This is a genomic window from Deltaproteobacteria bacterium (genome assembly GCA_005879535.1).
Lineage (GTDB): Bacteria > Myxococcota > Myxococcia > Myxococcales > 40CM-4-68-19 > 40CM-4-68-19.
In genome coordinates, this window is sequence record VBKI01000091.1 from 17,882 (window position 1) to 71,023 (window position 53,142).

Genomic DNA, 53,142 nt, shown 5'->3' on the forward strand with positions numbered 1-53,142 from the left:
GCTCACGCTGCTGACGGATCTGTACCAACTGAGCATGGCGGCGGCGGCGTGGAAGGCCGGCGTGGAAGATCGGGAGACGGTATTCCACCTCCTGTTCCGCCGGCCTCCGTTCGCCTCCGGGTTCACCATCGCGGCGGGACTGGGCACGGCGCTCGAGTACATCCGCGAGCTGCGCTTCTCCGACGACGATCTGCGCTATCTGCGCGAGCTGCGCGCGGACTCGGGCGAGGCGATGTTCGAGCCGGCCATCCTCGAGCATCTGCGGGCGCTGGACTTCCGTGTCGACGTGGAGGCGGTCCCCGAGGGAACGGCCGTGTTCCCACAGGAGCCGCTGTTGCGTGTATCCGGTCCGGTGGTCCCCTGCATGCTGCTGGAGACGCCGCTCCTCGACCTGATCAACTTCCAGACGCTGATCGCCACGAAGGCGGCGCGCGTCTGCATCGCCGCACAGGGCGAGCCGGTGCTGGAGTTCGGGCTGCGCCGCGCCCAGGGAATCGACGGAGCGGTGAGCGCGGCCCGCGCCGCGTACATCGGCGGCTGCGCGGCGACGTCCGACGTGCTGGCGGGCAAGCTTCTCGGCATCCCGGTGCGGGGGACGCACGCCCACTCCTGGGTGATGCTGTTCGACTCCGAGCGGGAGGCCTTCGACGCGTACGCGCGGGCCATGCCCCACAACGTGGTGTTGCTCGTCGACACGTACGACACGCTGCAAGGCGTTCGCAACGCCATCGAAACCGGGAGATGGCTGCGCGCCCAGGGGCGCGAGCTCTCCGGCATCCGTCTCGACTCCGGGGATCTGGCCTGGCTGTCCATCGAGGCGCGGAAGCTGCTCGATGCGGCGGGGTTCACCCGCACCGTCATCCTCGCCTCCAACGAGCTGGACGAAAACGTGATCGCGAGCCTCAAGCAACAGGGTGCGCAGATCACCGCCTGGGGCGTCGGCACCCGGCTGGTAACGGGGGCCGATGACGCGGCCCTCGGGGGCGTCTACAAGCTCTCGGCCATGCGGGTGGACGGGGGTCCGTGGAAGGGAAGGATCAAGCTGTCCGACCAGAGCGCCAAGATCTCCGTCCCGGGGATCCTCCAGGTCAGGCGCTTCCGCGCCGGCGGCGAGTTCACAGGCGACCTCATCTACGACGTCGAGGACGGCGAGCCGTCGCGCACGCTCGTCGACATGCTCGACGCGACTCGTCGCAAGACCGTGCCCGAGGAAGCAACCCACGAGGAGCTGCTCGTACCCGCGGTGCGCGGAGGCAAGGTGACGTACGCATCTCCACCGCTCCATGAGGTCCGCGCGCGGACGCAGAGGCAGCTCGCGCAACTCCATGCGGGGATCAAGCGGTTCGTGAATCCGCACCAGTATCCGGTGGGCCTCGATCCGGCGCTGCACGATCGGCGCACCCGGATGATCCTCGAGGCGCGCCAGCCATGATCTTCTCCACGCGATCGTACGCCGAGCTCGGGGCGCGCGTCGCGGAGCTCGCCCGGCTTCCGATCGGAGCCGTGGAGACCAAGCTGTTCGCCGACGGCGAGCGGTACCTGCGCCTCGCCAGCGATCCCGCGGGCCGGGATGCCGCGGTGCTCGGCGGCACGGTGAGCGAAGCCGACGCGCTCGAGCTGTACGATCTGGCCTGCGGCGTGGTGGAGGCGGGAGCGCGCAGCTTGACGCTCGTGATTCCCTACTTCGGATATTCGACGATGGAGCGGCCGACCCAAGCGAACGAGATCGTCACCGCCAAGACGCGGGCGCGCCTCTTCTCCAGCATTCCGGTTCCTGGATCCGGCAGCCGGGTGCTGCTGCTCGATCTGCACACCGAAGGGATCCCCTTCTACTTCGAAGGAGCGCTGCGGCCGGTGCACCTTTCGGCGAGATCCGTGGCGCTGGCCGCGCTCCGCGGCCTTTCCGCGGAGATCGTCGCGTGCACGGATGCCGGGCGCGCGAAGTGGGTGGAGCGGTTCGCGAACGACCTCGGCCTGCCCGCGGCGTTCGTGTTCAAGCGCCGGCGCGAGGAAGGTATCGAGGTGACCGCGGTGTCCGCGCAGGTCTCGGGAAAGCGCGTCGTCATCTACGACGATCTGATCCGGAGCGGAGGGTCGCTCCTGGCTGCGGCGCGCGCGTACCGGGAGGCCGGCGCAGCCTCCATCGCCGCGGTGGCGACCCACGGCGTGCTGCCCGGGGATGCCCTGCAACGGATCCGCGGAAGCGGCCTGATCGAGAAGCTGGTGATCACGGATTCGCATCCGCGGGCCGCGGCGGTGCGAGGCGACTTCGTCGAGGTCGTCTCCGTCGCGCCGGTTCTGGCGGCCGCGCTCAGCGCTTGACCGCGCGCACCGCCGCCGCCAACGCGGCGGGGTCGGCGCGACCGACGAAGCTCTTGCTGAGCTTGCCATTCCCGTCGAAGACGAAGGTGGCCGGCAGCGTTCCGTCCCAGGTGGGCTCCCCGATGGCGCGAGCCACGGGATCGGGCTCGGGCGCGTCGAGCAGCACGGCGGGAAGCGAGAGCAGCTTGTACTCGCGGAGCATCCGCCGTGCCTGCGCGCGGTGGTCGGGACGGTCGATGCTGACGAGAAGAACGCCCACGCCCCGTCCCGGCAGCGCGAGCAGCTCGCGCCGTATCGACGGAAACTCGTCGCGGCAGGCCTCGCACCAGGTGGCCCAGAAGTGGAGCACGACCGGCCGCGCCGGTTTGCCCGCCACATCCGCGACGAGCTTCGATGCGTCGGAGGCCGGAAGCACGGGCAGCGTCGCGGCCGTCAACAGCGCTGCGAGCAGGGCGCGCATCAGTCCAGCTCGATTAGTTCGAAGCGGTCGCGCCGGGGACCTTCGTCGCGCTTCGTTCCCGCGCAGGCAACGAGGGTGGCGCGGCCCTGCCCGCAGAGACGGCAGAGGCCTTGCGGCGAAAAATCGTGCTCGCCGGGCTGCAGCATGCGCGTCGGCGGCGGCGCGGGCGGCGGGAGGCGGACCAGCAGCTCGTCGATCTTCCTGGCCACTTCGTCCTCGCGCGCCGCGATCTCCTCGCCGCGGGGGTCGGGCCGGCCGTCCAACGTCGTGTGCGCGCGCTCCTCGAAGAAGATCTCGACCAGCGCCACGGGCTGCTTCTGCCGCAGCAGCAGCGCAAACCGCCGGCGGCCGTCGTCGCGCAGCAAGCGCGGCCGGACCTCCGGGGCGACTCCCAGCTCGCGAAGCGCTGCCTCGCCTTCGCGCTCGCGGTCATCCTGCTCCCATTCCGCTGCGACGATCACGTGGAGCCGGCCGCCGAAGCGCTCCGCCAGCGGCGCGAACGGGCGCAGCTTGTCCTCGCTCGTGTACTTGTCGCGCAGCACGGCGAGAAGGGTGGGGCGATCCGTCAGCGCCAGCTGCAGCATCTGCCACAGCGACTTGCGCGCCCTCCGCGCGGCGAACCACGGGATGACCGTGTACACGCGGCAAGGATAACCCACGCTTGACCGCCCGCGCAGCGCGGGCCATGACTCGGCGGCTTGCACCTGACCATCCTGTCGCGCAAGCCCGGCATCTACACCACGCGCCGGCTCGCGCAGGCTGCGCGCTTGCGCGGCGCACGCGTCCGCGTGCTCGATCCGATGCGGGTCGAGGTACACCTCGGCGAGTCGCCGGGCGCGTACTACGGCCGCAAGCCGCTCGCGCGCACCGACGTGGTGGTGCCGCGGATCGCGCCCTCGGTCCAGGCCTATGGGCTCGCGGTGGTCAACCATTTCGAGATGATGGGGGTGCCGACGCTGAATCGCGCGGCGGGCATCGCCGCGAGCCGCAACAAGATGCGGGCGCTGCAGCTGCTGGCGGCGAGCGGGATTCCGGTGCCGCCCACGATGATGGCCGCCAACGCCAGCGAGCTGAAGGCGCTGGTTGAGCGCGTCGGCGGCCTGCCCGTTCTCATCAAGCTGCTGACCCCCAGCGAGCGCCCGCTGGTGATGGTCTGCGAGTCGCTGCAGTCGATGGAAGCGGCGTTGGAGGCGGTGCTCTCCATGGGGCACAACCTGGTGGTGCAGAGATACGTGCGCCGCAAGCGCGAGCGCGACCTGCGCGCACTGGTCGTGGGCGAGAAGGTGACCGCCTGGGTCGAGCGCAGGCCCAGGCCGGGGAGGCTGCTGCACACCCTCGCCCGCGGCGCGAAGCTGAAATCGGTGCGGGTGCCCGACGCCCTCGACGAGCTCGCCGTCAAGGCGGCCGGCGTGGTGGGCCTCGAAGTCGCCGCGGTGGACCTGCTGGAAGCCGCCGGCGGCCCGATGGTTTTCGACGTGAACTCGAGCCCCGGTCTGAAGGGGCTGGAGAAGGCCACCGGCAAGGACCTCGCCCTGCCGATCGTGGCCCGCGCCGAGGAGCTCGTAAAACGTTAGAATGATGCCCATGCTCGCTTTCGCGCTTGCCGGGTTGCTGGCCGCTGCTCCCGACGTCTCGGGGACCTACCGCATCGAGACGTCGAAGGCGCTCAAAGTGAAGAAGGGCGAGACCGCCCACGCGAAGGTGGAGGTGGTGCCGCGGTCGGACGCGCACGTCTCGCCGGAGGCGCCCATCTCGCTGGCCCTCACCTCCGGTCCCGCCGTCAAGCTGGAGAAGGAGAAGTTCGGGCGCCCGGAGGCGAAGGAGACGAAGGCCAAGGGCGTGGAATTCGACGTGCCGTTCACCGCCTCGGCGGCGGGGAAGGACGAGCTCAAGGGGACGCTCAGCTTCTTCATCTGCACCGAGAAGCTCTGCGAGAAGCAGAAACGCGAGATCGCCATGGCGGTCGAGGTGCAGTGAGCCGGTTCGTCTACGGCGTCAATCCGGTGCTCGAGGCGCTCAAGGCGCACCCCAGGGACGTCGTGCGGGTGATGCTGGAGCGCGGCAAGGAAGGGCGGAGGTCGCAGGGGGCTGACCGCGTGGCCGAGGCGGCGGCGAAGGCTGGAGTCCGCGTCGAGGACGTCCCCCAGGGAGACCTCGCGCACCGCTCGCGCTCCGGCGTGCACCAGGGCGTCGGCGCCGAGCTGGCGGAGTTCCGTTACGCGGAGCTCGAGGACATCCTCGCGCGCGCTTCCGGCTCCGCGCTCCTGCTCCTCCTCGACGGCGTGACCGACCCGCAGAACCTCGGAGCGCTGATCCGCAGCGCGCATGCCTTCGGCGCCAACGGCGTGGTGGTGCCCAAGGATCGCGCCGCTGGCGTCACGCCCGCGTCGTTCAAGGCCGCCGCGGGCGCCCTGGAACACTGTCCCTTGGCGCGAGTGACGAACCTCGCCCGGGCGCTGGAGCAGTTGAAGGAGCAGGGCATCTGGACCGTCGCGCTCGCCGCGGAAGGCGACAAGGAGCTCGGCGAAGTGGACCTGACCGTGCCCACGGCGCTGGTGCTCGGCAGCGAAGGGTCCGGCGTGCGGCCGCTGGTGCGGAAGACCTGCGATCACCTGGCGCGTATCCCGATCGCGGGACAGGTTGGCTCGCTCAACGTGGCCGCGGCGGGGGCGGTGGCGCTTTACGAGGTCGCGCGGCAGCGCGCCGCTAGAAAGTGAACGCGGCCACGAGCCGCAGGCTTCGCTTCTCCGCGGGATGGAAATGGATGTCCGCCCGCGGCCGAAGAAGGACTGGGGCCAGAATTCCGGCGGCGGGCTCGTTGCGCAGCCGCGAAGTGTAGAAGTAGGCGATGTCGTCCACCTGGGCATCGAAGAGGTTGAAGACATCCAGCGTGAGCCTCGCCCATCCCGTGAGCTTGAAGCTCGTCTGGGCATTGAAGACGGTGGACGCCATCGACCGCTCGCTGTCGTCCTCGATCAGCGGCCGCGGCCCGAAGTACCGCATGTACAAGCTGGCCCTCCACGGCCCCAGCTCGTGCAAGGTGACGCCGGCGGACGCGGCCCATTCGATCGAGCCCGGGATGCGATCTCCGGTCACCGCGGGATTCGGATCCGGCGAAGTAAACCGCGCGTGCGACCAGGCGAGGACGAGGTCCCAGACCAGCCACCGCACCGGGTGCCACTGCGTGTTCCACTCGATCCCGTAGCGTCGCGACGCGCGCGAAGGCTCGGTCGTGCCGGCGTCGCCCGTGAACAGCAACTCGGAGTCGATGTCGAGGCGCCACAGCGCGAGCGAGGACTGCATGTCCGGAATGATCTCGGTACGGACGCCCAGCTCGCCCCCGCGGGTCGGCACCAGCGGCGTCACCTTCGAGACCGGCTCGCCGGACTTCGGATCCACGGTGGTGATCACGCCGCGGGCGTCGTTGGAATGGAACCCGAACCCGAAGTTGGCGAAGAATTCGGTCTTCGCCCAGGGGGAAAGGATCGCCGAGAGCTTCGGGGAAAGGCGGCCGGCGTCGTCGTTTCCGGAGTTCAGCGGATTGTCGCTCTGGACGTCGAAGAAATAGTGGTCGTAACGCAGGCCAGCGAGGAAACGCAGCCACCGCGTCGGCGTCAGCTCGGCTTCGGCGAAGAGGCTCCCGCTCGTCTCGCGCACCGCGTCCTGGCGCACGGTGCCCAGGCGCTGCTGGGCTGCGGTGTCGTAGAGGCCGATGGTGTCGATCCGATCGTGCCGCGCTTCCCAGCCGACGGTGGCGTGCAAGGAAATCGAGTCCGCCGAAGCGTTCCACGCGTACCGTCCCGATGTGCCGAAGATCCAGCGATTGTCCGCCTGCTCGATCTGGTCTCCGTTCACCGGGTCGTCGAGAAAGTAGGTGAAGTTGGAGAACAGGTTCAGGCGGTACTTCACGGCATACACGTTGGCTTGCAGCAGGCCGGCGCCGAGCCCCTGCTGGTAGTCGCCGGAGAGGCTGAAGCGATGGCTCTTTCCGCCGGTCGTGGGATCGATGGCGCCGAAGCGATCGATCTGTCCCGTCTCCACGGCGCGCAACGGGATCTGGTCGGTCGAATCCCAAAGGCCGTAGTAGCCCATCGCTGTCACGCCCCAGGTCGCGTCCTGCGACGAGCGCGTATAGCGAAGCACGGCGTTCACGCGGCGGTAGTCGTCGGCGTGGTCCCACGGACCGTCGTTGTGGAACACCTCGAGCCCATAGAGGAGATTCCCGCCTCCCACCTGCGGTGATCCGGCGAGGAGGGCACGGCCGTAGAGAAAGCTGCCGCCGGTCAGCTCCATGAGGTTGTGCGGCAGCGACGCGGCGTAATGGATGTCCGCTGCGCCAGCGGAGGCGAAGTCGCCCTTCGACGCGAAGTAAGGCCCCTTGAAGTAGTCGACGCGCTGGATGAGCTCGGGGATGAGGAAGTTCAGGTCGGTGTAGCCCTGGCCATGCGCGTGGGTTCTGAGATTCACGGGCATGCCGTCCAGCGTGGTGAGAAAGTCCGTGCCGTGGTCAAGGTTGAACCCGCGCAGGAAGTACTGGTTCGCCTTCCCGGCGCCGCTGTGCTGGGTGATGATGAGGCCCGGCACCAACTCCAGCACCTCTCCGGGTCTGAGGATGGGCCGGTCCTCCACGAGCTGGCGCGTGATCCTCCCCGCGCTGGCGGCGTCGGAGGAGCCGACGGCATTCTCGTAATGTCCGGTGACCTGGATCTCCTCGGTGTAGTGCGTGTGATCGGAAGCCGGCGAAGCGGCATCCTCCGCACGGACCACCGCGGGTAGGACGAGCACGAGCAGGAGCGCGCAGCGGCACGAGGCCGAGCGCGCCCGCGAGGCGGGTTGCATGGATCGTCTCCGTATTGTCGGACGACTGCGGACGATCGGCCGGACAGCTCAGGAGCCGGCCGGCGGACCCTGCGACCATTCCGGGACGAGGTAGGGAAGCGCATTGCAGAGCTGCCCGACGAACGCGACGGGCGCGGCGTGCTCCGGCGCAATCGCCGGCAGGTCGATGAGCCGTGGCGCCGCGTGCAGCGCGATGCCCAGGTGCGCCGGGGCGCCCGAACCGTGCGGACCCGGGCTCGAGGGTCCGTGCGAGTGGCCATGCCCGTCCTGCTGTCGCGGCGCGCGCGGTTGCGACTCGTGCACATGCTCGAGGGCAAACGCGAGCTGGTCCAGCGGGTCGGTCGAGCCCGCCTTCCAGGATTCCGCGAGCGCCGCGGCCTCGGCTTCCTCCTCGAGCTCCTCGCGGAGGTGTTCCTCGGCATGGAGCAGCGGCGCAACGACCAACCCCAGCAATCCGGCCGCGGCGAGGAACACCGCCCGACCGGATCTGGCGGCAGCGATCTTCCGGTACTGCGTGGTCGGCTGGAGCGACATCGAGGCCCGTTCAGGATGACCTGGCGCTGACGTACCCCCGCCGAGGGTCCGATCGCAAGCTCGCCAGTCGCGAATCGCGAGACATCGTGCGACATGCCGGCGGTCGAGGCGTATGCTCATGGAATGCAGGCGGTGCGCGCACCGGCCGTCGCCGGCAGCTTCTATCCCGCCGACCCGTCGCAACTCCGCGAGACGGTGGCGCGCTTGCTCGCGGGTGCGCAATACGGGTCCCCGCCGAAGGCGCTCATCGCGCCTCACGCCGGCTACGTCTATTCGGGCCCCGTCGCGGCTTCCGCATTCCGCCGCATCGAGGATGCGCCGGTTTCGCGTATCGTGCTGCTCGGCCCGTCGCACTTCGCGCCGCTGCGCGGCCTGGCGCTCCCTGGCGCGGCCGCGATGCGCACGCCGCTCGGTGACGTTCCGGTGGAGGAGGCGCGTCTTCCGCAGGATCCGCGCGCGCACGCCGAAGAGCACTCGCTGGAAGTCGAGCTGCCGTTCCTGCAGGTCGCATTGTGCTCGTTCGCGCTCGTACCGCTGGCGGTCGGCGACGCCACGCCCGACGAGGTCGCCTCGGTGATCGAGCAGCTCTGGGGCGGCGCGGAAACGCTGATCGTCGTCAGCTCCGATCTTTCCCACTACCAGCCCTACGCCGACGCGCAGCGCGCCGACGCGGCGACCGCGAAGGAGATTCTCGCGCTCGGCCGGCTGACGCCGGACGACGCCTGTGGCGCAGTGCCGGTCAACGGGCTCCTGCTCGCAGCGAAGCGCCGCGGCCTGCGTGCGGATCTGATCGATCTGCGGAACTCCGGAGACACCGCCGGTGACAAGAAGCGGGTCGTCGGCTACGGCGCTTTCGCCTTCTACGAGCGATGAACGTCGAAGGCCGCTATTTCCACGCTCTTCCCGACGGCCGCGTCCAGTGCGACGTCTGCCCTCGTTACTGCGCCCTCCACGAGGGACAACGCGGGTTCTGCTTCGTGCGCGCCCGCGAGAGCGACACCATCGTGCTGACCACCTGGGGGCGCTCGAGCGGATTCTGCGTCGATCCGATCGAGAAGAAGCCCCTCAACCACTTCCTGCCGGGGACCAGCGTGCTCTCGTTCGGCACCGCGGGATGCAATCTCGGCTGCCGCTTCTGCCAGAACTGGGACATGTCCAAATCGCGCGAGATGGACGTGCTGGCGGACGCCGCGTCGCCAGAGCAGATCGCACGCAGGGCGGCGGAGCTCGGCTGCCGCAGCGTCGCCTTCACGTACAACGACCCGACCATCTTCCTCGAGTACGCGGTCGACGTCGCGCGGGCTTGTCACGAGCGCGGGATCAAGACCGTGGCGGTTACCGCCGGCTACATCTGCGAGGCGCCGCGCCGCGAGCTCTATCGGCACATGGACGCCGCCAACGTCGACCTCAAGGCCTTCACGCAGGACTTCTACCGGCGAATCTGCTTCGGCAACCTCGATCCCGTGCTCGAGACGCTGAAGTACCTCCGGCATGACACGGACGTCTGGTTCGAGATCACTACGCTCTTGATCCCGGGAGAGAACGACTCCGATCCCGAGATCGACGCGCTCACCCGATGGATCTTCCGCGAGCTTGGGCCGGACGTCCCGCTCCACTTCACGGCGTTCCATCCGGACTTCAAGATGCTGGATCGGCCGCCGACGCCGCCTGCGACGCTGACGCGCGCTCGCGAGATCGGCCTGCGCAACGGGCTGCACTATGTCTATACGGGCAACGTCCACGACGAGGCCGGCGGCACCACGACCTGTCCTGCCTGCCGCACTGCCCTGATCGGACGCGACTGGTACCGGCTGACGCGCTGGGGCCTTGTGGACGGCCGTTGTCCGGGCTGTCGGGCGACCGTTCCCGGGGTGTTCGAGCGGCGCCCCGGTCGCTGGGGCCCCCGCCGCCTGCCGGTCTGGATGGGCGCCTGATCGCCGACGGTCGCTAGCTTGACAAGGCGCATAAGATCCCCTACAAGGCGTCTCCCTGCGCGGGACAGGTGTCTCTTTTTGCCTGAACAGCACAGGAAAATCGAGCGGTTAGGCTGGCGTAGCTCAGCCGGCAGAGCACCCGCCTTGTAAGCGGAAGGTCGCGGGTTCGACTCCCGCCGCCAGCTCCAGCCGGCGGAGCCGTCCGGACGGGGATTTAGGACGGGAGGCAGAACGTTCAAGGAGGGATGCCCGAGCGGCCAAAGGGAGCAGACTGTAAATCTGCCGGCTTACGCCTTCGAAGGTTCGAATCCTTCTCCCTCCACCAGTGACAGGAGATGAACCGCGGGAATAGCTCAGCTGGTAGAGCGTCAGCCTTCCAAGCTGAATGTCACGGGTTCGAATCCCGTTTCCCGCTCCAAGCAACGAAAGGGACCGCCCACATAGCTCAGTCGGCAGAGCACTTCCTTGGTAAGGAAGAGGTCACCAGTTCAATTCTGGTTGTGGGCTCCAGATCAGGAGCAGAGAAAAGATGAACCGAACCATCATCACGCTCGAGTGCCCGGTGTGCAAGGAGCGGAACTACACCACCACCAAGAACAAGCGGACCATGACCGACAAGCTGGTCCTACCGAAGTTCTGCCCGCGTTGCCGCAAACACACCGAGCACAAGGAGACGAAGTAGGCCATAGGCCAGTAGCTCCAATGGTAGAGCGGCGGTCTCCAAAACCGCATGTTCCAGGTTCGAGTCCTGGCTGGCCTGCCAATCGCTTCGGTTGACCCATGACGAACACGCGCCTCGTCGCCATCGGATACGTGGTGCTCGCCATCGCAGCGGGCCTGTTCCTCGAGCACGTGCTGCTCGTGGTCTTCGGCGCCTTCGCGCCAACGCAGCCTCTCACGCGGCCTCTCGTCGGCGAGTGGACCTGGAGCACGGTCATCGGGCTCGGCAGCTGCGCCGCTACCGCCCTCTACCTGTGGACGAACCGCAAGACCCACGACGTGTCGCTGGAGATCGCCGGCGAGCTGCGCAAGGTGAGCTGGCCGGGCTTCCCCGAGACGCGCGCCGCCACCATCGCCGTCATCGTCGCTTCGATCATCGCCGCCGTGCTGCTGGGCCTCTTCGACGTGTTCTGGCAGTTCCTGACGGACAAGATCCAGAACCCGAGCATCTAGAAAGAATGCCCATGGCCGCCGAACAGAAGAAGATCGACAAGAAGTGGTACGTGGTCCACACGTACTCGGGCTTCGAGAACAAGGCGAAGAAGTCGCTCGAGGAGAAGATCAAGCAGAACGAGCTCGACGAGTACTTCGGCGACATCCTCATCCCGATGGAGAACGTGGTCGAGATGGTGAAGGGCGAGAAGCGCGCCAGCAAGCGCAAGTTCTTCCCGGGCTACATCCTGGTGCAGATGGAGCTGAACGACCGCACCTGGCACCTGGTGAAGAACACGCCCAAGATCACCGGCTTCGTCGGCAACGCCACGAAGCCGCCGGCGGTGAGCGAGCACGAGATCGCGCGGCTGACCACGCAGCTCTCGGAAGGCGCGCTGAAGCCGAAGCCGAAGGTGGAGTTCGAAGAGGGCGACAACGTCCGGGTGGTCGACGGGCCGTTCTCGAATTTCAACGGCACCGTCGAGGAAGTGAACCCGGACAAGGGCCGCGTGCGCGTGCTGGTCTCCATCTTCGGCCGCGCCACGCCGGTCGAGCTGGATTTCATGCAGGTGGAGAAGACCTGATCAAGTGGGAGGCTGATCACAGCCGCTTGGACCACGGAGGAGCAGTTCGATGGCGAAGAAGGTCACAGGAATGGTGAAGCTGCAGCTTCCCGCCGGGAAGGCGAACCCGTCGCCTCCGGTGGGTCCTGCGCTCGGGCAGCACGGCGTCAACATCATGGGGTTCTGCAAGGAGTTCAACGCGGCGACCCAGGCGCAGGCCAAGGAAGGCCTGATCGTGCCGGTGCTGATCACGATCTACTCGGATCGCTCGTTCACCTTCGTGGTGAAGACGCCGCCGGCTGCCATCCTCATCAAGAAGGCGCTGGGGCTGCACACCGAGAAGAAGAAGGGCAGCGGCGCGCACAAGCCCGGCAAGGAGAAGGTGGGGACGCTCAAGCGCAAGCAGCTGGAGCAGATCGCGAAGACGAAGATGCCGGACATGACCGCCGGCTCCCTCGAAGCTGCCATGAACTCCATCGCCGGCACCGCCCGTTCCATGGGCGTGGACGTGGAGGGCTAGCCATGCCGAAGCACGGGAAGAAGTACCGGGACGCGGCGAAGCTGGTCGACGTCAACAAGCGCTACTCGGTGGACGAGGCGGTGGGTCTCGTGCAGAAGGCCGCCGCGCTGACCAAGAGGAAGTTCGACGAGACCGTCGACGTGGCCATCAGGCTGGGCGTCGATCCGAAGCACGCCGATCAGATGGTGCGTGGCGCCGTCGTCCTTCCGCACGGCATCGGCAAGACCGTGCGCGTGGCAGTGTTCGCCAAGGGCGACAAGGCGCGCGAGGCGACAGAGGCGGGTGCGGACGTGGTCGGCGCCGAGGACCTCGCCGCCAAGGTGCAGGAAGGCTGGATGGACTTCGACGTGGCCGTCGCCACCCCGGACATGATGGGCGTCGTCGGCCGCCTCGGTAAGGTGCTCGGTCCGCGCGGGCTGATGCCCAACCCCAAGGTCGGAACCGTCACCGCGGACGTTGCCCGCGCGGTACGCGAGTCGAAGGCCGGGAAAGTGGAGTTCCGGGTGGAGAAGGCCGGCATCGTCCACGTCCCGGTGGGCAAGGCGTCGTTCGACTCCAAGCGGCTCCAGGACAACGTGAACGCGATCCTCGACACCATCATCCGGGCGAAGCCGGCGACGGCGAAGGGCGTCTACCTCAAGGGCGTAACCATCAGCACCACGATGGGTCCTGGAATCAAACTCGACGCGCAGGCGATTGCCAGCGCCCACAAGTAATTCGGGCTCCAAGCAAGACCTGGTCACAGACAGCAGGCGGGGTGCGATCCCTTAAAGCAATGCCTGCCGAGACCGAGCTGGGCCAGGGGTTCCGGAGTTCGGAACCGAATCGGCGCACGAGAGGAGGTGGAAGACAACATGCAGCGCAACGAGAAACAGGAACTGGTCGGCGCTCTCAGAGAGAAGATGACCAAGGCCGCCATCGCCATCGCGGTGGGGTACAAAAACATCGACGCCGCCGCCACCGTGAAGCTCCGGAAGACCTTCCGGGACAGCAAGGTGGACTACAAGGTCGTCAAGAACACCCTGGCACGGCTCGCCGCGAAGGGCACGCCCCTGGAGAAGTTCACCGAGGGGTTGGAGGGGCCCAACGCGATCATCCTCGGGTACGACGACGTGGTGGCGCCCGCCAAGGTGCTCCGCGACGTTCTCAAGGAGCAGGGCGAGAAGATGACCGTCAAGGCCGGCGTGGTCCAGGGCAACCTGGTCGACGCGAAGGGTCTTGCCGCGCTGGCGAACATGCCCGGCTTGCCGGAGCTTCGCGGGATGCTGGCGGCCATGATCGCCGGTCCTGCCACGAAGCTCGTCCGACTGCTCAACACGCCGGGCGGTCAAATCGCTCGCGTGCTCAAAGCGAAATCCGAGAAAGCGGCCTAGCGGCCGAGAGGCAGTGCCCAGAGGAAGCGTACGGTTTACAACATTTTGCTGCGCTGCAAAGGCCGCGCCGTTAGAAGGACGGGACTTTCATGGCTGACCTGAACACGATTGCCGACCAGTTGTCGTCGCTCACCGTCATGCAGGCGGCTGAGCTGGTGAAGATGCTCGAGGAGAAGTGGGGCGTTTCCGCCGCCGCCCCCGTCGCCGTGGCCGCGGGCCCGGCAGCGGGTGCCGCCGGAGGCGCCGCGGCGAAGCCGGCCGAGGAGAAGACAGAGTTCACCCTCGTGCTGCAGGCCGCAGGCGAAAAGAAGATCAACGTCATCAAGGAGGTCCGGACCATCACCGGCCTCGGCCTGAAGGAGGCCAAGGACCTCGTCGAAGGCGCCCCCAAGACCGTGAAGGAGGGGCTCTCGAAGGAGGACGTAAACAAGTTCGCCGACATGCTCAAGGCGGCGGGTGCCACGGTCGAGATCAAGTAGACCGGCACCTTTCGAATCAGACCGGCTCGGCGCGGATCGAAGAGGTCCGCGCCGCTGCCGGAGTTTTCGCTTCGTAGAAGTCTTCGTCTTCCGGGATGTCTGACTCAGTCCGAGGAGCGCTCGCTCAAATGGCGACCACGATCCAGAACAACTTCCGCATTCGCAAGAACTTCGCAAAGATCCAGAAGATCATCGACATCCCGAACCTGATCGACATCCAGAAGCACAGCTACGACAAGTTCCTCCAGTTCGACAAAGCGCCCGAGCAGCGCGAGGACACCGGGCTGCAGGGTGTCTTCAAGTCGGTCTTCCCCATCAAGGACTTCAACGAGACCAGCTCGCTGGAGTTCGTCAGCTATCACCTGGAGAAGCCGAAGTACGACGTCGACGAGTGCCACCAGCGCGGGATGACGTTCTCGGCGCCCATCAAGGTAGTCGTCCGCCTGGTGGTCTGGGACAAGGACCCGGACACCGGCGCGCAGTCGATCCGGGACGTGAAGGAGCAGGAGGTCTACTTCGGCGAAATCCCGCTGATGACGGAGAACGGCACCTTCATCATCAACGGGACGGAGCGCGTGGTGGTCTCGCAGCTCCACCGCTCGCCGGGAGCCTTCTTCGATCACGACAAGGGCAAGAGCCACAGCTCGGGCAAGCTGCTGTACAACGCGCGCATCATCCCGTACCGCGGGTCGTGGATCGACTTCGAGTTCGACCACAAGGACATCCTCTACGTGCGCATCGACCGGCGCCGCAAGCTGCCGGCGACGGTGCTCCTGCGCGCACTCGGCGCCGTTCCCGACACGGCGAAGAAGAAGCCGCTCGACTTCAAGGGGACGCCGGAGGAGATCCTCAACTACTTCTACGCCACCGAGACCATCACCATCGGCGAGAAGGGCAAGTACGAGAAGTCGGTGGAGCTGGAGCTGCTCCCCGGCCAGCGCGCGACCCGCGACATCAAGCACCCGAAGACGGGTGAGGTGATCGTCAAGAAGAACCGCAAGTTCACCCGCGCGGCGATCAAGAAGCTGGAGCAGGCGAAGATCCGCACGCTCCCGCTCGACGTCGAGGAGCTGATCACCAAGATCAGCGCGCACGACGTGGTCGACGAGAACACCGGCGAAGTGCTGCTGGAGGTCAACGAGGAGGTCACCGAGGACAAGGTCGAGGCCCTGCGCGAGCGCGGCATCAACGACTTCAAGGTGCTCTTCATCGACAACCTGAACGTCGGGCCCTTCCTGCGCGACACGCTGAACGCGGACAAGATCTCCTCGCCGGAAGAGGCGATCATGGAGATCTACCGCCGCCTGCGTCCGGGCGATCCTCCGACGCTGGAGACGGCGACCAACCTCTTCATCAACCTGTTCTTCAACCCCGAGCGCTACGACCTCAGCAAGGTCGGACGGCTGAAGCTGAATTACAAATTTGGCGTCGACGAGCCGCTGGAACAGGCCGTCGTCACCAAGAAAGATATTCTGGAGGTCGTCCGCTACCTGATCGATCTGAAGAACGGCAAGGGCAACATCGACGACATCGACCATCTCGGCAACCGCCGCGTTCGCGCGGTGGGCGAGCTGCTCGAGAACCAGTACCGCATCGGGCTCGTGCGCATGGAGCGGGCGATCAAGGAGCGCATGTCGCTCCAGGAGATCGAGACGCTGATGCCGCACGACCTGATCAACGCGAAACCGGTGACGGCGGTGATCAAGGAGTTCTTCGGGTCCAGCCAGCTCTCGCAGTTCATGGACCAGACGAACCCGCTCAGCGAGGTCACGCACAAGCGGCGGCTCTCGGCGCTGGGACCCGGTGGCCTGACGCGCGAGCGCGCCGGCTTCGAGGTGCGCGACGTGCACCCGACGCACTACGGCCGCATCTGCCCGATCGAGACGCCGGAAGGCCCGAACATCGGCCTGATCGCCTCGTTGAGCACCTTCGCGCGCGTGAACGAGTACGGCTTCGTCGAGACCCCGTACCGGCAGGTGGTCGAGGGCAAGGTCACCGACGAGGTGAAGTTCTACTCGGCGCTGGAGGAGGAGAAGCACGTCATCGCCCAGGCGAACGCGGCCTTCGACAAGAAGGGCCACTTCATGACGCCGCTCGTTTCCTGCCGAAAGGCGGGCGAGTTCCCCCAGGCGCGGCCCGAGGACATCAGCCTGATGGACGTGTCGCCGAACCAGCTGGTGTCGGTGGCGGCCTCGCTGATTCCCTTCCTGGAGAACGACGACGCGAACCGCGCGCTGATGGGCTCCAACATGCAGCGCCAGGCGGTGCCGCTCTTGCGCACGCAGGCGCCGCTGGTGGGCACCGGCATCGAAGGCACGGTGGCGCGCGACTCCGGCGTCTGCACGGTCTGCCGGCGCGATGGCGTGGTCGATCAGGTGGACGCGAGCCGCATCGTCGTCCGCGCGGACACCAAGGAGTCCTCGCTGGACGTGGCCAGCGAGGTCGACATCTACAGCCTGATCAAGTACCAGCGCTCGAACCAGAACACCTGCATCAACCAGAAGCCCATCGTGAAGGCGGGCGACCGGGTGAAGAAGGGCGACGTGATCGCCGACGGCCCGGCCACCGAGACCGGGGAACTGGCGCTGGGCCAGAACGTGATCGTCGCCTTCATGCCCTGGCAGGGGTACAACTTCGAGGACTCCATCCTCGTCTCCGAGCGGATCCTCCGCGACGACGTCTTCACCTCGATCCACATCGAGGAGTTCGAGTGCATCGCGCGGGACACCAAGCTGGGCAAGGAGGAGATCACCCGCGACATCCCCAACGTCGGTGAGGAAGCGCTCAAGGACCTCGACGACTCCGGCATCATCCGCATCGGCGCCGAAGTCGGTCCGGGAAGCATCCTGGTGGGCAAGATCACGCCCAAGGGCGAGACGCAGCTCTCTCCGGAAGAGAAGCTGCTCCGCGCGATCTTCGGCGAGAAGGCCGGCGACGTGCGCGACAGCTCGCTCCGCGTTCCTCCGGGCGTGACCGGCACGGTGATCAACGCCAAGGTCTTCAGCCGCAAGGGCGTCGACAAGGACGAGCGGGCCAAGGACATCGAGAACCAGGAAGAGGCGAAGCTCCTCAAGGACCAGAACGACGAGATCAAGATCCTCAAGGACTCGTCCTACAAGCGGATCAAGCGGCTGCTGCACGGCAAGCAGACCACCGCGAAGCTGGTCGACGACAAGGGACACGTGCTGCTCAACAAGGGCCAGGACGTGACCGAGGTGCTGCTCGACGAGATCCCGGAGAAGTACTGGCCGGAGATCGCCGTCGGCGGCGCCGAGGAGAAGGTCGCCAAGATCCTGGAGAACTTCAACGAGCAGAAGGAGCTCGTGAAGCTCGTCTTCGGGGAGAAGATCAGCCGGCTGAAGAAGGGCGACGAGCTGCCGCCCGGCGTGATCAAGATGGTCAAGGTGTACGTGGCCATCAAGCGCAAGCTGGCGGTGGGCGACAAGATGGCCGGACGCCACGGGAACAAGGGCGTGGTCTCCCGCGTGCTCGCGGCCGAGGACATGCCGTACCTCGAGGACGGTCGCCCCGTGGACCTGGTGCTCAACCCGCTCGGCGTGCCGAGCCGCATGAACATCGGGCAGATCCTCGAGACGCACCTCGGCTGGGCCGCGCGTGGCCTCGGCGAGCAGATCCAGCGGATGATCGACGAGAAGTGGAGCGCCGACGCCGTCCGCAAAGATCTAAAAAAGATCTACGACACCAAGGAGCTGCAGGAGCTGATCGACGGCCTTCCCGAGAAAGAGCTGATGAAGCTCGCCCAGAAGCTGATCCGGGGCGTGCACTTCGCCAGCCCGGTGTTCGACGGCGCCCGGGAGACGGAGATCCTCTCGCAGCTCGAGCACGCCGGCCTGCCGAAGACGGGCCAGATGATCCTCTTCGACGGGCGCACCGGCGAGGCGTTCGATCAGGACGTCACGGTGGGCATCATGTACATGCTCAAGCTGCACCACCTCGTCGACGAGAAGATCCACGCCCGCAGCATCGGGCCGTACTCCCTCGTCACGCAGCAGCCGCTGGGCGGCAAGGCGCAGTTCGGCGGCCAGCGCCTGGGAGAGATGGAAGTCTGGGCGATGGAAGCCTACGGCGCGGCCTACTCGCTGCAGGAGTTCCTCACCGTCAAGTCGGACGACGTGGTCGGCCGCACCCGGATGTACGAGAGCATCGTCAAGGGCGAGTACTCGCTCGAGTCGGGGCTGCCGGAGTCGTTCAACGTCTTGATCAAGGAGCTCCAGTCGCTCGGTCTGGACGTCGAGCTGATGGAGAACGCTCCCGCCGTGGTGGCGGCTGAGCCCAAGAAGCCCGGAACTGCGGCAGCCTGAGAACGCGGACCTTTCGAGATTCGGAGAGAAAAAACGTGAAGGACATTTTCAATTTCTTCGAGAAGCCCAAGGATCCGCTCTCCTTCAACGCCATCCGCATCTCGCTGGCGTCGCCGGAGAAGATCCGCCAGTGGTCGCACGGCGAGGTGAAGAAGCCGGAGACCATCAACTACCGCACCTTCAAGCCGGAGCGGGACGGGCTCTTCTGCGCCAAGATCTTCGGGCCGGTGAAGGACTACGAGTGCAATTGCGGCAAGTACAAGCGCATGAAGCACCGCGGCGTGGTCTGCGAGAAGTGCGGCGTCGAGGTCATCCAGTCCAAGGTGCGGCGTGAGCGGCTCGGCCACATCAACCTGGCCACGCCGGTCGCGCACATCTGGTTTTTGAAGTCGCTGCCTTCGCGGATCGGCAACCTGCTCGACATCACGCTCAAGGACCTGGAGAAGGTCCTCTACTGCGAGAGCTACGTGGTGGTGGACCCGAAGGACTCGCCCTTCGTGCGCGGCGAGCTCCTCTCCGAGGACAAGTACCACAAGGCGCTGGAAGAGCTGGGCGAGGACGCCTTCTCCGCCGGGATGGGCGGCGAGGCCGTGGTGCAGCTGCTCAAGCAGATCGACATCAACCAGCTCGCCGACCAGCTCCGCAAGGAAATGAAGGAGGCGACCAGCGACGCCAAGCGCAAGAAGCTCGCGAAGCGGCTGAAGGTGGTCGACTCCTTCTTGGAATCCGGGAACCGACCCGAGTGGATGATGCTGGACGTGATCCCGGTGATCCCGCCGGATCTCCGCCCGCTGGTGCCGCTCGACGGCGGCCGCTTCGCGACCTCCGACCTCAACGACTTGTACCGGCGCGTGATCAACCGCAACAACCGCCTGAAGCGCCTGCAGGAGCTCAACGCTCCGGACATCATCATCCGGAACGAGAAGCGCATGCTGCAGGAGGCGGTCGACGCGCTGTTCGACAACGGCCGGCGCGGCAAGACCATCACCGGCCCCAACAAGCGGCCGCTGAAGTCTTTGAGCGACATGCTGAAGGGGAAGCAGGGGCGCTTCCGCCAGAACCTGCTCGGCAAGCGCGTCGACTACTCCGGCCGCAGCGTGATCGTGGTCGGACCCGAGCTGAAGCTGCACCAGTGCGGCCTGCCGAAGATCATGGCGCTCGAGCTGTTCAAGCCGTTCATCTACAACAAGCTCGAGGAGCGCGGGCACGTCACCACCATCAAGAGCGCGAAGAAGATGGTGGAGAAGGAGCGCCCGGAGGTCTGGGACATCCTCGAGGAAGTGATCCGCGAGCACCCGGTGCTCCTGAACCGCGCGCCGACGCTGCACCGCCTCGGCATCCAGGCCTTCGAGCCGGTGCTGATCGAGGGCAAGGCCATCCAGCTCCATCCGCTGGTGTGCTCCGCCTTCAACGCGGACTTCGACGGCGACCAGATGGCGGTGCACGTGCCGCTCTCCATCGAGGCGCAGGTGGAAGCGCGCGTGCTGATGATGAGCACCAACAACATTCTCAGCCCCGCGCACGGCAAGCCGATCATCGTCCCCACGCAGGACATCGTGCTCGGCCTCTACTACCTGACCCGCGAGCGGGTGCTGGCGCACGGTGAAGGGCGCGTGTTCGCCTCGCCGGCCGAGGTCCGGTCGGCATACGACCATCACGAGGTCGATCTGCAGGCGAAGGTCATCTGCCGCATGGACCAGTTCGACGCCGACGGCAAAGGGACCGGCCGGGCGCGCGTCGAGACGACCGTGGGCCGCGTGCTGCTCAGCGACGTACTCCCGAAGAAGATCCCGTTCAGCACCATCAACAAGGTGATGGACAAGAAGACGCTGGGGAACCTGATCGACATCTGCTACCGCCTCTGTGGCGAGAAGGAGACGGTGCTCCTCGCCGACCGGCTGCGCTCGCTCGGGTACGGCTACGCCACCAAGGCGGGCATCTCCATCGCCATCAAGGACATGGTCATCCCTGCCAAGAAGCAGGAGATGCTGGAAGGCGCGCAGAAGGAAGTGGCCGAGATCGAGAACCAGTACCTGGAAGGCCTGATCACCGACGGCGAGCGCTACAACAAGGTGATCGACATCTGGGCGCAGGTCACCGAGCAGGTGGCCGGCGAGATGATGGGCGAGATCGGCACCGAGTCGGTGAAGAAGGACGGGAAGGAGAAGAAGCAGCCCTCCTTCAACCCGATCTTCATCATGGCCGACTCCGGAGCCCGAGGCTCCGCCCAGCAGATCCGCCAGCTGGCGGGCATGCGCGGCCTGATGGCCAAGCCGTCGGGCGAGATCATCGAGACGCCCATCACGGCGAACTTCCGTGAAGGCCTCACCGTGCTGCAGTACTTCATCTCCACCCACGGCGCCCGCAAGGGCCTCGCCGACACGGCCTTGAAGACGGCCAACTCCGGCTACCTGACGCGCCGCCTGGTGGACGTGGCACAGGACGCCATCATCACCGAATACGACTGCGGCACCATGGACGGCATCGCGCTCGGCGCGCTGGTGGAAGGCGGCGAGATCATCGAGCCGATGGGCGAGCGCATCCTGGGCCGCGTCGCCCTCGATGACATCGAGGACCCCTTCACCCACGAGATCCTCCTCAAGGCCAACGAGGAGATCGACGAGAACAAGGTGAAGGAGATCGAGGAAGCCGGTCTGGAGAAGGTGAAGATCCGCTCGGTGCTCACCTGCCAGGCGCGGCGCGGCATCTGCGTCGAGTGCTACGGCCGCGATCTGGCGCGCGGTCGCAAGGTGAACATCGGGGAGGCTGTGGGCGTGATCGCCGCGCAGTCGATCGGCGAGCCCGGCACCCAGCTCACGATGCGCACCTTCCACATCGGCGGCGCGGCGACGCGGCGCGCGGAAGCGAGCACCATCGAGAACCGGCACGCCGGCGTGGTGCACTTCCACGCGTTGAAGACAGTGAAGCGCAAGGACGGTTCCACCGTCGTCATGAACCGGAACGGCGAACTGGTCGTTGCCGACGAGAACGGCCGCGAGCGCGAGCGCTACAACGTGATCTACGGGGCCAAGCTGAACGTCAAGGAAGGCCAGAAGATCGAGGTGGGCACCCAGCTCGCCGAGTGGGATCCGTTCGCCACGCCCATCGTCGCCGAGGTCGGAGGCACCATCCGTTTCTCGGACATCATCGAAGGCGTGACGATGAACGAGCAGCTCGACGAGGTCACCGGCCTCTCGCGCAAGTCGATCATCGAGAGCCGCGACGCCGAGGCGCAGCCGCGGATCAGCATCGAGGACGACAAGGGCAATGCGAAGAACCTGCCCGGGTCGGAGACCCCGGCCCGCTACAACCTCCCCGTCGGCGCCAACATCACCGTCAACGACGGCGACTCCATCGAGGCGGGCGAGGTGATCGCCCGCATCCCGCGGGAGACGACCAAGACCAAGGACATCACCGGCGGTCTCCCGCGCGTGGCCGAGCTGTTCGAGGCCCGCAAGCCGAAGGAGCACGCGGTCATCAGCGAGATCGAGGGCGTGGTCAGCTTCGGCAAGGACACCAAGGGCAAGCGCAAGGTGGTGGTCACGCCGGAGATCGAGGGCAAGCTCCGCACCGACCTCGCCAAGGAGTACCTGATTGCCAAGGGCAAGCACATCAACGTGCACGCCGGCGACCGGGTGAAGGCGGGCGACCCGCTGATGGACGGCGCGGCCAACCCGCACGACATCCTCAAGGTGCTCGGCGAGAAGGAGCTCGCGCGCTACATGGTGGACGAGGTGCAGGAGGTCTACCGGCTGCAGGGCGTGAAGATCAACGACAAGCACATCGAGACCATCGTCCGGCAGATGCTGCGCCGCGTGCGCGTCCAGGAGGTAGGGGACACCAACTTCCTCGTCGACGAGCAGGTGGAGAAGCAGATGTTCGACGACGAGAACGCCCGGGTGACGGCGGCCGGAGGCAAGCCCGCGGTGGGCGAGCCGCTGCTCCTCGGCATCACCAAGGCGTCGCTCTCGACCGAGTCGTTCATCTCGGCGTCGTCGTTCCAGGAGACCACCAAGGTGCTGACCGAGGCGGCGATCTCCGGGCGCGTCGACTACCTGCGCGGGCTCAAGGAGAACGTGATCATGGGCCGGCTGATCCCGGCCGGCACGGGCTTGACGGCGTACAAGCACCTCGACATCGAGGTGGAGACGCCGGTGGACGAGGTGGAGGCTGCCGAGGAGGCGCTGGCCATCGCGTCGGGCGCGGAGACCGCGCCACCGGCCATGGTGGCAGCGGAAGAGTAGAGCGCATCGGATTGGAACACGCGGCGGCGGCGGGCCTTCGGGCTCGCCGCCGTTGTCGTTTCCAGCGCGCTATCGCGACAGCGTCTGCTTGATCCACTCCCGGCTGCGGGAGGCCCTCTCGGTCTCGGTCGGCAGGCGCGAGTAGATGGCGTTCAGAAGGTGGTTCCGGGCGCGGCGCGCCTTGACGGCTGCCCGCAGCGCGCGGTCGCTGGAAACCGCGTGCTGGTAGAGCTCGGTCAGGAGGAGGCCGTAGGGTTCGAAGGCGCTGGGGATCATGGTGCGTCCTCCCGGTGGGGGGCTGGGTTTACCTCAGGTGCAACGGACGTGCCCTGCGGCGGAGGGTCGCGGGCCGCTCTACGCGAGGCCGATAGTGGGGGACGAAGATGTCGGCGACGTGGGCGCGCGGCAACAAAATCGTGCCCCTTCAGTCCGGCGACTACGCGCTCCGTCAATTGGCGAGTCATCGCGCTGACGCGGAACGTTCCGCCGGACCATGCCGCTGCTCAGGGCGGAAGTGGAATGTGCTGCAGTGGGCGCTCGGAGGTGGCGAACCCACTGATGTCGCTGAAGCTTTCTGGGTCGCGGTGATGGGCCGCGGTGTCTTCCCCACGGTAACTCTTACGGGAGGGAGACATGAACGTCGCCATTGCAGTCATTCTCGCCATGTTTGTCGCGGGATGCGGAGGGCAGCGAGATCCGGTTCGAGCTGCACAAGCCGAGATCGAGAACAACATCCAGAGCTCGTTCAGGGCGTTCAAGGACGACGACCACGACGGCCAGGAGGACACGTAGTCGCCGCGCTACGGACCCACGTCCGTCACTTCGCCCGCCACCCTGCGCCGGATCACCCGGAACTCGACGCGCCGGTTCTTTTCCCGGCCCTGGCGCGTCGAGTTCGTGGCGATGGGCTGGTTCGGTCCGAAGCCGTGCGCGACCATGCGGTTGGCGGCGACGCCGCGACGGATCAGCGCGCCGACTACCGCCTCGGCGCGCGCCTGCGAGAGCGCCAGGTTCGTGGCGATTCGGCCGGTGCTGTCGGTGTGTCCCTGCACGTCGATGCGCACCACCTCCGGATGGTTCTTGAGCACCCGCGCAATCTGGTTCAGCAGGCGCGTCGAGCGCGGATGGATCAGCGTCTTGGCCGGCGCGAAGTAGACCTTGTCGAGGATGTCGATCCGGTTCTCGCGGATGGAGACGATCTGCTTTTCCGCGCGCGGGCACCCGGCGTTGTCGGCAGGGCCCTTGACGAAGGGGCAATTGTCGATGGCGTCGGGAACGCCATCGCCATCGGAATCACGCGACTCCTCTTCGCCATACGTCGTCGCGCGCGAGGCCGCCTGACCCTCCGAAGCGGGAAGAAGATCGGCCGCCTCGGAACGGATCAGCGCCTCCCGCGCCGCCGATTCCGACGGCCCGAGGAGCTTGGGAATTCGCTTCTCCTGCTCCTCCTTCTCGCGCTCGGCGCGCTCCTTCGCGATCTGCGCCACCAGCTCCTTGAGGCCTGGTTCGGGGCCGGTGTCGCGCTTGGGCGGCGTGCAGAGAGAAGGCGCGTAACGGAGCGCGACTACGCCGCGCAGCGACGGCGCGCCGAGCCCGTCGTCGAGGCGCGTTCCTCCGGCAAGGTCGGCCGCAATGACCGAGGTCGCGCACAATGTCGCACCGATGCGCCACTCGATGGGAAACGACTGCTGCGAGAGATCGCGCAGGGAAGACTGCAGCTCGAGCTCTGCGTAGGCGCGGGACCGCGTCGACAGCCACCAGGCGGCGCCCCCGCGCAGCCCGATCTCGTTGCCGAGCTTCGCCGTTCCGACGTCGTGCGGCGGCCGGAAGCGCAGGAACGCGTTTCCGATCAGCTCCAGTTGCCCGCGGCGCCGCGCTACCGCGACCAGCCCTTCCACCACCAGCCGCTGGTCGTCCGTGAGCGACTGGTGCGCGCCGCTCGCCACCTCGACCGAGAGCTGCCCCGCAAGGTCGATGGGCCCGCGGAGAAAGCCGTGCCGCACGCCTGCCCGGATGTCGCCGACGGAGAACCCGAACGACGGCGTAGGCGCGCCCGCGACTTGCGCGACGCTCCCCGACTGCCACTGCCCCAGCGTGATGGGAAGCTGCGCGAAGATGGATGCGTACCCGTTCAGCGGTGCCGCGAGCTGCACCCAGCCACCGCTGCGCGATTCGTGGCTCACTCCATCCAGGCCGATACGGATCGGCTTGTACCCGAAGTCGAGACCGACCTGGAGCTGGAGTGGCTCGGAGGAATCCGTCGGCGGCCGCGCTCCTTCCACGCCGAGAAGCCCGTCGCTTCCGCTCGCCGGCCGCAAGAGAGAAAGGTTCACCTCGGGGAGAGCGGCGACGAGCAGGGCGAGGAGGTGACCCAACTAGCCGGCCTCCGCGACGGTGCGCCGTCCGAATGCGCGCCAGGCGCCGTGGAGGGCGAGACCGACGGCGAGCGTGCCGACGGAGAAGATCGCGTCGTCGCGCTTGATGCCGTTGAGGAAGAGGATGCAGCCGAGCGTCGCCAGCAACGGAATGGTGGGTCCGAGCGGCAGGCGGAACGCGCTCGCGCCCTTCGTCCGCCGCAGGATGGGGACGGCGAGGCAGGTGGGCACGTACTGCGCGAAGACGGCGGCGTTGTTCAGGTCCGAGAGGCGGTCGAAGTCGGCGAAGACCGCCAGCCCCGCGCAGACGAGCGCCGTGACCGCGATGGCGATCGACGGCGTGCCGAAGCGCGGATTCGTACGGGCGAACACGGCAGGGAGCTCACCGTTCTCCCCCAGCGCCGAGAGGTAGCGTGGAGTCACCAGCGCGACCGCAGTCAGATAGCCGAACGAGGAGATCACCGATCCCAGCGCGACGAACCGGCCCATCCAGGGACCCGCGAACGCCGCCGCCGCTTCCGCCAGCGGCTTGTCCGCCGTGCCGGGATCGGGGTGCGTTCCCATGAAGACGACCTGCACGACGACGTACAGCAGGACCGACCCGAGCAGCGCGAAGAAGAGCGCGAGGGGAACGTTGCGTCGCGGATTGTCGGTCTCGCCGGCGGTTACCGGGACGTACTCGAAGCCGGTGCAGGCAAAGAGCGCGGCAAAACCGCCGAGCTTGAGCGCCTCGAGCTTCGTCTCTCCCGCCGGCGGCGGCAGCGCGAGGCGGTGCCAGTCGACGAAGAGCAGCCCGATGCCGACGAAGAGGAGGATCGGAATCAGCTTCGCGCCGCTGAAGAAATCGCTGGTCAGAGCGCCAGGGCGAATGCCGCGGTAGTTGAGCGCGGCCAGGCCCGCGATGACCGCGATCGCCAGCGCGATCTGGGGCGCCGCGCCGTTCAGCGACGGGACGAAAAAGGAAACGTTTCGCCCGATTCCCCGCGCGACCGCTCCGTAGGCGAACAGGTTCGCCATCAGCGCCATCCATCCCACGGCGACGCCGACCCACCGCCCGAACGCATCGCGCGCGTACAGGTAGGGGCCGCCGTTTCGCTCGGCGCGGCCGGCGGTCTCGCAGAAACAGAGCCCCACGAGGAGGCAGACTCCGCCGATGGCGAGCCAAGCGGCCCAGGAGAAGCCGCCCGCGTTGCGGAAGACTTTCGCGGGAAGAAGGAAGATGCCAGTGCCGATGATGCCGTTGATGCCGAGCCCGACGCAGTCCAGCAGCGTCATCCGGTTTCTGGCGCGCACTTGCATCTAACAATGCCCGAGGGCGGGCGGGCAGCCAAGCGCGTCAGCGAGCGCCACCTTCGCTTGACAGCGAGAGCTTCCCCAGTATGATGCGCGCCTTTTCGGGGACAACTCCCTGTTTTTCCTGCCGCCGCCGGCATCTCGAGGCGGCGGTTGCGTTGAAAGGCACGATGCCGACGATCAGCCAGCTCATTCGCAAGGGCCGCGAGAAGGTCATCTACAAGGGCAAGGCGCCCGCGATGACCCGCTGCCCGCAGAAGCGGGGGGTCTGCACCCGCGTCTACACCACCACCCCGAAGAAGCCGAACTCGGCGCTGCGCAAGGTGGCGCGCGTGCGGCTCACCAACGGGATGGAGGTGACGAGCTACATCCCCGGCGTCGGCCACAACCTGCAGGAGCACTCGGTGGTGATGATCCGCGGCGGCCGCGTCAAGGACCTGCCGGGCGTGCGCTACCACATCATCCGCGGAACGCTGGACTCGGTCGGCGTGGCTGGCCGCAAGCAGGGCCGCAGCAAGTACGGCGCGAAGCGGCCGTCTTAAGGAGAACGTCAGAAATGCCTCGTCGTCGTGAAGTTGCCAAGCGCAGGATCCTTCCCGATCCGAAGTTCCAGGACCGGCTGCTCGCCAAATTCATCAACGACATGATGCGCAGGGGCGAGAAGGCGGTCGCCGAGCGCGTCGCCTACCGGGCCCTCGATCTGGTGCAGCAGCGCACCAACGACGACCCGCTGAAGACGTTCAAGAAGGCGCTCGACAACGTCAAGCCGGTGCTCGAGGTGAAGAGCCGCCGCGTCGGCGGCGCCACCTACCAGGTGCCGGTGGAAGTGCGCCAGGAGCGCCGGGTCGCCCTCGCCATGCGCTGGCTGATCGAGTACGCCAAGGAGCGCGGCGAGAAGACCATGGACCAGAAGCTCGCTGCTGAGCTGATGGACGCCGCGAACAACCGCGGCAACGCGGTGAAGAAGCGCGAGGACACGCACAAGATGGCGGAGGCAAACAAGGCCTTCGCGCACTACCGCTGGTAGACGGGGCTAGAGCGGTGTGAGCAGGACGGCGCGCCACTCGCCGTCGAACACTGACGTCGCGGCGATGCGCCCGGATTCGTCGACGCATGCTGCGGAGTCGATGAAGTACGGGCCCGGCACGACGAGATCGTTCAGATCGAACAGACGATCTTCGCCCCAGACGATGCCGCGGCGGACCACGTCGTTTTCGTCGAAGGAGATTCCCGCAGCGACGCCGGCCGAGTTGATGCAGCCGAGATAGCTGTGCACGAGGCCTGGAAGTGATCCGACGTCGCGCAGGGTCGTCCCCTCCGTCCAGATGAAGGCGTGGTACGTCGACCGTTCTGGGCGCGTGGCGTAGCCGACGATGACGCCGACGTTGTTGATGGCGACGGCGCGGCCATAGCTTCCTCCCCAGGAGCCGAGATCGTCGATCACTCCGGGCTTCCGGAATCGGACGGGATGGAATGCGTTGGCGACGCAGGATTCGCCCACGATGATCCCCTTCGAGTTGATTCCGTACGCCTCCGAGTAGTCGCAGTGGATGGGATCGATCGACCCGAGGTCGGTGGCGAGGCCGTCAGCCCACGCCGCCGCGTGGATGCTGTGGTCGGCGAGCTGGGCCCACCCCGCGATCATGCCTTCGGCGTTGATGGCCGCTGCCCAGCTGTTCTCGCCGCCAAGCGTCCCAAGGTCGGCCGCGACGCCGCGTTCCCACCGGAAGGCGCGAAAATCGGGAGTGCCGTGGACGCCTACAATCGTCCCGGAATCATTGATCCCGTGCACGTCCGTCGGCCAAGCCATGCCGACGTCGTGAAGCACGCCGTCCCAGAAAAAGCTCGCGCCGCTGGTATATGCACCGCCAACCAGTCCCGAGCGTGGACTCATGATCGAGGCGAAGGATTGTGGGTCGGCAAGCGGTGTGACTGCATAACGGCGTAGCTCGAATCGGCCGACGGCCGCCGTGTGGGCGCGAACGACCACCTGGCAATCCCTCCCCGCGCACGATCCGCTCCACGCACTAGCGTCCCGGCCGGGAACGTCGCGCTACATCGTCCGGGGCAGTCGATGCCCGGCGGCTCGGACGTGATCCTGCCACCTCCGCTTCCCACCATTCCAACCGAAAGCCGCGCGCGGCCTCGGTCGAAATGCGCGGACACGGACGCATCCGTCGACAGCGTCAGGTCGCAGACCGCGCCGGCGCAAGAGCCCGTGAACGCGTCGAAGACCCAGTCGTTGTCCGCAATGGCGACCAGTCGCACATTCGTCGCTGCGCGGAAGTCCGCAGCGCACGCACCGGGGCAGTCGATTCCGACGGGGTCGCTCCGGATCGCTCCGGATCCCTCGACGGTAACGGCCAGGCGGCGCGCGGCTACGCTCGGCGCAACGGGGGGGGCGCCGACGGACGGAGGAGGATCATCAGCGACTGGATGAACGCCCGAGCTGCTGCTGCAGGCCACCGCCGCGAGTACGAGAACGGCGGCGATAGCGCGCATGCGGCTCCCCCAATGACGAAAATGCGCACGCCAGGCCGAAGAGACGAGGAGAGTGCGCTCGCCCGCCCGGCAGCCGCGCACGCGGCCCTGCGACACAGAGGACGCCGCAGCGCGCCATCGAAGGGTGCCCCGTCCCCCGAGGAAGTCCGTTCTTTCTCAAGCAATTCGTTCATCCGGTCCCCAGGCGCGCAAGCGCCCGCACTGACGAGGTATTCGCCGTGGCCCGCACCTTCCCGCTCGAGCGCTGCCGAAACATCGGCATCATGGCGCACATCGATGCGGGGAAGACCACGACCACGGAGCGGATCCTTTTCTATACGGGGGTCAGCTACAAGATCGGCGAGGTCCACGAAGGAACCGCCGTCATGGACTGGATGGAGCAGGAGCAGGAGCGCGGCATCACCATCACCGCCGCCGCGACCACCTGCTTCTGGCGCGATCACCAGATCAACATCATCGACACGCCCGGCCATGTCGACTTCACCATCGAAGTCGAACGCTCTTTACGCGTGCTGGACGGCGCCTGCGCGGTGTTCGACGCCGTCAACGGCGTCGAGCCGCAGAGCGAGACCGTCTGGCGCCAGGCCGACAAGTACAAGGTTCCGCGCATCTGCTTCATCAACAAGATGGACCGGGTGGGCGCCGACTTCTTCATGTCGGTTCGGACCATCGTCGACCGGCTCGTGGCGAAGCCCGTCTGCATCCAGCTTCCCCTCGGGGCGGAGGAGAAGTTCGCCGGCGTCATCGACCTGGTCGAGATGCAGGCGGTGCGCTTCGAGGGCGAGAAGGGCGAGAGGGTCGTCGCCTTCGAAATCCCCTCCGACCTGCGCGCGCAGGCCCAGGAGTATCACCACAAGCTGGTGGAGGAAGTCGCCGAGTACGACGACGACGCGCTCCATGCCTACGTCGAGAAGGGCGACGTCCCCCGCGATCTGCTGCGGCGCGCCATCCGCAAGGGCACTCTGGCGATGAAGTGCTTTCCGGTGCTCTGCGGGAGCGCCTTCAAGAACAAGGGCGTGCAGAGAATCCTCGACGCCGTGGTGGACTACCTGCCGAGTCCGCTCGACATTCCGCCCGTCCATGGCAAGCTGCCGAAGACCGGAGAGGATGCGGTCCGCGAAACCAGCGACAAGGCTCCGTTCGCCGCGCTGGCGTTCAAGATCATGGCCGACCCGTTCGTCGGGCAGCTCACGTACATCCGCGTCTACTCCGGGCAGGTGCGCTCGGGACAGGCGGTCTACAACTCCGCGAAGGAGCGCCGCGAGCGGATCGGGCGCCTCCTGCGGATGCACGCCAACAAGCGCGAGGAGATCGACGAAATCTTCGCCGGCGACATCGCGGCCGTAGTGGGGATGAAGAACGTCACCACCGGCGACACGCTCAGCGACGCCGACCACCCGATCATCCTCGAGAAGATCGACTTCCCCGACCCCGTGATGCACATCGCCGTGGAGCCGAAGAGCACGGCCGATCAGGAGAAGATGATCCTCGCCTTGCAGCGGCTCGCCATCGAGGACCCGTCATTCCGCATCCGCTCCGATGAGGAGACCGGCCAGACGGTGATCTCCGGAATGGGCGAGCTTCATCTCGACATCATCGTCGACCGCATGCGGCGCGAGTACAAGGTCGACGCCAACGTCGGCAAGCCGCAGGTCGCCTACCGCGAGACCATCACCAAGGAAGTGGAGTCCGAGGGCAAGTACATCCGCCAGAGCGGCGGGCGAGGTCAGTACGGCCACGTCTGGTTGCACATCCGCCCTCGACCGCAGGGGGGCGGGTTCAAGTTCATCAACAAGATCCAGGGCGGCACCATCCCGAAGGAGTACATCCCCGCAGTCGGCAAGGGCGTCGAGGAGGCGGTGCAGGGCGGCGTGCTCGCGGGCTACCCCATGGTCGACCTCGAGGTGGAGCTCTTCGACGGCAGCTACCACGAGGTGGACTCGAACGAGATGGCGTTCAAGATCGCCGGCTCGATCGGTTTCAAGGAGGGCGCCCGGAAGGCGGGCGGCATCCTGCTCGAGCCGATCATGGCGACCGAAGTCATCACTCCGGAGCCGTTCATGGGGAACGTGATCGGCGACCTCTCGGCCCGACGCGGCAAGATCCTGCACATGGAGCCGCGGGCGGGAATGCAGGTGGTCACCGCACACGTTCCATTGGCGGAGATGTTCGGCTACTCGACGTCGCTGCGCTCCGCGACCGAGGGCCGGGCCATCTACACCATGCAGTTCCACCACTATGCGCCGGTCCCCGGCCACATCGCGGAGACCCTGCTCAGGCGCTGATTGCAAACTTCCGGGGTTTGGCGTAAAAGCCCGCCCCCTCCACCGAGCGAGACGCAGCACTTCACAGCAGGACAGAGCGAGGAGCACGACCCATGGCCAAGGAGAAGTTCGAGAGAAAGAAGCCGCACGTCAACGTCGGGACCATCGGCCACGTCGACCACGGCAAGACCACCCTGACCGCGGCGCTGACCAAGGTGTCGGCCGACAACGGCTGGTCGAAGTTCGTCTCCTACGACGAGGTGGCCAAGGCCTCCGCCTCGCAGGGCCGGCGCGACGCGACCAAGATCCTCACCATCGCGACCTCGCACGTGGAGTACGAGTCGAAGAAGCGGCACTACGCGCACGTCGACTGCCCCGGACATGCAGATTACGTGAAGAACATGATCACCGGCGCGGCGCAGATGGACGGCGCCATCCTGGTGGTCTCGGCGGTGGACGGCCCCATGCCGCAGACCCGCGAGCACGTGCTCCTGGCCTCGCAGGTGAACGTGCAGCGCATCGTCGTGTACCTCAACAAGGTCGATCTGGTGGACGACCCCGAGCTGCTCGATCTGGTCGAGATGGAGATCCGCGACCTGCTGAAGCAATATAAATTTCCGGGGGACGAGACGCCGATCATCCGGGGAGCTGCAATCAAAGCTCTCCAGGGCGACAAGGGAGACCAGGGCGCGGGCTCCATCATCAAGCTGATGGACGCGATGGACAGCTACATCCCCGAGCCGGTCCGCGAGACCGACAAGCCTTTCCTGATGCCGGTCGAGGACGTGTTCTCCATTGCAGGCCGCGGCACCGTGGCCACCGGCCGCATCGAGCGCGGCAAGATCAAGGTGGGCGAGGAAGTGGAGATCGTCGGCCTGCGCCCCACCAGCAAGACCGTGGTGACCGGCGTGGAGTCGTTCCGCAAGCTTCTCGACGAGGGCCTCGCGGGCGACAACGTGGGCTGCCTGCTCCGCGGCATCAAGCGCGAGGAGATCGAGCGCGGCCAGGTGCTCTCCAAGCCCGGCTCGGTGACTCCGCACACCAAGTTCAAGGCGAACGTCTACGTGCTCACCAAGGACGAGGGCGGCCGGCACACGCCGTTCCTCAACGGGTACAAGCCGCAGTTCTACTTCCGCACAACCGACGTCACGGGCACCGTCAAGCTCCCCGGCGGAGTGGAGATGGTGATGCCCGGAGACAACATCGAAATGGAAGTGGAGCTGATGATGCCCATCGCGATGGACAAGGAAGTGCGCTTCGCCATCCGCGAAGGCGGCCGCACGGTCGGCGCGGGCGTGGTGACGCAGGTGATCGCGTAAGGAATTCGAAGTGGCCGGACCGTCCGGCGGAAACCGGACGGCGCGGCTGTTTTTCGGTCTTTGAGAAGAGGTATCGATGGCGACCCAGAAGATCCGGATCCGGCTGAAGGCGTATGACTACAAGCTGCTCGATCAGTCGGCCGGCGAGATCGTCGAGACGGCGAAGCGCACGGGCGCGAAGGTGGTGGGACCGATCCCGCTGCCCACGCGGATCAACAAGTTCACCGTGCTGCGCTCGCCCCACGTGGACAAGAAGTCCCGTGAGCAGTTCGAGATCCGCACGCACAAGCGGCTCCTCGACATTCTCGAGCCCACCCAGCAGACGCTCGACGCCCTGATGAAGCTCGACCTGAGCGCAGGCGTCGACGTCGAGATCAAGAGCTAAGCCATGGCCACCCTGGACGTCATCAACCTCGAGAAGCAGAAGGTCGGCACCATCGACCTCCCCGACGAGATCGTGAACGCGCCCGTTGCCGAGCACCTCTTCTACGAGGTGGTCAAGGCGCAGCTCGCCTCGCGGCGGGCGGGCACGGTGGGGGTGAAGAACCGGTCGCTGGTCTCCGGCGGCGGAAAGAAGCCATACAAGCAGAAGGGGACCGGGCGGGCGCGTCAGGGCTCCATCCGCGCCAGCCAGTGGGTCGGCGGCGGCAAGGCCATGGCACCGAAGATGCGCGACCACGAGTACCACGTGCCGAAGAGGGTGCGGAAAGCGGCCCTGCGGGCGGCGATCAGCAAGCGCAACCAGGACAAGGCGCTGGTGGTGGTCGACGCCTGGACTCCGGCGAAGCCCTCCACGAAGGAAGCGGTGAATGCCTTCGCGAAGCTCGGGATCGAGAGCGCGCTGGTGCTCGGCCTGAAGGACAACCAGAACCTCTTCAAGTCCGTCCGCAACGCGAAGAAGTACATGTTCCTGCCCGTCGAGGGCGCCAACGTCTACGACATCCTGCGCCACCAGACCCTGCTGCTGACCAAGGACGCGGCCCTGGCGCTGACGGGGGTGCTCGCATGAACCGCTTCGAGATCATCAAGCGCCCGCTCGACACCGAGAAGCTCGACCGCATGCGCGACCGCGAGAACAAGTTCGCCTTCGAGATCGACCTCAAGGCGAACAAGACCGAGGTCAAACAGGCCATCGAGCAGCTCTTCAAGGTGAAGGTGCTCGACATCAAGACGCACATCGTGCGGGGCAAGTTCCGCCGCATCGGCCGCTCCGAAGGCCGTCGGCCCAACTGGAAGAAGGCGATCGTGACGCTCAAGGAAGGCGACGCGATCCAGCTCTTCGAGGGGAAGTAAGCGATGGTGCTCAAATCCTACAAGCCGACCAGCCCCGGGCGCCGCCTGACCACGTCGCCGGACTTCGCGGAGATCACCAAGGACTACCCCGAGCGCTCGCTGACGGCGCCGCTCAAGTCCACCGGGGGCCGGAACGTGTACGGCCGCATGACCACGCGGCACCGCGGCGGCGGACACAAGCAGCGGCTGCGGATCATCGACTGGCGCCGCGACAAGGACGGAGTGCCGGCCAAGGTGGCGGCCATCGAGTACGACCCGAACCGCTCCGCGCGCATCGCGCTGCTCCACTACACCGACGGGGAGAAGCGCTACATCCTCTGGCCTGTCGGGGTGAACGTCGGCGACGTGCTGCAGTCGGGCGAGACGGTCGACATCCGGCCGGGAAACGCCTTGCCGCTGCACGCCATCCCGCTCGGCACCGTCATCCACAACATCGAGCTGAAGAAGGGCCACGGCGCGCAGATGATCCGCTCCGCCGGATCCTTCGGGCAGCTGATGGCGAAGGAAGGCAAGTACGCGCAGATCCGCCTGCCCTCGACCGAGGTCCGCATGGTCCTGCTCGAGTGCAAGGCCACGGTGGGGCAGCTCGGCAACACCGAGCACGAGATCGTGCGCATCGGCAAGGCCGGCCGGAACCGCTGGAAGGGCTGGCGGCCGACGGTGCGCGGCCTGGCGATGAATCCGGTCGATCACCCGCACGGCGGCGGCGAGGGCAAGAGCGGCCAGGGCAACCCGCACCCGGTCTCGCCCTGGGGCCAGCAGGCCAAGGGTCTCAAGACGCGCGTAAACAAGCGCACCAGCAAGTTCATCATCAAGCGGCGCGACAAGGGAGTTCGCTGATGGCACGTTCAGTCAAGAAGGGCCCGTTCATCGACCGCCACCTGATCAAGAAGGTGGAGGACATGAACCGGCAGAACCAGAAAAAGGTGGTGAAGACGTGGTCGCGCCGCTCGACCATCCTTCCCGACCTGGTGGGGCACACCTTCGCGGTGCACAACGGGCGCAAATTCATCCCCGTCTTCGTCACCGAGAACATGGTGGGCCACAAGCTCGGCGAGTTCGCTCCCACCCGCACCTTCCACGGCCACACCGGCGACAAGAAGGCAGTGAAGCCCGGCGCCCCCGGCGCACCGCCGGCCACCCCCGGGGCCCCGATGCCCGCTGCCGCCCCGGCCGCGCCGGCGCCGAAGTAACGGAGACGAGACATGGAAGCCAAGGCATCCCTCCGGTATCTCCGAATCACCCCGCGCAAGGTGCGCGTGGTGGCGGACCTCATCCGGGGCAAGAACGTCAACGCCGCGCTGGCGCAGCTCGCCTACGTGGAGAAGCGCGCGGCGGAGCCGCTGGCCAAGCTATTGCGCAGCGCCGTCGCCAACGCCGAGCAGTCCGCGAAGGACCAGTCGCTCGACGTCGACCGGCTCACCGTGAAAGAGCTGATGGTCGACCAGGGACCCTCCTTGCGGCGCTACATGCCGCGGGCCATGGGCCGGGCGTTCAAGGTTCTGAAGAAGACGAGCCACATCCAACTGACGCTCTCGGACGAGACGCCGAAGAAGAGACGGAGCTAAGCATGGGTCAGAAAGTCAATCCGATCGGTTTCCGCCTCGGCGTCATCCGCTCCTGGGATTCCAAGTGGTACGAGGAGAAGAACTACGCGCGCTGGCTGCACGAGGACATCCGCCTGCGCGAGTACGTGAAGAAGAAGCTCGGTCAGGCCGGCATCAGCAAGGTCGAGATCGAGCGCGCCGCCAGCAAGGTGAAGGTGAACGTGCACACCGCGCGGCCGGGCATCGTCATCGGCAAGCGGGGTGCCGGCATCGAGAGCATCAAGAAGGAGCTGCAGCAGTTCACGCAGAACGAGGTGTTCCTCAACATCGTCGAAGTGCGCAAGGCGGAGACCGATGCGCAGCTCGTCGCCGAGAACATCACCACCCAGCTCGAGCGCCGCATCGCCTTCCGGCGGGCGATGAAGAAGGCCATCCAGACCGCGCAGAAGTTTGGCGCCAAGGGGATCCGCGTGGCCTGCTCGGGCCGGCTGGGCGGCGCGGAAATGGCGCGCTACGAGTGGTACCGCGAAGGGCGGGTGCCGCTGCACACGCTGCGCGCGGACATCGACTACGGATTCGCGGAGGCGAAGACCACCTACGGGAAGATCGGCTGCAAGGTGTGGATCTTCCGTGGCGAGGTGCTCCCGGAGAGCGCCGCGGACACGGCCAAGAAGCCCCCCACGCGCGCTCCCAGCCGCGTGACCACCGGCGGCTCGACGCCGACGCCGGTGCAGTAACCCCTTGCTCTAGAGAGACACCGTCATGATGCAGCCAGCAAGAACGAAGTTCCGCAAGCAGCAGAAGGGCCGCCACAAGGGCAAGGCCTACCGCGGAGGCGAGCTCGCGTTCGGCGACTACGGCCTCAAGGTGCTCGAGTCGGGCCGCCTCACCGCGCGCCAGATCGAGGCGGGCCGCATCGCCATGACCCGCTTCATCAAGCGCGGCGGCAAGGTCTGGATCCGGGTGTTCCCCGACAAGCCGATCACCAAGAAGCCGGCCGAGACGCGCATGGGCCACGGCAAGGGGAATGTCGAGGAGTGGGTCGCCGTGGTGAAGATGGGCCGCATGCTCTACGAGATGGAAGGCGTGACGCCCGAGATCGCGAAGGAAGCGATGGCGCTCGCCTCGCACAAGCTGCCTCTCCACACCCGGATGATCAGCCGGACCCGAGAGCTGGGAGCGTAAGATGAAGGCCTCCGAGCTGAAGGAGCTGAGCGTCGAGGAGCTGACCCGCAAGGCGGGCGAGCTTCGCGAGAACCTCTTCAACCTCAAAATCCGCCGGCGCGCGGGCACGCTGGAGTCCACCGCCGACGTGACGAAGAACAAGCGCGATCTGGCGCGGATTCTCACCCTCCTCACGCAGAAGACGGGGGTCAGCAAGGCGCAGCGCAAGGCGGCGCAGAAGCAGCCGCCGCCGCCGAAGCAGGCCGAGCAGCCCGCGGAAGGAAAGGAACAGCGATGACCGAGAACACGCAGAGCGGGCAGGCGCAGCGCGGACGCCCCAAGAGCCGCATCGGCACCGTCCTCTCCGACAAGATGATGAAGACGGTCGTCGTGCAGGTCGAGCGCCGGGCCAAGCACGGCCAGTACGGCAAGTACATGACCGAGAAGAAGAAGTACAAGTGCCACGACGAGCACCAGTCGGCGAAGCCGGGTGACAAGGTGCGGATCGTCGAGACGCGCCCGATGTCGAGGGAGAAGCGCTGGCGCGTGGCCGAGGTCCTGGTCAAGGCGGAAGCCGAGATGCAGGGGAAGGCAGAGGTCTGAGTCATGATCCAGATGCAGACGGTGCTGGACGTGGCCGACAACTCCGGCGCCAAGAAGGTGGCCTGCATCAAGGTGCTGGGCGGCACCAAGCGCCGGTACGCTTCGATCGGCGACGTGATCGTCGTCTCCGTCAAGGAGGCGGTGGTCAACAGCAAGGTGAAGAAGGGCGAGGTCGCGCGCGCCGTGATCGTGCGCACCAAGCGCGAGCTGAAGCGGCCCGACGGCAGCTACATCAAGTTCGACACCAACAGCGCGGTGATGGTCAGCAAGGACGGCGAGCCCATCGGCACCCGCATCTTCGGGCCGGTGGCCCGCGAGCTCCGGGCGAAGAAGTTCATGAAGATCATCTCCCTGGCGCCGGAGGTCCTCTAGCCATGGCCCGCTCGAGCATCCGCATCAAGAAGGGTGACAACGTGTTCGTCCTCTCCGGAAAGGAGAAGGGCAAGACCGGCAAGGTGCTGGAGATCGACCACGAGAAGCAGCGCGCCATCGTGGAGAAGCTGATGGTGTTCAAGCGCCATTACAAGCGCGGCCGCAACCCGGCGGCGCCGGAAGGCGGGATCGTGGAGAAGAACGGCAGCATCCACGTCTCCAACCTGGCGCTGGTGGATCCCGAGTCGAAGAAGCCCACGCGCATCGGCACCAAGCTGCTGGAGAACGGCAAGCGCGTGCGCGTCGCCCGGCGCAGCGGCGCACAGATCGACCAGGCCTGAGGAAGCGACGATGGCAGACGACAAGAAGAAGCAGGAAGACAAGCAAAAGAAGCACGCCCACGGCGAAGGTCCAGTGACCGACGCGAAGGCCCACGCCGAGGCGAAGAAGGCCGGCGGAGGCGGAGGCAAGAAGAAGGGTGCCAGGGACCAGAAGGGTCCCAAGACCATCCAGGCCGCGGAGGGCAAGGCGGCCTCGCGCGGCGAGCATCCGGCGCGGCTCGGCATCGCCTACAAGGAGCAGATCATCCCGGCCCTGATGAAGGACTTCGGCTACAAGAACCCGATGCAGGTTCCCAAGGTCGAGAAGGTCGTCGTCAACATGGGCCTGGGCGAGGCGATCACCAACAACAAGCTGATCGAGCAGGCCGAGGAGCAGATGATGGCGATCACCGGGCAGAAGGCGGTGGTCACCCGCTCGCGCAAGAGCATCGCCAACTTCAAGCTGCGGGAGAACCAGCCCATCGGCGTGATGGCCACCCTGCGCAAGGACCGGATGTACGAGTTCCTCGATCGGCTGCTCAACACCGCGCTCCCCCGCGTGCGCGACTTCAAGGGCGTCTCGGTCAAGAGCTTCGACGGCCGCGGCAACTACACCCTCGGCATCAAGGAGCAGATCATCTTCCCGGAGATCAACTACGACCGGATCGAGAAGATCAAGGGCATGAACATCACCATCGTGACCACGGCGAGGAGCGACGAAGAGGGCCGCGCTCTGCTCCGGTATTTCGGCATGCCCTTCCGGACCGCGTGATCATGGCCAAGCTCTCGAAGATGGCGCAGGCGAAGCGCCTGCAGAGGAAGCCGAAGTTCAAGGTGCGCGCCTATTCGCGCTGCGAGCTCTGCGGGCGCAGCCGCGCCTTTCTGAACAAGTTCCAGATGTGCCGCATCTGCTTCCGGAACCGGGCACTGCGCGGCGAGATCACCGGAGTCATCAAGTCGTCCTGGTAGTTCAACCACGTGAACGCCGGCGCGCCTACGGGTACGGCCGGCGGAGGTAGTCGCAAATGAGCATGACCGATCCGGTTGCCGATCTGCTGACGCGGATCCGCAACGCACAGCGCGCGGGACTGGAGCAGATCGACCTGCCAGCGAGCAACATCAAGCAGAAGATCTGCGAGGTGCTGCGCGACGAAGGCTTCGTCCGCGAAGTCTCGCGCACCGACGACGGCAAGCAAGGCAGCTTGAAAGTGCTGCTCAAGTACGACGAGGGCCGCCGGCCGGCGATCAGCGAGATCCGTCGCCAGTCGAAGCCGGGGCTGCGCCGTTACGTGAAGCACACCGACATCCCGAAGGTGATGAACGGCCTCGGCATCGCCATCCTCTCCACTTCCAAGGGCGTGCTCGTCGACCACGAGGCTCGCAAGCAGCACCTCGGCGGCGAGCTGATCGCCACCGTCTGGTAAGGAGCCGCCATGTCGCGCATCGGCAAGCTCGCCATCAAGATTCCGGACAAGGTCAAGGTGACCGCCCAGCCGGGGCTCGTGAACGTCGAAGGGCCCAAGGGAAAGGTCGCGCAGAAGCTCGACCGGGAAATGAAGGTGACCGTGGACAAGGGCGAGGTCCGGGTGGACCGCCCCAACGACTCGCGCCGCTCGCGCCAGCTCCACGGGCTGACGCGGACGCTGGTCGCCAACATGATCCAGGGCGTCACCCAGGGGTTCTCGCGCTCTCTGGACATCTCCGGCGTGGGCTACAAGGCGGAGCTCAAGGGCAAGGAGATCCACCTCGCGCTCGGCTTCTCCCATCCGGTGGTGTATCCGCTGCCGGAAGGCGTGACGGCGGAGTACGACGCCAAGGGCAACCGCCTGACGGTGAAGGGCGCCGACAAGCACCGCATCGGGCTGGTGGCGGCCGAGATCCGCAAGCTGCGGCCGCCGGAGCCCTACAAGGGCAAGGGCATCAAGTACGCGGAGGAAACGATCCGCCGCAAGCAGGGCAAAACCGGGGCCGCGTAATGGGTACCGCCACTACCAACCGCAAGACGGGAGCCGCGTAATGAGCGCCTCGACGAACATGAAGAAGCAGTTGCTGCGGCTGCGCCGCAAGGCGCACATCCGCAAGAAGGTGGAGGGCTCGCAGGAGCGCCCCCGGCTCTCGGTGTACCGCAGCCTGAACCACATCTATGCGCAGGTGATCGACGACGTCTCGGGCAAGACGCTCGCCGCCGCCTCCACGCTCTCGCCGGAGCTCAAGGACGGCAAGGGCAAAAAGAAGGAGCTGGCGAAGGAGGTCGGCAAGCTCGTGGCGAAGAAATGCCAGGAGAAGCAGATCGCCGCGGTCGTGTTCGACCGGAACGGCTTCATGTACCACGGCCGGATCGCGGCCGTCGCAGAGGGCGCCCGCGAGGGCGGCCTGAAATTCTAAGGCAAGGGGAGACAATGGCTGCACCGATCAATCCGAACGACCTCCCCGAGCTGAACGACCGGGTGGTCCACATCAACCGCGTCGCCAAGGTCGTGAAGGGTGGCCGGCGCTTTTCCTTCTCCGCGCTGGTGGTGGTCGGCGACGGCCAGGGCCACGTCGGCGCGGGCCTCGGCAAGGCCAACGAAGTGCCGGAGGCCATCCGCAAGGGCGGCGAGCAGGCGAAGAAGAACCTCTTCAAGGTGCCCCTCGCGGGCAACACCATTCCGCACGAAGTGATCGGTCACTTCGGCGCGGGGCGCGTGCTGCTCAAGCCGGCAGGCGAAGGAACCGGCGTGATCGCCGGCGGCAGCGTCCGGGCGGTGCTCGAGGCGGTGGGCATCCGCAACATCCTGACCAAATCCCAGGGGTCGCGGAATCCTCACAACGTGGTGAAGGCCGCGCTCGACGGTCTGCGCAAGCTGCGCAGCCCCGAGGAAGCGGCCCGCTTGCGCGGCAAGGAGCTGACGGAGATGCGCGCGGAGCAGGGAGCCTGAGATGGCACTGAAAGTGAAGCTGGTCCGCGGGATGAGCGGCCACACCGAGAAGCACCGCGCGACGCTGCGCGGCCTGGGCCTGACGCGGGTGGGGCGCGAGCGCGTGCTGCAGGACACGCCGGCCATCCGCGGGATGATCGACAAGGTCGGCTATCTGATCGAGTGGGCGGAGACCAACGAAGAGTTCAAGCCGTTCGGCCGTCGGTCACAGCGGAAGGCGCAGAAGGCCGGGAGCGCGAAGCCGCGAAGCGGAGAGTTGCGATGAACGAGCTGACGAGACTGACGCCGCCGCGCGGCGGTGGAGTACAGGAAAAGAAGAGGGTCGGGCGCGGTCAGGCCAGCGGCACCGGCAAGACCGCCGGCCGAGGTGGCAAGGGTCAGAAGGCCCGCACCGGCAACATGAACTTCATCGGCTTCGAGGGCGGGCAGATGCCCATCCAGCGCCGCATCCCCAAGCGCGGGTTCACCAACCCCTTCCGGTTGGAGTACGCCCTGATCAACGTCGGCGACCTGGAGGGCCTGGGGCTCGCCGAGGTGGATCTGGACAAGCTCGTCGAGGCCGGGACGGTGAAGGACCGCAAGAACGGGCTGAAGATCCTCGGCGACGGCGAGCTGACCAAGGCCATCTCCGTCCGCGCCCACAAGTTCTCCGCCTCGGCGAAGGAGAAGATCGAGAAGGCGGGCGGGAAGGTCGACGTGATCGTCCTTCCACCCAAGGTCACCCCGCAGCAGCGGAAGGCCGAGGAAAAGAAAGCGGCTGCGGCCGCGGGAAAGCCTAAACTGCGTTAGCAGGGCGTTGAAGAACGAGGTTCTTCAACGAACCCTGCTACGTTTGGCTGTTAGACTGTGCCCTTTGTAGGAGATGAGACGCCGTGTCGTTCGCCAACGCCTTCTCGAACCTGTTCAAGATCCAGGAGCTGCGCAAGCGGCTCCTCTTCACTCTCGGCTTGCTCGCGGTCTATCGCATCGGGGTGTTCGTCACCGCGCCGGGCGTCAATCGCGAGGTGATGAAGAAGGCCATCGAGTCCAGCGGCGGCTTCCTCAACCTCTTCAACCTCTTCACCGGCGGCGCGCTCGAGCAGCTCTCCATCTTCGCGCTCGGCATCATGCCGTACGTCAGCGCCAGCATCATCCTGCAGCTGCTCACCGTCGTCGTGCCCACCCTGGAGAAGCTTTCCAAAGAGGGCGAGATGGGCCGGCGCAAGATCACCCAGTGGACGCGCTACGGCACCATCGTCCTCTCGATCGTGCAGGGCTTCGGCATCGCCCGCTATCTCGAGTCGGTGAAGGCCGGCAACGAGAGCGTCGTCCCTGACGACGTGAAGGGCTGGGGCTTCCGGCTGCTCACGGTGATCACGCTCACAGCCGGGACGGCGTTCATCATGTGGCTCGGCGAGCAGATCACCGAGCGCGGCATCGGCAACGGCATCTCGTTGATCATCTTCGCCGGCATCGTGGCCCGCATCCCGCAGGCGACATTGCAGACCTGGAGCACCTTCCAGGACAAGGCCGAAGGCTCGGACATCCAGATCCTGGTGCTGGGCTTGGTGATGGTGGTCACCATCGCGGTGATCGTGTTCGTCGAGCGCGCGTACCGGAAGATTCCCGTTCACTACGCGAAGCGGGTGGTGGGGCGGCAGACCTTCAGCGGCCAGAGCACCCACTTGCCGCTCAAGGTGAACATGTCGGGCGTGATCCCACCCATCTTCGCCAGCTCGATCCTGCTCTTCCCGGCCACGCTCGCCACCTGGATCCCGGCGTTCAAGCCGTTCGCCGACGCGATGACGCGGGGCGGCTGGATCTACGACGGCCTGTACGTCATCGGGATCATCTTCTTCTGCTACTTCTACACCGCGGTGACCTTCAACCCGGTGGACGTGGCCGACAATCTCAAGAAGTACGGCGGCTACATCCCCGGCATCCGTCCCGGCAAGAAGACCGCCGAGTACATCGACCACGTGCTCTCGCGCATCACCTTCGGCGGGGCCATCTACATCTCCGCGGTGTGCGTGCTGCCGAGCGTCCTCATCACCAAGTACAACGTGCCGTTCCAGTTCGGCGGCACCGCGCTCCTGATCGTCGTCGGCGTCGCGCTCGATACCGTGCAGCAGATCGAGAGCCATCTGATCACGCGCCACTACGAGGGCTTCACTGGCCCGCGCGGCCCGCGCATCCGCGGCCGTCGCGACGTCGGTGCTCCTGCAGCCGCTTAAGGGGGGCGCGTGAACCTGATCTTCCTCGGACCGCCGGGGGCTGGAAAGGGAACGCAGTCCAAGCGGCTGGCGGCGCGCTACGGCATTCCGCAGCTCTCCACCGGAGACATCCTGCGCAAGGCGGTCGCCGACGGTACTGCGCTCGGCAAGCAGGCAAAGGCGCTGATGGACGCGGGCAAGCTCGTACCGGACGAAATCGTCAACGGCATCGTCGACGAGGCGCTGGCGTCTCCGATGGCGGCGAAGGGGTTCCTCTTCGACGGATTCCCGCGCACGGTCCCGCAGGCGACGGCGCTCGACGAGATGTTGCAGCGCCGCGGGAAGCGCATCGACCACGTCATCCTCCTCGAAGTCCCCATCGAGGTGCTGGTCGACCGCCTGTCCGGCCGGCAGACGTGCCCCAAATGCCAGACGCCGTACGGCAAGGACACGCCGCCGAAGCGACCGGGGATGTGCGACAAGGACGGCGAGAAGCTGGTCGTCCGCCCCGACGACATGCCGGACCGCGTCCGCCAACGGATGACCGAGTACCAGAGCAAGACGGCGCTGCTCACTGATTACTACAAGGCCAGGGGCGTCGTGCGGTCGGTGAGCGGCGTGGGTACCGTGGAGGAAGTGGAGAAGCGCATCGTCCAGGCGCTGAGCTAGATGCCGGGAGGAATCGAGATCAAGACCCGCGACGAGATCGGGTACATGCGCGAGGCCTCGCTGATCGTCTACGAGGTGCTCGAGGAGCTGACCCGCGCCGTCGCGCCCGGCGTCACGCTGGAGGAGCTCGACGCCATCGCCGAGCGCGAGACCGTCCGCCGCGGCGGCGTCTGCGCGTTCAAGGGGCTGTACGGGTTCCCCAAGAACGTCTGCATCTCGGTGAACGAGCAGGTCGTCCACGGCATCCCCACCCGGCGCAGGCTCGTCGAAGGCGACTTGCTGAAGCTGGACTACGGCGTGATCAAGCACGGGTACTACGGAGACTCCGCGCGCACCGTCGCCGTCGGGAAGGTGTCGCTGGAGGCGTCGCGGCTGCTGGAGGAGACGCGGCTCGCGCTGGAGAAGGGCATCGCGGCGATGGTTCCCGGCAACCGCATCAGCGACATCGGCTCCGCCATCGAGGCGCATGTCAGGCCGTTCGGGTACGGCATCGTTCGCGATTACGTCGGCCACGGAATCGGCAAGAAGCTGCACGAGGAGCCGCAGGTGCCGAACTACGGGCTGTCGCTGTGGTCCCGCGGACAGCCGAACCCGCGCATGCGGGCGGGCATGGTCCTCGCCATCGAGCCGATGATCAACCTCGGCACCCACGAGGTCGACACCCTCCCGGACGGCTGGACCGTGGTCACCCGCGACGGCAAGCTGTCCAGCCACTGGGAGCACACCATCGCCGTCACCGACAACGGCCCCGAGGTCCTGACCCGCCCGTGATCGCACTGTTCGCCGCCGCCCACATCTATCTGTTCCCCTGGCCGGGTGAGCCACCCAAGGCGCTCTTCCTGCTGCCCACGGAGGGCGAGAGCGCGTGCGGCATGGGTCCGGTCAACTTCGGGCCGCCGGATGGGTCGTGGAGCAGCGGCAGCGGCGGATCGCAGGCCTCCTGCGAGTTCCGCCAGATCGTGCAGCCCGATGCCCTGCTGCCGGCATGGATCGATGCGGGAAAGGTCGTTCCCGGCGCAGAGATCGAGGTTACCTGGACGCTCCAGGGCGGCGGTGCGAAGGGGACAGGGCACAAGGCGACGTTGAAGGCGGACGCGGTGGCGCCCGACGCGCTCCGCAGCACCGCCGCGGGACTGTCCGCGAAAGCCGCGAAGGTAAAGAACAACGTGCGCGTGGATGTCCGCAATGGCGGGCAAGGTCCCATCCTCCTCGGCGACGCGGTCGCCGCCCGGAATCGTCCGGACGACAGCTGCGTGGGAGCGGGGCCGCAGGCCTTGCTGCAGCCCGGCGAGACCCTGGTCGACACGCGGCCGGGCCTGCTCTCCAAGTCGATGAAGGTCTACGCGGCCGCCTTTACCGCCCCGAAGAAGTGCCGCTGGGTGGAGATTCAGCGGCGCTGATCGAAGGTAGCCCCGAACGGCTGCACCGTTCGGCGTGGTCCCTGGCCCGAAGCGTGAAGGCGAAAGGCAGCTCCTGCCTTGGCGCGCCCTTCATGACTTCGGGCGGAGGGGGATCGAGCTTTCGGACAGACTTGATGCTCTCTACCGCGACCTCGTCGAGGTACCGCGCACCCGAACTCGTGGCGACGCGGATATCCGAAATCTGCCCATCGCCCTCGACCGTGAACGTCAGAACGGTGCGCCGGTCCCGGGTCGAATACAGGCATCCCGTCGGATCGTTGCGTGAGGCCGCATCGATGACGCGAGGCTTCCAGGCCGCTCCGAACGCTGCTTTCACCGTCTCGAGGTACGACTTGCCAGCGGGTGAAAGAGGCGACCCGCGGGGTGTCGTCCTGCAGGCGGACAGGCAAGCAACAAGAATCGCGACGAGAAGAGTGGGTCGCACGCGAGGCGCTCCTATCACTTCTATCGGCCTTGCTCGGCGCCGTAACGCCCCCGTGGCCGGCCCTCCGGCCGGCCAGGAGCACCTTGACATGATGCAGCGCGGCTGTTATTAGCCGCGCTCCCTTCGTTCCGGGTAGGCCCCGGCGGCGCGAGCCGCGGTAGGGGGTGCGGACGGAAGGAAAGCGATTTTCGGGGCGTTTTCGTCGGCTGGAGGAAGCCGTGAAGGTCCGTGCTTCGGTGAAGAAGATCTGCGTGAAGTGCAAGGTGATCCGCCGCAAGGGCGTGGTGCGCGTGATCTGCACGGCGAACCCCCGCCACAAGCAGCGGCAGGGCTGAGGAGATTCGTAGATGGCGCGTATTGCAGGCGTGGACCTTCCCCGCGAGAAGCAGATCGAGACCTCGCTGCAGTACCTGTACGGGATCGGCAAGACCACCGCACAGAAGATCTGTACGGCGGCGCAGCTCGATCCCACCAAGCGGACGAAGGACCTCACCGAAGACGAGATCCACCGCATCCGCGAGACGCTGGAACAGGGCTACAAGGTGGAGGGCGACCTGCGCCGCGAAGTGAGCCTCAACATCAAGCGCCTGATGGACCTCGGCTGCTACCGCGGCCTCCGCCACCGCAAAGGCCTGCCGGTCCGCGGCCAGCGCACCCACACCAACGCGCGCACCCGCAAGGGTCCGAAGCGCGGCATCGTCCGCCGCGTCGTCAGCGCCGCGCCCCCCGCCGGCAAGTAAGGACACATCGACATGGCCGAAGAGCAGAAGCCGACCGCCGCACCGACGACCCCCGCAGCAGGCGCCGCCGCCACCCCGGCTGCCGCCGAGCGCAAGGGCAAGAAGAAGACCCGCAAGAACGTGCAGACGGGCATCGTCTACATCCAGAGCACGTTCAACAACACCATCATCACCATCACCGACGTTTCCGGGAACGTGCTTTCCTGGTCGTCCGCCGGCGCGCGCGGGTTCAAGGGCTCGCGCAAGTCGACGCCGTTCGCCGCCCAGGTGGCGGCGGGCGACGCGGCCGCCAAGGCGATGGAGCACGGCCTGAAGAACGTGTCCGTGCTGGTCAAGGGCCCCGGCGCGGGTCGGGAGTCGGCGCTGCGCGCGCTGGCCGCCGCCGGCCTGAAGGTCACGCTGATCCGGGACATCACGCCCATCCCGCACAACGGTTGCCGGCCGCCCAAGCGCCGTCGCGTCTAAGGAGCTTTCTCGAGATGGCTCGATACACGGAATCGTCTTGCCGCATCTGCCGGCGTGAAAATCTCAAGATGTACCTGAAGGGCGACCGCTGCTACACGGACAAGTGCGCCATCGAGCGCCGCCCGTATCCGCCGGGCCAGCACGGCCAGGGCCGCGCCAAGTTCTCCGAATACGGCGTGCAGCTGCGCGAGAAGCAGAAGGTGAAGCGGCTCTACGGCCTGCTCGAGACGCAGTTCCGCGGCTACTACCTGCGCGGCAGCGCCGCCAAGGGCAAGACCGGCGAGAACCTGCTCCAGTTCCTCGAGCAGCGCCTCGACAACGTGGTCTTCCGCCTCGGTTTCGCCGACACGCGCGCGGAGGCGCGCCAGCTCGTCCGGCACGGGCACTTCCGCGTCAACGACCGCAAGGTCAACATCCCCAGCTTCCAGGTGAAGGTCGGCGACGTGGTCGCGGTGAAGGAGAAGTCCCGCAAGGTCGTCCGCATCAACGAGGCGCTGGAGGCGGTCGACCGCCGCGGCGTTCCGGCCTGGCTCGATCTCGACAAGGGCGGCTTCAAGGGGACGGTGAAGTCCACCCCCAGCCGCGACGACATCACCATGCCCATCCAGGAGCAGCTGATCGTCGAGCTCTACTCGAAGTAGTGCGCAGGGCAGTACGCAGTTCCCGCAGCGGACGACCCAATGGTGCCCCGCAATTCCGCGGTGGAGACGGGCGGCGTTGCAAGGAGAAGAAACGTGGCAGAAGCATTGATTGCGAAGAACTGGCGCGACCTGATCAAGCCGCGCGGCCTGCACGTCGAGCAGGACACGCTGACCGACACCTACGGGAAGTTCGTCGCCGAGCCGCTCGAGCGCGGCTTCGGCATCACCCTCGGCAACGCGCTGAGGCGCGTGCTGCTCAGCTCGCTGCAGGGCGCCGCCATGACCAGCGTCCGCATCGAAGGCGTGGAGCACGAGTTCACCACCATCTCCAACGTTGCCGAGGACGTCACCGACATCATCCTCAACCTCAAGGAAGTCCTCCTCCGGATGCACACGCAGGAGGAGAAGACCATCCGCATCGAGGTGGAGGGGCCCAAGGAAGTCAAGGCCGGCGACGTCATCGTCGACCAGGACGTCGAGGTGCTGAATCCCGGCCATCACCTCTTCACCGTGTCCGAGGGCGGGCGCGTGCGGATGGAGATGACCTGCCGCCGCGGCCGCGGGTACGTCCCCGCCGAGCGGAACAAGGTGGTGGGCGCGCCCATCGGGGTGATGCCCATCGACTCGCTCTTCAGCCCGGTGAAGAAGGTCAACTACCAGGTGACCAACGCCCGCGTCGGGCAGGCCACCGACTACGACCGCCTCTCGCTGGAAGTGTGGAGCAACGGGTCGGTGACGCCGGCGGACGCGGTGGCGTTCGCGGCGAAGATCGTCAAGGAACAGCTCTCCATCTTCATCAACTTCGACGAGACCGAGGAGCCGGCCCCGATCGAGCTGCCGAAGAACGAGGAGAAGCTGAACGAGAATCTCTTCCGCTCGGTAGACGAGCTGGAGCTGTCGGTCCGCTCGGCCAACTGCCTGCAGAACGCCAACATCAAGACCATCGGCGACCTGGTGCAGAAGACCGAGGCCGAGATGCTGAAGACCAAGAACTTCGGCCGGAAGTCCTTGAAGGAGATCAAGGAAATCCTCGCCGAGATGGGGCTTGGCCTGGGAATGAAGCTGGAGAACTGGCCGCCCAAGCCGCCCACGGCCCAGGCGCCCGTCCTGAAGCAGTAAGGAGACCGCGATGTCCCGCCACGCCAATGCCGGCCGCAAGCTGAGCCGGAATACCAGCCACCGCAAGGCGCTGCTCGACAACCTGGTCCGGGCGGTGATCCTCAACGAGAGCATCCGCACCACCACGCCCAAGGCCAAGGAGGCGCGGCGGCTGGTGGAGCGGGTGATCACCAAGGCGCGCGACAACACGCTGGCCTCCCGCCGGGTCGTTCACAAGACGGTGCGCGATCAGGCGGCGCTGGCGAAGCTGTTCGAGAATATCGGCCCGCGCTTCAAGGAGCGCCCGGGCGGGTACACGCGGATCGTCCACGTGCAGAACCGGCTCGGGGACAACGCGCCGATGTCGATCCTCGAGCTGGTCGTGAAGGGCGAGAAGACGGAGCCGGAGCAGAAGCCCGCCGCGGAGAAGAAGGCGGAGAAGAAGGCGGCAGCGAAGGAGACCGGCGGCCAGGGCGCGGGCGAGAAGAAGCCTGCGAAGCAGAAGAAGGCCAAGAAGGAGAAGGAAGAGAAGGGCGAATAGCTCCGACTTTGCGCTCCCACCCCGAACTCGCCCCGGCGGCCGCGAGCTCGCCCCGGGGCGAGTTCAGTTTCGAACTCAATCAGTTCAGCCGGCTGAACCAAATAGCGGCGCAACCTCGCGCAAGCAGGGAGTAACGCGGCTCAGTCGCTGAGCCGCACGCGGATTCGCGCGATCAGCTCCTGGTTCTCGAACGGCTTGCGGATGAACTCCTCCGCGCCGGCGGCGAGAGCGCGCTCCACGACGTCCTTGCCCGGCCGGGCCGAGACAACGAACACCGGGACGTTGCGCGTGCGTGGATCCTTCTTCAGGGCACGGCAGAGATCGAGCCCGTCGCGGTCGGGCATGGCGATGTCCAGGAGCACCAGATGGGGGACCGCGTGCTCGAGCTTCTCCAGCGCCGCGGCGGCGCTGGTCGCCACGGTGGAGTCGATTCCCTCGAGCTCGAGCAGGGTGGCGAGGAAGGTGACGATCTCCGGGTCGTCGTCCACCACCAGGACGCGCCGGCGCGGCGATCGCTCTTCGGCTGCGCTCATTCGCGGAACTCCGCTTCGTAGCGCCCGGCGAGCGTATCGACGAGCAGCGTCTTGGGCGCCATGCTGCGCGGCGCGTAGGTGGCCCTGCCGGCCTGATCGCGGATGGCGAATTTGTTCACGGGGAGCATCACGTGGCCGCCGGGGCCGACTTCCTCCGTCCGAAACTGATAGATGCCGTTCAGCGTCAGCCGGACGTTGTGCCATGATTTCGGGGAATCGTTGCGCACGAAGATCTGCGTCATGGCCGGCACCTCGACGCGCTGGACGCGCACATACGCGCCCAGCACATTATCGGTGTACAGCTGGCCGACCAACGTAGCCGCCACGATCAAGCCGTAGCTCCCCAGCGCGTAAGCGCGCCACCGGGAGTGTTCGGGCCGCGCCCGGAAGTCCGCAAGCGCGTTGCCACTCCGGGTGGCGACGCGCCCGAAGCTCGACCCCGTCATCCGGATCAGCCCACGCGCCGCCGCTGCGAGCCCGCTTCCGATGGCAGCGCCCAGTCCACGCTTCTGTGGCGCTGCTGCCGCTGCCGGCGCTGCCGGCGGTCGGGTGACTTCTCCCACCGAGCCATCGTACCCGATGAAGTCGCCATGGCAAGCAGGGCCCGGGCGAAGAGTGCTGAACGAGCGATTTATCGGGGATTTCCGGTCGCTCCCGGGTGATGACGCTCTGTGTCAACCGAAGGAGATCCCGCGCGCGGGCTCAATGCCACGCAGCGCGCCGGAACCCCGGGTCCTGCGCCCAGCGGGAAAACGCCGGGTCGTCCTGCATCTGGGCGAGCGACCGGTCGGTCGCCTCCTGCACGGCCGCATCGAGGGCGGCGCCTTTGAGCCCCTGTTCCGCGAGCCGCGTCCGCGCGTCCGGCTCCACCCTCTTCGCCGCTTCGCTCAGCGCCTGGGCGGCAGACGCTGCGTTCCCGCGCGCGGCAAACACCCGCGCGCGTCCATGGTAGCCCTGCGGCGACCCGGGAGCGACCGAGAGCAGGCGATCGAACGTCGCGCCCGCTTCCGGAATCTGGCCGTCCTCGAGCAACGCCAGGCCGTATTGGTACAGCGCGGGAACGTTGTCCGACTTGAGGTGGACGGCCCGCTCGTAATCCGCGAGCGCCGCCTTCCGGTCTCCGGCGCGCGCGGCGAGATTCCCGCGCGAGAGCAGCAGGAAGAGGTTGGTCGGCGCGCCCTCCAGCGCGGCGCTCAACTCGGCCCGCGCAGCCACCACATCTCCCGTTTCCCCGAGCACGCGCGCAGCGCCGATCCGGGCGGTGACCGAGCCGGGGTCGACGGCAGCGGCGTCCCGATATGCGGCGAGCGCCTCCTGCTTCCGGCCGAGATCGTAGAGCGCGTCGCCGAGCCGCTCCCGCGCCTGCGCGCTGCGGGGGGCGAGGCGCGCTGCCTCGCGGTACTCCGCCACCGCTTCCTGCGGATGCCCGGTATTTACCAGCACGTTCCCGCGTGCGAGATGCGGCGCCGAAGCGTCGGTGTTGCAGGCGCACGCGAGCGCCAGCGCGAGAGCAGCTCCGGATCTCATGGCGGGCGGAGGATAATCGAGAAGATCCAGCGGAAAAAGCGCTTCTTACGCCGGGGGCAGCGTGAGCACGAACGCCGCGCCCGATCCCCCGTCGCGGAGCGTGAGCGTGCCGCCGTGGGCCTGAGCAATGTCCCGGCTGGTGGAGAGGCCCAGCCCGTTTCCGCCCGGGCGCGTGGTGACGAAGCGCTGGAAGATGCGATCGCGATTTTCGGGCGGCACTCCAGGACCGTCGTCCGTCACGGTCACTTCCGCCCGCCCATCCGTCGTCCGCGCGGTGCTGATGCTGATGCGCGTCCGCGCGAAGTCCAAGGCGTTCAGGAGCAGGTTCAGCAGGAGCTGGCGGATGGCGAACGGATCCGCATCCACCCGCGGCGGCTCTCCCGTCGCCTGCTCCAGCTGCAGGTCCTTGATCCGCGCCATCGGCCGGACCATCTGCAGCGCGTCGCTGACCAGCTCGTTCACGTCCTGTGGCCGCCGCGGCACCTTTTCTCCGGCGGAGTAGCTGAGAAAGCTCTGCAGCTGCGCAACGGTCCGCCGGGTCTCGTTCTCCAGTTCCTTGAGATGCCGGGTGACCTTGGGGTCCGACCGCGCTCGTTCCGCCGCCGTCCGCGCGAGCTCGGCGAACCCGAGCACCACCGTCAGCGCGTTCTTCATCTCGTGCGCGAATCCCGCCGTCAGCAGACCCACCGTGCTCGTCCGCTGCGCTCTCTCCAGCGCGACGGAGATCTCCGCCAGCCGGCGCTGCAGCGTCCAGGCAGCCGCCACGCCGCCCGCAGCCAGGAGCAGGACGGCAAGATACTGCAGTCCGCCGAGGTTCACGCCCTTCCACAGTGAGACGACGAGCACGATGGTCGAGAGCAAAAAGATGATCGGCCCCCAGTACAGTGCAGCCATCGCCACCTGCCGCGCGCGGAGCGCGGCGAGAATGCCGGGCGAGGTGGGGCGCCGCTTCTTCACGCGCGCCATATAGCAGAAGTGGAATGCGGAGCGCCCACGATCCATCATGCGCCCCATGGGCCTGCAAGGGCGGCGCGTGCTCCTCTGCGTAGGGGGCGGCATCGCGGCATACAAAGCCTGCGAGCTCGCCCGCCTGCTCGTGAAGGACGGCGCGCAGGTCCGTGTCGCTCTGACCCCCGCCGCGCAGCGGTTCGTCACCGCCCTGACGTTCCAGGCGCTGACGGGCTCGGCGGTAGCCGCCGACATCTTCTGCGCCGAGCAGGAGCTCGCCGCGGGCCACATCGCGCTCGCCGATTGGGCCGAGCTGGCCGTCGTCGCGCCGGCGACGGCGAATCTCCTCGCGCGGCTGCGGATCGGGCAGGCCGACGACGCCGCGGCGGCGGCCCTCCTGGCGATCGATCCCCGCCGCTGGCTGCTCGCGCCGGCGATGAACGAGAAGATGTGGGCGAGCCCCGCGGTCGAAGAGAACGTGCGGGTGCTCCGCGAGCGCGGAGCACGGATGGTCGGCCCGGCGATCGGCGAGATGGCGGAGCGAAGCCACGTCGGTCCGGGGCGCATGTCGGAGCCGGCAGAGATCTTCGCCGCCTGCCAGCAGGCGCTCGCGCCTCGCGATCTGGAGGACGTCCCGGTGCTGGTCACCGCCGGGCCCACCCGGGAGATGCTCGACCCGGTCCGTTACCTCTCGAACCCGTCCTCGGGCCGGATGGGATACGCGCTTGCCGAAGCGGCCCGCGACCGCGGCGCGCGCGTGACGCTGATCTCCGGCCCGGTGGAGCTTCCCAAGCCGCCGCAGGTCGACATGGTGGAGGTGGTCTCGGCGGAGGACCTCGCGCGCGCCGTGGGCGAGCGTCTCGACGGCGTCCGCGTGGTGGTGATGGCCGCTGCCGTCGCCGATCAGCGTCCTTCGAAGCGCGCTTCACAGAAGGTGAAGAAGAAGCCCGGCGACGAGACCGTCACCCTGGTGCGGACGCCCGACATCCTGGCCTCCCTCGGCGAGCGCGCGCAGCGGCCCCTCCTGGTCGGCTTCGCGGCCGAGTCGGAGAACGTCGAAGGGAATGCGCGCGACAAGCTCCTGCGCAAGAACCTCGACTTGATCGTCGCCAACGACGTGGCCGATGCCTTCGGCAAGACCACCAACAAGGTCCTGGTGCTCGGAAAGGATGGCGCGCGCCGGGAGCTGGCCGGGCCGAAGCAGACGGTGGCGCACGCCATCTGGGACATG

General features: G+C 66.9%; 64 protein-coding genes and 5 tRNA genes. 56 read left to right on the forward strand and 13 right to left on the reverse strand.

Going from position 1 to position 53,142, the window contains the following annotated elements; genetic code table 11:
• The first annotated feature begins 10 nt into the window (after nucleotides 1–10).
• On the forward strand, nucleotides 11–1,432 hold the full coding sequence (locus E6J58_21370; protein ID TMB33100.1) for a nicotinate phosphoribosyltransferase: 1,422 nt from the start codon (nucleotides 11–13) through the stop codon (nucleotides 1,430–1,432).
• A complete protein-coding gene (locus E6J58_21375; GenBank protein TMB32979.1) occupies nucleotides 1,429–2,322 on the forward strand; it encodes a ribose-phosphate pyrophosphokinase in 894 nt (297 codons plus the stop codon). The genes E6J58_21370 and E6J58_21375 overlap by 4 nt, the downstream gene beginning before the upstream one ends.
• On the opposite strand, the gene E6J58_21380 is transcribed toward E6J58_21375, so the two are convergent.
• Both E6J58_21380 and E6J58_21385 read right to left on the reverse strand, forming a co-directional pair.
• Nucleotides 2,312–2,782 (reverse strand): TlpA family protein disulfide reductase, encoded by a 471-nt coding sequence (locus E6J58_21380; GenBank protein ID TMB32980.1) that lies wholly within the window; start codon nucleotides 2,780–2,782, stop codon nucleotides 2,312–2,314. The genes E6J58_21375 and E6J58_21380 overlap by 11 nt on opposite strands.
• Nucleotides 2,782–3,423: a hypothetical protein gene (locus tag E6J58_21385; GenBank protein ID TMB32981.1), complete on the reverse strand. Its 642-nt coding sequence runs from the start codon at nucleotides 3,421–3,423 to the stop codon at nucleotides 2,782–2,784. Before E6J58_21385 ends, E6J58_21380 begins: the two co-directional genes overlap by 1 nt.
• A gap of 57 nt (nucleotides 3,424–3,480) precedes the next feature.
• On the opposite strand from E6J58_21385, the gene E6J58_21390 reads away from it, so the two are divergent.
• Genes E6J58_21390 through rlmB form a run of 3 tightly spaced genes read left to right on the forward strand, consistent with a single transcriptional unit; the run spans nucleotide 3,481 to nucleotide 5,499 of the window.
• On the forward strand, nucleotides 3,481–4,356 hold the full coding sequence (locus E6J58_21390) for a RimK family alpha-L-glutamate ligase (GenBank protein ID TMB32982.1): 876 nt from the start codon (nucleotides 3,481–3,483) through the stop codon (nucleotides 4,354–4,356).
• 10 nt (nucleotides 4,357–4,366) lie between these two features.
• Nucleotides 4,367–4,759, forward strand: coding sequence for a hypothetical protein (locus tag E6J58_21395; protein ID TMB32983.1), 393 nt, complete (start codon nucleotides 4,367–4,369; stop codon nucleotides 4,757–4,759).
• Nucleotides 4,756–5,499 carry a 23S rRNA (guanosine(2251)-2'-O)-methyltransferase RlmB gene (gene rlmB / locus E6J58_21400; protein TMB32984.1) on the forward strand — a complete coding sequence of 248 codons (744 nt, stop codon included), beginning with the start codon at nucleotides 4,756–4,758 and terminating at the stop codon, nucleotides 5,497–5,499. The genes E6J58_21395 and rlmB overlap by 4 nt, the downstream gene beginning before the upstream one ends.
• On the opposite strand, the gene E6J58_21405 is transcribed toward rlmB, so the two are convergent.
• Together E6J58_21405 and E6J58_21410 are read right to left on the reverse strand one after the other, a co-directional pair.
• Nucleotides 5,489–7,621 (reverse strand): TonB-dependent receptor, encoded by a 2,133-nt coding sequence (locus E6J58_21405; protein TMB32985.1) that lies wholly within the window; start codon nucleotides 7,619–7,621, stop codon nucleotides 5,489–5,491. The two genes, rlmB and E6J58_21405, sit on opposite strands and share 11 nt — an antisense overlap.
• A 48-nt stretch (nucleotides 7,622–7,669) precedes the next feature.
• Nucleotides 7,670–8,155, reverse strand: coding sequence for a hypothetical protein (locus E6J58_21410; GenBank protein TMB32986.1), 486 nt, complete (start codon nucleotides 8,153–8,155; stop codon nucleotides 7,670–7,672).
• Between the two features lie 123 nt (nucleotides 8,156–8,278).
• Here E6J58_21410 and amrB point away from each other — a divergent pair, with 123 nt between their 5' ends.
• The 16 genes from amrB to rpoC all read left to right on the forward strand — a co-directional run bounded on the left by amrB (nucleotide 8,279) and on the right by rpoC (nucleotide 22,742).
• Nucleotides 8,279–9,028: an AmmeMemoRadiSam system protein B gene (amrB, locus tag E6J58_21415; protein ID TMB32987.1), complete on the forward strand. Its 750-nt coding sequence runs from the start codon at nucleotides 8,279–8,281 to the stop codon at nucleotides 9,026–9,028.
• On the forward strand, nucleotides 9,025–10,089 hold the full coding sequence (gene amrS, locus E6J58_21420; protein ID TMB32988.1) for an AmmeMemoRadiSam system radical SAM enzyme: 1,065 nt from the start codon (nucleotides 9,025–9,027) through the stop codon (nucleotides 10,087–10,089). The genes amrB and amrS overlap by 4 nt, the downstream gene beginning before the upstream one ends.
• A 112-nt stretch (nucleotides 10,090–10,201) precedes the next feature.
• A tRNA-Thr gene (locus E6J58_21425) sits at nucleotides 10,202–10,277 on the forward strand.
• 51 nt (nucleotides 10,278–10,328) lie between these two features.
• Nucleotides 10,329–10,414, forward strand: a tRNA-Tyr gene (locus E6J58_21430).
• Nucleotides 10,415–10,431: 17 nt separating this feature from the next.
• Nucleotides 10,432–10,507: transfer RNA gene (locus tag E6J58_21435), tRNA-Gly, on the forward strand.
• Nucleotides 10,508–10,523: 16 nt separating this feature from the next.
• Nucleotides 10,524–10,599 (forward strand) — tRNA-Thr (locus E6J58_21440).
• Between the two features lie 19 nt (nucleotides 10,600–10,618).
• A complete protein-coding gene (rpmG, locus tag E6J58_21445) occupies nucleotides 10,619–10,771 on the forward strand; it encodes a 50S ribosomal protein L33 (protein ID TMB32989.1) in 153 nt (50 codons plus the stop codon).
• 5 nt (nucleotides 10,772–10,776) lie between these two features.
• Nucleotides 10,777–10,852 (forward strand) — tRNA-Trp (locus tag E6J58_21450).
• A gap of 17 nt (nucleotides 10,853–10,869) precedes the next feature.
• Nucleotides 10,870–11,262, forward strand: coding sequence for a preprotein translocase subunit SecE (gene secE / locus E6J58_21455; GenBank protein ID TMB32990.1), 393 nt, complete (start codon nucleotides 10,870–10,872; stop codon nucleotides 11,260–11,262).
• A 32-nt stretch (nucleotides 11,263–11,294) separates the two neighbouring features.
• A complete protein-coding gene (gene nusG / locus E6J58_21460) occupies nucleotides 11,295–11,825 on the forward strand; it encodes a transcription termination/antitermination protein NusG (GenBank protein ID TMB33101.1) in 531 nt (176 codons plus the stop codon).
• A gap of 49 nt (nucleotides 11,826–11,874) precedes the next feature.
• Complete coding sequence (gene rplK, locus E6J58_21465) at nucleotides 11,875–12,324, forward strand: 50S ribosomal protein L11 (protein ID TMB32991.1); 450 nt, start codon at nucleotides 11,875–11,877, stop codon at nucleotides 12,322–12,324.
• A 2-nt stretch (nucleotides 12,325–12,326) separates the two neighbouring features.
• Nucleotides 12,327–13,040: a 50S ribosomal protein L1 gene (locus E6J58_21470; protein ID TMB32992.1), complete on the forward strand. Its 714-nt coding sequence runs from the start codon at nucleotides 12,327–12,329 to the stop codon at nucleotides 13,038–13,040.
• Between the two features lie 138 nt (nucleotides 13,041–13,178).
• Nucleotides 13,179–13,697, forward strand: a complete 519-nt coding sequence (locus E6J58_21475; GenBank protein TMB33102.1) for a 50S ribosomal protein L10 — start codon at nucleotides 13,179–13,181, stop codon at nucleotides 13,695–13,697.
• Between the two features lie 89 nt (nucleotides 13,698–13,786).
• Nucleotides 13,787–14,176: a 50S ribosomal protein L7/L12 gene (locus tag E6J58_21480; protein TMB32993.1), complete on the forward strand. Its 390-nt coding sequence runs from the start codon at nucleotides 13,787–13,789 to the stop codon at nucleotides 14,174–14,176.
• Nucleotides 14,177–14,304: 128 nt separating this feature from the next.
• A complete protein-coding gene (rpoB, locus tag E6J58_21485; protein TMB32994.1) occupies nucleotides 14,305–18,498 on the forward strand; it encodes a DNA-directed RNA polymerase subunit beta in 4,194 nt (1,397 codons plus the stop codon).
• Nucleotides 18,499–18,533: 35 nt separating this feature from the next.
• Complete coding sequence (rpoC, locus tag E6J58_21490; GenBank protein ID TMB32995.1) at nucleotides 18,534–22,742, forward strand: DNA-directed RNA polymerase subunit beta'; 4,209 nt, start codon at nucleotides 18,534–18,536, stop codon at nucleotides 22,740–22,742.
• Nucleotides 22,743–22,811: 69 nt separating this feature from the next.
• Here the strand turns inward: rpoC and E6J58_21495 are convergent, their stop codons facing one another.
• The 3 genes from E6J58_21495 to E6J58_21505 all read right to left on the reverse strand — a co-directional run bounded on the left by E6J58_21495 (nucleotide 22,812) and on the right by E6J58_21505 (nucleotide 26,416).
• Complete coding sequence (locus E6J58_21495; protein ID TMB32996.1) at nucleotides 22,812–23,018, reverse strand: hypothetical protein; 207 nt, start codon at nucleotides 23,016–23,018, stop codon at nucleotides 22,812–22,814.
• A gap of 524 nt (nucleotides 23,019–23,542) precedes the next feature.
• The gene (locus tag E6J58_21500) at nucleotides 23,543–25,117 is read right to left on the reverse strand and encodes an OmpA family protein (GenBank protein ID TMB32997.1); all 1,575 of its coding nucleotides are present in this window, start codon (nucleotides 25,115–25,117) and stop codon (nucleotides 23,543–23,545) included.
• Nucleotides 25,118–26,416 (reverse strand): APC family permease, encoded by a 1,299-nt coding sequence (locus E6J58_21505; GenBank protein ID TMB32998.1) that lies wholly within the window; start codon nucleotides 26,414–26,416, stop codon nucleotides 25,118–25,120.
• Between the two features lie 164 nt (nucleotides 26,417–26,580).
• Between E6J58_21505 and E6J58_21510 the strand changes: the two genes are divergently transcribed.
• Complete coding sequence (locus E6J58_21510) at nucleotides 26,581–26,952, forward strand: 30S ribosomal protein S12 (protein TMB32999.1); 372 nt, start codon at nucleotides 26,581–26,583, stop codon at nucleotides 26,950–26,952.
• A gap of 14 nt (nucleotides 26,953–26,966) precedes the next feature.
• Complete coding sequence (rpsG, locus tag E6J58_21515; GenBank protein TMB33000.1) at nucleotides 26,967–27,437, forward strand: 30S ribosomal protein S7; 471 nt, start codon at nucleotides 26,967–26,969, stop codon at nucleotides 27,435–27,437.
• Between the two features lie 6 nt (nucleotides 27,438–27,443).
• Here the strand turns inward: rpsG and E6J58_21520 are convergent, their stop codons facing one another.
• Nucleotides 27,444–28,304, reverse strand: a complete 861-nt coding sequence (locus tag E6J58_21520; GenBank protein TMB33001.1) for a hypothetical protein — start codon at nucleotides 28,302–28,304, stop codon at nucleotides 27,444–27,446.
• A gap of 826 nt (nucleotides 28,305–29,130) precedes the next feature.
• Here E6J58_21520 and fusA point away from each other — a divergent pair.
• The 26 genes from fusA (at nucleotide 29,131) to E6J58_21650 (ending at nucleotide 44,973) form a co-directional block, all read left to right on the forward strand.
• Entirely contained in the window at nucleotides 29,131–31,197 is a 2,067-nt protein-coding gene (fusA, locus tag E6J58_21525; protein TMB33002.1) for an elongation factor G, read from the forward strand.
• 92 nt (nucleotides 31,198–31,289) lie between these two features.
• Nucleotides 31,290–32,495: an elongation factor Tu gene (gene tuf, locus E6J58_21530; GenBank protein ID TMB33003.1), complete on the forward strand. Its 1,206-nt coding sequence runs from the start codon at nucleotides 31,290–31,292 to the stop codon at nucleotides 32,493–32,495.
• A gap of 76 nt (nucleotides 32,496–32,571) precedes the next feature.
• Complete coding sequence (gene rpsJ, locus E6J58_21535) at nucleotides 32,572–32,880, forward strand: 30S ribosomal protein S10 (GenBank protein ID TMB33004.1); 309 nt, start codon at nucleotides 32,572–32,574, stop codon at nucleotides 32,878–32,880.
• A gap of 3 nt (nucleotides 32,881–32,883) precedes the next feature.
• Nucleotides 32,884–33,504, forward strand: coding sequence for a 50S ribosomal protein L4 (gene rplD, locus E6J58_21540; GenBank protein TMB33005.1), 621 nt, complete (start codon nucleotides 32,884–32,886; stop codon nucleotides 33,502–33,504).
• A complete protein-coding gene (locus E6J58_21545; GenBank protein ID TMB33006.1) occupies nucleotides 33,501–33,788 on the forward strand; it encodes a 50S ribosomal protein L23 in 288 nt (95 codons plus the stop codon). Before rplD ends, E6J58_21545 begins: the two co-directional genes overlap by 4 nt.
• Nucleotides 33,789–33,791: 3 nt before the next feature.
• Entirely contained in the window at nucleotides 33,792–34,628 is an 837-nt protein-coding gene (gene rplB, locus E6J58_21550; protein TMB33007.1) for a 50S ribosomal protein L2, read from the forward strand.
• On the forward strand, nucleotides 34,628–34,981 hold the full coding sequence (gene rpsS, locus E6J58_21555; GenBank protein ID TMB33008.1) for a 30S ribosomal protein S19: 354 nt from the start codon (nucleotides 34,628–34,630) through the stop codon (nucleotides 34,979–34,981). Before rplB ends, rpsS begins: the two co-directional genes overlap by 1 nt.
• 12 nt (nucleotides 34,982–34,993) lie before the next feature.
• Nucleotides 34,994–35,356 (forward strand): 50S ribosomal protein L22, encoded by a 363-nt coding sequence (locus E6J58_21560; GenBank protein ID TMB33009.1) that lies wholly within the window; start codon nucleotides 34,994–34,996, stop codon nucleotides 35,354–35,356.
• A gap of 2 nt (nucleotides 35,357–35,358) precedes the next feature.
• Nucleotides 35,359–36,072 (forward strand): 30S ribosomal protein S3, encoded by a 714-nt coding sequence (gene rpsC / locus E6J58_21565; protein ID TMB33010.1) that lies wholly within the window; start codon nucleotides 35,359–35,361, stop codon nucleotides 36,070–36,072.
• A 25-nt stretch (nucleotides 36,073–36,097) separates the two neighbouring features.
• Nucleotides 36,098–36,520, forward strand: a complete 423-nt coding sequence (gene rplP, locus E6J58_21570) for a 50S ribosomal protein L16 (protein ID TMB33011.1) — start codon at nucleotides 36,098–36,100, stop codon at nucleotides 36,518–36,520.
• Nucleotide 36,521: 1 nt separating this feature from the next.
• Nucleotides 36,522–36,797, forward strand: coding sequence for a 50S ribosomal protein L29 (locus E6J58_21575; protein ID TMB33012.1), 276 nt, complete (start codon nucleotides 36,522–36,524; stop codon nucleotides 36,795–36,797).
• Nucleotides 36,794–37,102, forward strand: a complete 309-nt coding sequence (gene rpsQ, locus E6J58_21580; GenBank protein ID TMB33013.1) for a 30S ribosomal protein S17 — start codon at nucleotides 36,794–36,796, stop codon at nucleotides 37,100–37,102. Before E6J58_21575 ends, rpsQ begins: the two co-directional genes overlap by 4 nt.
• Nucleotides 37,103–37,105: 3 nt before the next feature.
• Nucleotides 37,106–37,474 (forward strand): 50S ribosomal protein L14, encoded by a 369-nt coding sequence (gene rplN / locus E6J58_21585; GenBank protein TMB33014.1) that lies wholly within the window; start codon nucleotides 37,106–37,108, stop codon nucleotides 37,472–37,474.
• A 2-nt stretch (nucleotides 37,475–37,476) separates the two neighbouring features.
• The gene (locus tag E6J58_21590) at nucleotides 37,477–37,815 is read left to right on the forward strand and encodes a 50S ribosomal protein L24 (GenBank protein ID TMB33015.1); all 339 of its coding nucleotides are present in this window, start codon (nucleotides 37,477–37,479) and stop codon (nucleotides 37,813–37,815) included.
• 10 nt (nucleotides 37,816–37,825) lie between these two features.
• The gene (rplE, locus tag E6J58_21595) at nucleotides 37,826–38,566 is read left to right on the forward strand and encodes a 50S ribosomal protein L5 (protein ID TMB33016.1); all 741 of its coding nucleotides are present in this window, start codon (nucleotides 37,826–37,828) and stop codon (nucleotides 38,564–38,566) included.
• Between the two features lie 2 nt (nucleotides 38,567–38,568).
• Nucleotides 38,569–38,763 (forward strand): type Z 30S ribosomal protein S14, encoded by a 195-nt coding sequence (locus tag E6J58_21600; GenBank protein ID TMB33017.1) that lies wholly within the window; start codon nucleotides 38,569–38,571, stop codon nucleotides 38,761–38,763.
• 56 nt (nucleotides 38,764–38,819) lie between these two features.
• The gene (gene rpsH / locus E6J58_21605) at nucleotides 38,820–39,218 is read left to right on the forward strand and encodes a 30S ribosomal protein S8 (protein ID TMB33018.1); all 399 of its coding nucleotides are present in this window, start codon (nucleotides 38,820–38,822) and stop codon (nucleotides 39,216–39,218) included.
• 9 nt (nucleotides 39,219–39,227) lie between these two features.
• Nucleotides 39,228–39,770, forward strand: a complete 543-nt coding sequence (locus tag E6J58_21610) for a 50S ribosomal protein L6 (protein TMB33019.1) — start codon at nucleotides 39,228–39,230, stop codon at nucleotides 39,768–39,770.
• Nucleotides 39,771–39,810: 40 nt separating this feature from the next.
• A complete protein-coding gene (locus E6J58_21615) occupies nucleotides 39,811–40,179 on the forward strand; it encodes a 50S ribosomal protein L18 (protein ID TMB33020.1) in 369 nt (122 codons plus the stop codon).
• A gap of 14 nt (nucleotides 40,180–40,193) precedes the next feature.
• Nucleotides 40,194–40,712 (forward strand): 30S ribosomal protein S5, encoded by a 519-nt coding sequence (locus tag E6J58_21620; protein TMB33021.1) that lies wholly within the window; start codon nucleotides 40,194–40,196, stop codon nucleotides 40,710–40,712.
• A 1-nt stretch (nucleotide 40,713) separates the two neighbouring features.
• Nucleotides 40,714–40,977: a 50S ribosomal protein L30 gene (gene rpmD / locus E6J58_21625; GenBank protein ID TMB33022.1), complete on the forward strand. Its 264-nt coding sequence runs from the start codon at nucleotides 40,714–40,716 to the stop codon at nucleotides 40,975–40,977.
• A complete protein-coding gene (locus tag E6J58_21630) occupies nucleotides 40,974–41,501 on the forward strand; it encodes a 50S ribosomal protein L15 (GenBank protein ID TMB33023.1) in 528 nt (175 codons plus the stop codon). The genes rpmD and E6J58_21630 overlap by 4 nt, the downstream gene beginning before the upstream one ends.
• Before the next feature lie 83 nt (nucleotides 41,502–41,584).
• Entirely contained in the window at nucleotides 41,585–42,925 is a 1,341-nt protein-coding gene (gene secY, locus E6J58_21635; GenBank protein ID TMB33024.1) for a preprotein translocase subunit SecY, read from the forward strand.
• Nucleotides 42,926–42,934: 9 nt separating this feature from the next.
• On the forward strand, nucleotides 42,935–43,573 hold the full coding sequence (locus E6J58_21640) for an adenylate kinase (GenBank protein TMB33025.1): 639 nt from the start codon (nucleotides 42,935–42,937) through the stop codon (nucleotides 43,571–43,573).
• Nucleotides 43,574–44,344: a type I methionyl aminopeptidase gene (map, locus tag E6J58_21645; protein TMB33026.1), complete on the forward strand. Its 771-nt coding sequence runs from the start codon at nucleotides 43,574–43,576 to the stop codon at nucleotides 44,342–44,344.
• Nucleotides 44,341–44,973 carry a hypothetical protein gene (locus E6J58_21650; protein TMB33027.1) on the forward strand — a complete coding sequence of 211 codons (633 nt, stop codon included), beginning with the start codon at nucleotides 44,341–44,343 and terminating at the stop codon, nucleotides 44,971–44,973. Before map ends, E6J58_21650 begins: the two co-directional genes overlap by 4 nt.
• On the opposite strand, the gene E6J58_21655 is transcribed toward E6J58_21650, so the two are convergent.
• A complete protein-coding gene (locus tag E6J58_21655) occupies nucleotides 44,927–45,508 on the reverse strand; it encodes an energy transducer TonB (protein ID TMB33028.1) in 582 nt (193 codons plus the stop codon). The genes E6J58_21650 and E6J58_21655 overlap by 47 nt on opposite strands.
• A gap of 128 nt (nucleotides 45,509–45,636) precedes the next feature.
• Here E6J58_21655 and rpmJ point away from each other — a divergent pair, with 128 nt between their 5' ends.
• The 6 genes from rpmJ (at nucleotide 45,637) to E6J58_21685 (ending at nucleotide 48,903) form a co-directional block, all read left to right on the forward strand.
• The gene (gene rpmJ, locus E6J58_21660) at nucleotides 45,637–45,753 is read left to right on the forward strand and encodes a 50S ribosomal protein L36 (protein TMB33029.1); all 117 of its coding nucleotides are present in this window, start codon (nucleotides 45,637–45,639) and stop codon (nucleotides 45,751–45,753) included.
• A gap of 12 nt (nucleotides 45,754–45,765) precedes the next feature.
• Entirely contained in the window at nucleotides 45,766–46,158 is a 393-nt protein-coding gene (rpsM, locus tag E6J58_21665; protein TMB33030.1) for a 30S ribosomal protein S13, read from the forward strand.
• 12 nt (nucleotides 46,159–46,170) lie between these two features.
• Nucleotides 46,171–46,623 (forward strand): 30S ribosomal protein S11, encoded by a 453-nt coding sequence (rpsK, locus tag E6J58_21670; GenBank protein ID TMB33031.1) that lies wholly within the window; start codon nucleotides 46,171–46,173, stop codon nucleotides 46,621–46,623.
• 14 nt (nucleotides 46,624–46,637) lie between these two features.
• Nucleotides 46,638–47,264, forward strand: coding sequence for a 30S ribosomal protein S4 (gene rpsD, locus E6J58_21675; protein TMB33032.1), 627 nt, complete (start codon nucleotides 46,638–46,640; stop codon nucleotides 47,262–47,264).
• A gap of 93 nt (nucleotides 47,265–47,357) precedes the next feature.
• Nucleotides 47,358–48,383: a DNA-directed RNA polymerase subunit alpha gene (locus E6J58_21680; GenBank protein ID TMB33033.1), complete on the forward strand. Its 1,026-nt coding sequence runs from the start codon at nucleotides 47,358–47,360 to the stop codon at nucleotides 48,381–48,383.
• 10 nt (nucleotides 48,384–48,393) lie between these two features.
• Nucleotides 48,394–48,903, forward strand: a complete 510-nt coding sequence (locus tag E6J58_21685; protein ID TMB33034.1) for a 50S ribosomal protein L17 — start codon at nucleotides 48,394–48,396, stop codon at nucleotides 48,901–48,903.
• Nucleotides 48,904–49,043: 140 nt separating this feature from the next.
• On the opposite strand, the gene E6J58_21690 is transcribed toward E6J58_21685, so the two are convergent.
• From E6J58_21690 to E6J58_21705, 4 genes are all read right to left on the reverse strand, one after another.
• Nucleotides 49,044–49,436 (reverse strand): response regulator, encoded by a 393-nt coding sequence (locus tag E6J58_21690; protein TMB33035.1) that lies wholly within the window; start codon nucleotides 49,434–49,436, stop codon nucleotides 49,044–49,046.
• Nucleotides 49,433–49,999, reverse strand: coding sequence for a hypothetical protein (locus tag E6J58_21695; GenBank protein ID TMB33036.1), 567 nt, complete (start codon nucleotides 49,997–49,999; stop codon nucleotides 49,433–49,435). The genes E6J58_21690 and E6J58_21695 overlap by 4 nt, the downstream gene beginning before the upstream one ends.
• 139 nt (nucleotides 50,000–50,138) lie before the next feature.
• On the reverse strand, nucleotides 50,139–50,963 hold the full coding sequence (locus tag E6J58_21700; GenBank protein ID TMB33037.1) for a tetratricopeptide repeat protein: 825 nt from the start codon (nucleotides 50,961–50,963) through the stop codon (nucleotides 50,139–50,141).
• Between the two features lie 45 nt (nucleotides 50,964–51,008).
• The gene (locus E6J58_21705; GenBank protein ID TMB33038.1) at nucleotides 51,009–52,022 is read right to left on the reverse strand and encodes a HAMP domain-containing histidine kinase; all 1,014 of its coding nucleotides are present in this window, start codon (nucleotides 52,020–52,022) and stop codon (nucleotides 51,009–51,011) included.
• Here E6J58_21705 and coaBC point away from each other — a divergent pair.
• Nucleotides 51,976–53,142: bifunctional phosphopantothenoylcysteine decarboxylase/phosphopantothenate--cysteine ligase CoaBC (coaBC, locus tag E6J58_21710; GenBank protein ID TMB33103.1), on the forward strand; the 1,167-nt coding region annotated here is incomplete at its 3' end. The genes E6J58_21705 and coaBC overlap by 47 nt on opposite strands.

Coding starts and splice junctions, on each gene's coding strand:
- rpsC (TMB33010.1), top strand. CDS start 35,359: ATGGGTCAGAAAGTCAATCCGATCGGTTTCCGCCTCGGCGTCATCCGC.
- E6J58_21520 (TMB33001.1), bottom strand. CDS start 28,304: ATGAGTCCACGCTCGGGACTGGTTGGCGGTGCATATACCAGCGGCGCG.
- E6J58_21480 (TMB32993.1), top strand. CDS start 13,787: ATGGCTGACCTGAACACGATTGCCGACCAGTTGTCGTCGCTCACCGTC.
- E6J58_21590 (TMB33015.1), top strand. CDS start 37,477: ATGGCCCGCTCGAGCATCCGCATCAAGAAGGGTGACAACGTGTTCGTC.
- rpsQ (TMB33013.1), top strand. CDS start 36,794: ATGACCGAGAACACGCAGAGCGGGCAGGCGCAGCGCGGACGCCCCAAG.
- E6J58_21495 (TMB32996.1), bottom strand. CDS start 23,018: ATGATCCCCAGCGCCTTCGAACCCTACGGCCTCCTCCTGACCGAGCTC.
- E6J58_21405 (TMB32985.1), bottom strand. CDS start 7,621: ATGCAACCCGCCTCGCGGGCGCGCTCGGCCTCGTGCCGCTGCGCGCTC.
- rpsS (TMB33008.1), top strand. CDS start 34,628: ATGGCACGTTCAGTCAAGAAGGGCCCGTTCATCGACCGCCACCTGATC.
- E6J58_21655 (TMB33028.1), bottom strand. CDS start 45,508: ATGTCAAGGTGCTCCTGGCCGGCCGGAGGGCCGGCCACGGGGGCGTTA.
- amrS (TMB32988.1), top strand. CDS start 9,025: ATGAACGTCGAAGGCCGCTATTTCCACGCTCTTCCCGACGGCCGCGTC.
- rpsH (TMB33018.1), top strand. CDS start 38,820: ATGAGCATGACCGATCCGGTTGCCGATCTGCTGACGCGGATCCGCAAC.
- E6J58_21615 (TMB33020.1), top strand. CDS start 39,811: ATGAGCGCCTCGACGAACATGAAGAAGCAGTTGCTGCGGCTGCGCCGC.
- rpoB (TMB32994.1), top strand. CDS start 14,305: ATGGCGACCACGATCCAGAACAACTTCCGCATTCGCAAGAACTTCGCA.
- E6J58_21545 (TMB33006.1), top strand. CDS start 33,501: ATGAACCGCTTCGAGATCATCAAGCGCCCGCTCGACACCGAGAAGCTC.
- secE (TMB32990.1), top strand. CDS start 10,870: ATGACGAACACGCGCCTCGTCGCCATCGGATACGTGGTGCTCGCCATC.
- E6J58_21700 (TMB33037.1), bottom strand. CDS start 50,963: ATGAGATCCGGAGCTGCTCTCGCGCTGGCGCTCGCGTGCGCCTGCAAC.
- E6J58_21470 (TMB32992.1), top strand. CDS start 12,327: ATGCCGAAGCACGGGAAGAAGTACCGGGACGCGGCGAAGCTGGTCGAC.
- E6J58_21375 (TMB32979.1), top strand. CDS start 1,429: ATGATCTTCTCCACGCGATCGTACGCCGAGCTCGGGGCGCGCGTCGCG.
- E6J58_21410 (TMB32986.1), bottom strand. CDS start 8,155: ATGTCGCTCCAGCCGACCACGCAGTACCGGAAGATCGCTGCCGCCAGA.
- E6J58_21395 (TMB32983.1), top strand. CDS start 4,367: ATGCTCGCTTTCGCGCTTGCCGGGTTGCTGGCCGCTGCTCCCGACGTC.
- E6J58_21510 (TMB32999.1), top strand. CDS start 26,581: ATGCCGACGATCAGCCAGCTCATTCGCAAGGGCCGCGAGAAGGTCATC.
- map (TMB33026.1), top strand. CDS start 43,574: ATGCCGGGAGGAATCGAGATCAAGACCCGCGACGAGATCGGGTACATG.
- tuf (TMB33003.1), top strand. CDS start 31,290: ATGGCCAAGGAGAAGTTCGAGAGAAAGAAGCCGCACGTCAACGTCGGG.
- rpsM (TMB33030.1), top strand. CDS start 45,766: ATGGCGCGTATTGCAGGCGTGGACCTTCCCCGCGAGAAGCAGATCGAG.
- rpsD (TMB33032.1), top strand. CDS start 46,638: ATGGCTCGATACACGGAATCGTCTTGCCGCATCTGCCGGCGTGAAAAT.
- E6J58_21705 (TMB33038.1), bottom strand. CDS start 52,022: ATGCCGCCCCCTACGCAGAGGAGCACGCGCCGCCCTTGCAGGCCCATG.
- E6J58_21380 (TMB32980.1), bottom strand. CDS start 2,782: ATGCGCGCCCTGCTCGCAGCGCTGTTGACGGCCGCGACGCTGCCCGTG.
- rplE (TMB33016.1), top strand. CDS start 37,826: ATGGCAGACGACAAGAAGAAGCAGGAAGACAAGCAAAAGAAGCACGCC.
- amrB (TMB32987.1), top strand. CDS start 8,279: ATGCAGGCGGTGCGCGCACCGGCCGTCGCCGGCAGCTTCTATCCCGCC.
- E6J58_21620 (TMB33021.1), top strand. CDS start 40,194: ATGGCTGCACCGATCAATCCGAACGACCTCCCCGAGCTGAACGACCGG.
- rpmG (TMB32989.1), top strand. CDS start 10,619: ATGAACCGAACCATCATCACGCTCGAGTGCCCGGTGTGCAAGGAGCGG.
- E6J58_21600 (TMB33017.1), top strand. CDS start 38,569: ATGGCCAAGCTCTCGAAGATGGCGCAGGCGAAGCGCCTGCAGAGGAAG.
- E6J58_21690 (TMB33035.1), bottom strand. CDS start 49,436: ATGAGCGCAGCCGAAGAGCGATCGCCGCGCCGGCGCGTCCTGGTGGTG.
- E6J58_21505 (TMB32998.1), bottom strand. CDS start 26,416: ATGCAAGTGCGCGCCAGAAACCGGATGACGCTGCTGGACTGCGTCGGG.
- rpsJ (TMB33004.1), top strand. CDS start 32,572: ATGGCGACCCAGAAGATCCGGATCCGGCTGAAGGCGTATGACTACAAG.
- rplK (TMB32991.1), top strand. CDS start 11,875: ATGGCGAAGAAGGTCACAGGAATGGTGAAGCTGCAGCTTCCCGCCGGG.
- E6J58_21610 (TMB33019.1), top strand. CDS start 39,228: ATGTCGCGCATCGGCAAGCTCGCCATCAAGATTCCGGACAAGGTCAAG.
- rplP (TMB33011.1), top strand. CDS start 36,098: ATGATGCAGCCAGCAAGAACGAAGTTCCGCAAGCAGCAGAAGGGCCGC.
- E6J58_21475 (TMB33102.1), top strand. CDS start 13,179: ATGCAGCGCAACGAGAAACAGGAACTGGTCGGCGCTCTCAGAGAGAAG.
- rpmD (TMB33022.1), top strand. CDS start 40,714: ATGGCACTGAAAGTGAAGCTGGTCCGCGGGATGAGCGGCCACACCGAG.
- E6J58_21685 (TMB33034.1), top strand. CDS start 48,394: ATGTCCCGCCACGCCAATGCCGGCCGCAAGCTGAGCCGGAATACCAGC.
- rpsG (TMB33000.1), top strand. CDS start 26,967: ATGCCTCGTCGTCGTGAAGTTGCCAAGCGCAGGATCCTTCCCGATCCG.
- rpsK (TMB33031.1), top strand. CDS start 46,171: ATGGCCGAAGAGCAGAAGCCGACCGCCGCACCGACGACCCCCGCAGCA.
- E6J58_21575 (TMB33012.1), top strand. CDS start 36,522: ATGAAGGCCTCCGAGCTGAAGGAGCTGAGCGTCGAGGAGCTGACCCGC.
- E6J58_21630 (TMB33023.1), top strand. CDS start 40,974: ATGAACGAGCTGACGAGACTGACGCCGCCGCGCGGCGGTGGAGTACAG.
- E6J58_21560 (TMB33009.1), top strand. CDS start 34,994: ATGGAAGCCAAGGCATCCCTCCGGTATCTCCGAATCACCCCGCGCAAG.
- rplN (TMB33014.1), top strand. CDS start 37,106: ATGATCCAGATGCAGACGGTGCTGGACGTGGCCGACAACTCCGGCGCC.
- rplB (TMB33007.1), top strand. CDS start 33,792: ATGGTGCTCAAATCCTACAAGCCGACCAGCCCCGGGCGCCGCCTGACC.
- rplD (TMB33005.1), top strand. CDS start 32,884: ATGGCCACCCTGGACGTCATCAACCTCGAGAAGCAGAAGGTCGGCACC.